The sequence below is a fragment of the Pseudomonas sp. GW704-F2 genome (genome assembly GCF_059423025.1).
Genome location: NZ_JBWKXO010000006.1, coordinates 179,048 through 226,876 on the forward strand (window position 1 = coordinate 179,048; position 47,829 = coordinate 226,876).

The window sequence follows — 47,829 nt, forward strand, 5'->3', positions numbered from 1 at the left end:
GCTGCACATCTGGCCGATCTTCCAGTTGCGCTTGCCATGGGCTTGCAGCAGGAACACGTCGTAGTTATCGAAGTGCGGACCCACGCTGCCACCGGGCGCGGCGAAGCTGATCATCACGTCGTCGATGCGCCAGCTGGGCAGGAAGCGGAACTGTTCGAGCAGTTCGGCGACTTCCGGCACGAACTGGTCGACCGCCTGCACCAGCAGGGTCCACTCGCGCTCGGGCAGGGTGCTGAAGGTGTCTTCGGCGAACGGGCCGCGGCGCAGTTCCCACGGACGCTCGCCGTGTTCGATCACCAGGCGCGACTCGACTTCTTCTTCCAGGGCCAGGCCGGCCAGTTCATCGGCGTCGATCGGGCTTTCGAAATCAGGAATGGCCTGACGGATCAGCAGCGGTTTTTTCTGCCAGTAGTCGCGCAGGAATTCCCGTGCCGTGATGCCGCCCAGAAGTTGAAGAGGGATATCAGGATTCATGTGTAACCTATTGAAAAAAAGCACTTTTCAGACTGGAATAAAAACGCCCGGCGCGGCCGGGCGTCTCAAAGGGGCTTGCGATGATCAGATGCGTTTGGCTTGGGCCACGGCGTTGCCGATGTAGTTGGCCGGGGTGAGCAGTTTCAGCTCGGCCTTGGCAGCGGCGGGCATGTCCAGGCCGTCGATGAAAGTTTGCAGTGCTTCAGGGCTGATGCCTTTGCCGCGCGTCAACTCTTTGAGCTTCTCATACGGGTTTTCGATGTTGTAGCGGCGCATCACGGTCTGGATCGGTTCGGCCAGAACTTCCCAGCATGCATCCAGGTCAGCGGCGATTTTCTGCTCGTTGAGTTCCAGCTTGCTGATGCCTTTGAGGCTGGCTTCGTAGGCGATCACGCTGTGGGCAAAGCCCACGCCGAGGTTGCGCAGTACGGTGGAGTCGGTCAGGTCGCGCTGCCAGCGGGAGATCGGCAACTTGCTGGCCAGGTGCTGGAACAGGGCGTTGGCGATGCCAAGGTTGCCTTCGGAGTTTTCGAAGTCGATCGGGTTGACCTTGTGCGGCATGGTCGACGAACCGATTTCGCCGGCAATGGTGCGCTGCTTGAAGTAGCCCAGGGAGATGTAGCCCCAGACGTCACGGTCGAAGTCGATCAGGATGGTGTTGAAGCGCGCAATCGCGTCGAACAGCTCGGCGATGTAGTCGTGCGGTTCGATCTGCGTGGTGTACGGGTTGAAGCCCAGGCCCAGTTCGTCTTCGATGAAGGCGCGGGCGTTGGCTTCCCAGTCGACCTCCGGGTAGGCCGACAGGTGGGCGTTGTAGTTGCCCACGGCGCCGTTGATCTTGCCCAGCAGCGGGACGGCCGCCACTTGAGCGATCTGGCGCTCCAGGCGATACACCACGTTGGCCAGTTCTTTGCCCAGGGTGGTCGGCGAGGCCGGTTGACCGTGGGTGCGCGACAGCATCGGCACAGCGGCGAAGCGGATCGCCAGTTCGCGGATGGCTTCGGCGGTCTGGCGCATCAGCGGCAGCATCACCTCATCACGGCCTTCGCGCAGCATCAGGGCGTGGGACAGGTTGTTGATGTCCTCGCTGGTGCAGGCGAAGTGGATGAATTCGCTGACGTTGGCCAGTTCCGGCAGCTTGGCCGCTTGCTCTTTGAGCAGGTATTCGATGGCTTTGACGTCGTGGTTGGTGGTGCGCTCGATCTCTTTGACACGCTCGGCGTGCTCCAGAGAGAAGTTTTCCGCCAGAGTGTTCAATACCGCGTTGGCTTCGGCGGAGAACGCCGGCACTTCACTGATGGCAGGGTGAGCGGCCAGGCGCTGGAGCCAGCGCACTTCAACCAGTACGCGGGCACGGATCAGGCCGTATTCACTGAAAATCGGGCGCAGGGCCTGGGTCTTGCCGGCGTAGCGGCCGTCAACAGGGGAAACCGCAGTGAGCGAAGAGAGCTGCATGGGGTGTTCTCGGACAGTCGGGCAACGAAATGGGGCGCGTATCATACATGAAAAAATCCGCCGGTCCGTTGCCAACTGACCGGCGTATTACGCGTAACGGCTTGAAAATAGCCCGTGGCTGCGACTTATTCGTTGCGCATCAACGGGTAAAGCTCTTTGAGCAATTTGCGACGGCTGATGACCAACTGCCAACGATGACCGCCCAACTGGCGCCACAACCGCGCCGAGCGGATACCGGCCAGAAGCAGGGCGCGGATCTTCGAGGCGTTGTTCGGTTGTTGCAGGTTGCGCATGTCGCCATGCACCTGGATGCGCTGGCGCAATGTGCTCAAGGTGTCCTGGTACAGCGCGCCGCAGGCGGCGATGACGTTTTCGTGGGCCGGGCCGAAGTGTTCAACCTGGGACTGGATCTGCGGCAGGCGCTTGCCGATGGTCTCCAGCAGGTCGTCACGCTTGGCCAGTTGGCGCTCGAGGCCGAGCATCGACAGGGCGTAGCGCAGCGGTTCGCGCTGCAAGGTGCTCGGGTCGCGTTCCAGTGCGCCGACCAGTGCGCGGTAGCCTTCACGCAGCGCCAGGTCGTCACCGCCATAGACTTCCAGGGTATCCTTGGGGTCGCGAACCAGCAGGCTGCCGAGCATGCAGGTCAGGCCGGCCTCGGTAACCTGGCCGGTCTTGGCGATCTTGTCCACCAGCACTGCGGCGAGGAAGACCCCGCCGAGTGCCGTCAGTTGCTCCTGGATCGGGCTCATGCCGGGTTGCTCCAGGGTTCGGCGACTTCAATCACGCCGCCCCCCAGGCACACCTCGCCATCGTAGAACACCACGGACTGGCCAGGCGTGACCGCGCGTTGCGGGTCATCGAAGGTGGCGCGGTAACCGTCGGCGGTTTTTTCCAGGGTGCAGGGCTGGTCGCTCTGGCGATAGCGCACCTTGGCGGTCAGGCGGCGCGGCGCGCTCAGGTCCACCGGGTTGACCCAGTAGATATCCGAAGCGAGCAGTGCGCGGGAGAACAGCCATGGGTGGTCATTGCCCTGGCCCACGATCAGTTCGTTGTGCTCCAGGTCCTTGACCAGCACGTACCACGGCTCGTCGCCGGCGTCTTTCAAGCCGCCGATGCCCAGGCCCTGGCGCTGGCCGATGGTGTGGTACATCAGGCCGTGATGGTGGCCGATGACCTCGCCTTCGGTGGTTTTGATCTCGCCCGGTTGCGCTGGCAGGTATTGCTTGAGGAAGTCGCTGAAACGGCGCTCGCCGATAAAGCAGATCCCGGTGGAATCCTTCTTCTTGGCGGTGGCCAGGTCGTGCTGCTCGGCGATCCGGCGCACTTCGGGCTTTTCCAGTTCGCCGACCGGGAACAGGGTCTTGGCGATCTGTTCGCCGCCGACGGCGTGCAGGAAGTAGCTCTGGTCCTTGTTGGGGTCCAGGCCCTTGAGCAGTTCGGTGCGCCCGTCGATGTCACGACGGCGCACGTAGTGGCCGGTGGCAATCAGGTCGGCGCCGAGCATCATGGCGTAGTCGAGGAACGCCTTGAACTTGATCTCGCGGTTGCACAGGATGTCCGGGTTCGGCGTGCGGCCGGCCTTGTATTCGGCCAGGAAGTGCTCGAACACGTTGTCCCAGTACTCGGCGGCGAAGTTGGCGGTATGCAGCTTGATGCCGATCTTGTCGCACACGGCCTGGGCATCCGCCAGGTCGTCCATGGCGGTGCAATATTCCGTTCCATCGTCTTCTTCCCAGTTCTTCATGAACAGGCCTTCCACCTCATAACCCTGCTCCATGAGCAGAACGGCGGAAACGGAAGAATCCACGCCGCCGGACATGCCGACGATGACGCGCTTCTTTTGTGTGTCAGAAGGGGCTGGATCACGCATAGGGTTTCAACGGGTGTCTTGAAAAAGGACGCGATTCTAACAGGCCCGAGCCTTCAAGGCTAAAGAGAAGGTCGGATCAATTCGAGACTGTGGCGAAAGCCGGCCAGATAATCATCGATACACCGGATGATCAGCTCACTGCGCCAGGCGTCGCGCAGGCCCATCAGCTCGTCACGGCTCAGCCAGCGGGCGCGCACGATGCCGTCGTCAAGTTGATAGTCCGGGCGGTGTTTCAGCGCCTTGGCGGTGAAGCAGACCCGCTGGTAGGTCACGCCGTTGCTCGGCGCGGTGTACAGGTAGATGCCGACGATGCCGGTGGCTTCGACGTCCCAGCCGGTTTCTTCGAGGGTTTCACGCACGGCGGCTTCGGTCAGGGTTTCGTGCGGGTCGAGGTGGCCGGCGGGCTGGTTGAGCACGGCGCGGCCGCCCTTGAGTTCTTCGACCATCAGGAAGCGGCCGTTGTCTTCGACGATGGTGGCGACGGTGATGTGGGGTTGCCAGGTCATTGGATGCCTCTCGATTCTGAGTGCGGTGCGGTCTTCAGGCAGGATTGCAGTCGGTGTGGGAGGGGGCTTGCTCTCGATGGCGGTGGGGCAGTCGACTTGTTGGTAGCTGACTCACTGCCATCGGGAGCAAGCTCCCTGCCACATTTGAATCCGGTTTATTCGCTGGAAACACAAACCCCGGCACGGGGCCGGGGTTTGTTTGCATCCTTACAACCTTACTTCAGCTTGGCAATTGCCGCGTTGAGGGTGTTGCTCGGGCGCATGACTTTGCTGGTCAGCTCCGGGTTCGGCGCGTAGTAGCCGCCGATGTCCACTGGCTTGCCCTGTACGGCGTTGAGCTCGGCAACGATGGTTGCCTCGTTCGCGGCGAGGGTCTTGGCCAGTTCGCCGAATTGCGCTTGCAGCGCGGTGTCTTCGGTCTGTGCGGCCAGGGCTTGGGCCCAGTACAGCGCCAGGTAGAAGTGGCTGCCGCGGTTGTCGATGTTGCCGACTTTGCGCGATGGCGACTTGTTGTTGTCGAGGAACTGGCCGGTGGCCTGGTCCAGGGTCTTGGACAGTACCAGAGCTTTCGGGTTGTTGTAAGTCACGCCCAAATGCTCAAGCGATGCGGCCAGGGCCAGGAACTCGCCCAGGGAATCCCAACGCAGGAAGTTTTCTTCCAGCAGTTGCTGCACGTGCTTGGGTGCCGAACCGCCAGCGCCGGTTTCGAACAGACCGCCACCGTTCATCAGCGGCACGATCGACAGCATCTTGGCGCTGGTGCCCAGTTCCATGATCGGGAACAGGTCGGTCAGGTAGTCGCGCAGTACGTTACCGGTCACCGAGATGGTGTCCAGGCCCTTGCGGGTGCGCTCCAGGGTGAACTTCATCGCGTCGACCGGCGACATGATGCGGATGTCCAGGCCGTCGGTGTTGTGGTCTTTCAGGTAGGTCTGGACTTTCTCGATCACCGCACCGTCGTGGGCGCGCTGTGGGTCCAGCCAGAAGATGGCCGGGGTGTTGCTGGCGCGGGCGCGGTTGACGGCGAGTTTGACCCAGTCCTGGATCGGCGCGTCTTTGGCCTGGCACATGCGGAAGATGTCGCCGGCTTCGACGGCCTGTTCCATCAGCAGGTTGCCCTTGCTGTCGGTAACGCGGACGACGCCGTCAGCCTTGACCTGGAAGGTCTTGTCGTGAGAGCCGTACTCTTCGGCTTTCTGTGCCATCAGACCAACGTTCGGCACGCTGCCCATGGTGGTCGGATCGAACGCGCCATTGGCCTTGCAGTCTTCGATGACAGCTTGGTAGATGGTGGCGTAGCAGCGATCCGGGATCACGGCCTTGGTGTCGTGCAGCTGGCCGTCGGTGCCCCACATTTTGCCGGAGTCACGGATCATGGCCGGCATCGAGGCGTCGACGATCACGTCGCTCGGCACGTGCAGGTTGGTGATGCCTTTGTCGGAGTTGACCATCGCCAGGGAAGGGCGAGCGGCGTAGACCGCCTGGATATCGGCTTCGATCTGCGCTTGCTGCTCGGCCGGCAGGGCCTTGATGCGAGCGTACAGGTCGCCGATGCCGTTGTTCAGGTTGAAGCCGATCTGCTCCAGCACGGCGGCGTGCTTGGTCAGGGCGTCTTTATAGAACTCGGCAACGATCTGGCCGAACATGATCGGGTCGGAGACCTTCATCATGGTGGCTTTCAGGTGAACCGACAGCAGTACGCCTTGTTTCTTGGCGTCTTCGATTTCAGCGGCGATGAAGCTGCGCAGGGCGTTCTTGCTCAGCACGGAGCTGTCGATGATTTCGCCAGCTTGTACGGAAGTCTTTTCCTTCAGTACGGTCGCGGTGCCGTCTTTAGCGATCAGTTCGATTTTGACCGCGTCGGCTGCCTCGATCTGTACGGCTTTTTCGCTGCCGTAGAAGTCGCCGTGGCTCATGTAAGCGACGTGGGACTTGGAGTCGGCAGCCCAGGCGCCCATCTTGTGCGGGTGCTTGCGTGCGTAGTTCTTGACCGACAGCGGTGCGCGGCGGTCGGAGTTGCCTTCGCGCAGTACCGGGTTCACGGCGCTGCCCTTGATCTTGTCGTAACGTGCACGGGTTTCTTTTTCCGCGTCGGTGGTTACGGTTTCCGGGTAGTCCGGCAGGGCGTAGCCCTTGGCTTGCAGTTCTTTGATCGCCGCCTGCAGTTGAGGCGTCGAGGCGCTGATGTTAGGCAGCTTGATGATGTTGGCTTCAGGCGTAACGGCCAGGGCGCCCAGTTCGGCGAGGTGGTCCGGGACGGCTTTGGTGCCCAGTTGCTCGGGGAAGCTTGCGAGGATGCGCCCGGCGAGGGAGATGTCGCGGGTTTCCACGGCAATATCAGCGGAAGCGGTGAAGGCCTCTACGATAGGCAGCAGTGAATAGGTGGCGAGGGCTGGTGCTTCGTCGGTGAAGGTGTAGATGATCTTCGAGCGGGTGGGCATATTCGGATTAACTCTCTTCTTTGCTGAAAGCGTGCGCAGAAACTCGAGATGCGCCGGGTAGAGCGCGTTCGTTCAAAGTCATCCATGAGCGAAAGGTCGAGGTTTCTTCGCGGTGATGTTGGGTTGCATCAGTCGAGCGTCAAGCGGGTGGACTATTGTTTAGTCCGGCTTTTCTGGCGCTGGGCGCTGCTTTCTATTGAAGAAGCAGGCAGTCGGCCGTCGTGACTCTTTGGTCAGCGGCGGCATTATACATAGGTCGCTATGCTTACGCCGAGCCTTCATACAAAAGGTGGGTCGTCCATTGGTCTAAAGGTCGCAGGGACCAAGTTGCGCCTAAAGTCGCATGATGTGCTCAAGATTGGCGCTTTTCCCTTTGCTTTCAAGCTTGTAGGCGACTAAATATGCTGTTTTCGATGCAAATGAGCGTGGCGTGAGGTTTAAGTCGTCATTTATCTGGAGTAGGCTCGAACGCAGCCAGATGTTCAATCCATAGATGGAGTTCAGCATGGGATACAAGAAGATTCAGGTTCCGGCAGTCGGCGACAAAATCACCGTCAATGCAGACCATTCTCTCAATGTTCCTGACCAACCGATCATCCCTTATATCGAAGGTGACGGTATCGGTGTCGACATCAGCCCAGTGATGATCAAGGTGGTCGACGCCGCTGTTGAAAAAGCTTACGGCGGCAAGCGCAAGATTTCGTGGATGGAAGTTTACGCCGGTGAGAAGGCGACCCAAGTCTATGACCAGGACACCTGGCTGCCCCAGGAAACCCTGGACGCGGTGCGCGATTACGTAGTCTCCATCAAAGGCCCGCTGACCACGCCGGTCGGTGGTGGCATCCGTTCGTTGAACGTGGCCCTGCGCCAACAACTCGACCTGTATGTGTGCCTGCGCCCGGTGCGCTGGTTCGAAGGCGTGCCGAGCCCGGTCAAAAAGCCTGGCGACGTGGACATGACCATCTTCCGCGAAAACTCCGAAGATATTTACGCCGGGATCGAGTGGAAAGCCGGTTCGCCGGAAGCGATCAAAGTGATCAAGTTCCTCAAGGAGGAAATGGGTGTCACCAAGATCCGTTTCGACCAGGATTGCGGTATCGGCATCAAGCCGGTGTCCAAAGAGGGCACCAAGCGCCTGGCGCGCAAGGCCCTGCAATATGTCGTGGATAACGACCGCGAGTCGCTGACCATCGTACACAAAGGCAACATCATGAAGTTCACCGAAGGTGCCTTCAAGGAATGGGCCTACGAAGTGGCGGCTGAAGAATTCGGCGCAACCCTGCTCGATGGCGGGCCGTGGATGCAGTTCAAGAACCCGAAGACCGGCAAGAATGTCGTGGTCAAGGATGCGATTGCCGATGCCATGCTGCAGCAGATCCTGCTGCGTCCGGCTGAATATGATGTGATCGCGACCCTTAACCTCAACGGTGACTACCTGTCTGACGCCCTGGCGGCGGAAGTCGGTGGTATCGGTATTGCGCCGGGCGCCAACTTGTCCGACACCGTGGCAATGTTTGAAGCCACCCACGGTACCGCGCCGAAATATGCCGGTAAGGACCAGGTCAACCCGGGTTCGCTGATCCTGTCGGCGGAAATGATGCTGCGCCACATGGGCTGGACCGAAGCGGCCGATCTGATCATCAAGGGCACCAATGGTGCTATCTCGGCCAAGACCGTGACCTATGACTTCGAGCGCCTGATGGAGGGCGCGAAGTTGGTGTCGTCGTCGGGCTTTGGCGATGCGCTGATCTCGCACATGTAAACACGCAGGCATAAAAAACGGCTACTCCAATGGGTTGGGTGGCCGTTTTTTATTTGCATGCTTCTCGCTTGGCAGTGAATCAGGCCGTTAGCTTCTTTTCTTTTTGAGCGGCGGATACAACGGGTTTTGCAGGTGTAGTGATCGCGATTGCACAGATATTCACAGCGTGCAGCCCTTTCGGTCCTTGAATGATCTCAAAACTCACAGTTTGGCCCGCTTTCAGCGTTTTGTAGCCATCCATTTTGATCTCGGAATAATGCGCAAAAAGGTCCTCGGTCTTACCTTCTTCATTAATGAAGCCGTAACCCTTGGCATTGTTGAACCATTTGACCTTGCCACTGATCTTGACGCCAGACATACCCATATCCCTCTGCACCAGACTCCATCACTGGAGTATCATCCAGTTTATCCGTCCTAACCCGAATAAATAAGGTTGACTGCGCGGACCTTTTTTACCCACTGTGGGTTCTATTGGTTGTAACACCGATTTGCCGATAGTCAAGGTGACCGAACGGTCAGAGTTGAAATTCTGACAGGTCGCCCCCACCACTGTATTTGAACCACTGACGAACCTTTCTTTCCATGCATGCAATCAGCCAGATTCGACTAACATTCAATCAGGATCGACCGGATCACGAGCACGATGACGACGGTTCTGCAGGCATTGCTGTTCAGGAGGCCAAGCCTGCTCTACAGGCGCCGCCGATGTACAAGGTGGTTTTGTTCAACGATGACTACACACCGATGGATTTCGTGGTCGAAGTACTCGAGGTGTTTTTTAACCTGAACCGCGAGTTGGCGACCAAGGTAATGCTGGCCGTTCACACAGAAGGACGGGCAGTATGTGGAGTGTTTACCCGCGACATCGCCGAGACAAAGGCCATGCAGGTCAACCAGTACGCCAGGGAAAGCCAGCATCCGCTACTCTGTGAAATCGAGAAGGACGGTTAACGCCGACCACTTGGGTATGAGGTGAAGCTATGTTAAACCGCGAGCTCGAAGTCACCCTCAATCTTGCCTTCAAAGAGGCCCGTTCGAAGCGTCATGAATTCATGACCGTCGAGCACCTGCTGCTGGCACTTTTGGATAACGAAGCTGCCGCCACCGTTTTGCGTGCGTGCGGCGCCAACCTCGACAAACTCAAGCATGACCTGCAGGAGTTCATCGACTCCACGACGCCACTGATCCCCGTGCATGACGAGGACCGTGAAACCCAGCCGACCCTGGGCTTTCAGCGGGTATTGCAGCGTGCTGTTTTCCACGTACAGAGCTCCGGTAAGCGTGAAGTCACGGGCGCCAATGTGCTTGTCGCCATCTTCAGCGAACAGGAAAGCCAGGCAGTGTTCCTGCTCAAGCAGCAGAGCGTTGCCCGTATCGATGTCGTCAACTACATCGCCCACGGTATCTCCAAAGTGCCTGGGCACGGCGATCATTCCGAGGGTGAGCAGGAAATGCAGGACGACGAGGGCGGTGAGTCTTCTTCTTCGGGCAACCCATTGGATGCCTATGCCAGCAATCTCAATGAGCTGGCGCGCCAGGGGCGGATCGATCCGCTGGTGGGGCGCGAGGCTGAAGTTGAGCGCGTGGCGCAGATCCTAGCGCGTCGTCGCAAGAACAACCCGTTGCTGGTAGGTGAGGCGGGCGTGGGTAAAACCGCGATTGCCGAAGGCCTGGCCAAGCGTATCGTCGACAACCAGGTGCCGGACTTGCTGGCCAGCAGCGTCGTCTACTCCCTTGACCTCGGCGCGTTGCTCGCCGGGACCAAGTACCGCGGCGATTTCGAGAAGCGCTTCAAGGCGCTGCTCGGCGAGCTGAAAAAACGCCCGCAGGCGATCCTGTTCATCGATGAAATCCACACGATCATTGGGGCTGGTGCGGCCTCCGGTGGTGTGATGGATGCTTCCAACCTGCTCAAGCCGTTGTTGTCGTCGGGTGATATCCGCTGCATCGGCTCGACCACGTTCCAGGAATTCCGCGGGATCTTCGAGAAAGACCGTGCCCTGGCGCGTCGCTTCCAGAAAGTCGACGTGTCCGAGCCTTCGGTTGAAGACACCATCGGCATCCTGCGTGGGCTGAAGGGGCGTTTCGAAGCGCACCATGGCATCGAGTACACCGATGAAGCGTTGCGGGCCGCTGCCGAGCTGGCGTCGCGCTACATCAACGATCGGCACATGCCGGACAAGGCCATCGATGTGATCGACGAGGCGGGTGCCTATCAGCGTCTGCAGCCGGTCGAGAAGCGTGTGAAGCGCATCGACGTGGCTCAGGTCGAGGATATCGTGGCCAAGATCGCGCGGATTCCGCCAAAACACGTCACCACCTCCGACAAAGAGCTGCTGCGTAACCTGGAGCGCGACCTCAAGCTCACCGTGTTTGGCCAGGATGCGGCCATCGACTCGCTGTCCACTGCGATCAAGTTGTCGCGGGCGGGCCTCAAGTCGCCGGACAAGCCCGTCGGTTCGTTCCTGTTCGCCGGCCCGACCGGCGTCGGCAAGACCGAAGCGGCCCGGCAGTTGGCCAAGGCCATGGGCATTGAGTTGGTGCGGTTCGACATGTCCGAATACATGGAGCGTCACACCGTGTCGCGCCTGATCGGTGCGCCTCCGGGCTATGTCGGTTTTGATCAGGGCGGCCTGTTGACCGAGGCGATCACCAAGCAACCGCATTGCGTATTGCTGCTCGATGAAATCGAGAAGGCTCACCCGGAAGTCTTCAACCTGCTGCTGCAGGTCATGGACCACGGCACCCTGACCGACAACAACGGGCGCAAGGCGGATTTCCGCAACGTGATCGTGATCATGACCACCAACGCCGGTGCTGAAACCGCGGCGCGGGCGTCGATCGGCTTTACGCATCAGGATCACTCTTCCGATGCGATGGAAGTGATCAAGAAGAGCTTCACGCCGGAGTTCCGCAACCGTCTGGACACCATTATCCAGTTTGGTCGCCTCAGCCATGAGGTCATCAAAAACGTGGTGGACAAGTTCCTCACCGAGCTTCAAGCGCAGTTGGAAGACAAGCGCGTGCAGCTGGAAGTGACGGACGCGGCGCGCAATTGGCTGGCCGAAGGTGGTTACGACGCGGCAATGGGCGCTCGCCCGATGGCGCGTCTGATCCAGGACAAGATCAAGCGGCCATTGGCCGAAGAGATCCTGTTCGGCGAGCTCTCCGACCATGGTGGCGTGGTGCATATCGACCTGAAGGACGGCGAGCTGACCTTCGAGTTCGAAACCACGGCCGAAATGGCCTGATCGTTCTGCAGCTACGCAAAAGGCGCCGAAAGGCGCCTTTTTACTGTCTTGAAATGTAATTGCCAGAACAATGGCGATCCAATGTGGGAGGGGGGAAGCTCCCTCCCGCATTGGGTTTCGGGTGTCAGGTAAATTCTATACACACAAAAACGCCCGGCATAACCGGGCGTCTTGTATTGACTTGATTAGCGGGCGCGGTAAGTGATGCGCCCTTTGCTCAAGTCATAGGGCGTCAGCTCGACGCGCACTTTGTCACCGGTAAGAATACGAATGTAGTTCTTGCGCATCTTGCCGGAGATATGCGCGGTTACGACGTGCCCATTTTCCAACTCCACACGAAACATGGTGTTGGGCAGGGTGTCGACGACAGTGCCTTCCATTTCGAAGCTGTCTTCTTTCGACATGCAGTAAAGCCCTCGGTATCCAGTGAATGGCCCGGTGCAACTGCGCCAGGCAAAAGCGGCGTGCATTGTGCCCGAAAAAGGGTGTTTAAGCCAAGAGGTTCTAGTTAAGCGTGACCCATCTTTGATTAATCAGCAGTTCAATCGGCCGATATTGGGTCTTGTAGTTCATCTTTTTGCAGTTTTTGATCCAGTATCCAAGGTACACCGCCTCCAGTTCCAGGCGCCGGGCTTCGCTGATTTGCCAGAGGATCGCGAAGCGTCCCAGGCTGCGCCGCTCTTCGTCGGGTTCATAGAAGGTGTACACCGCCGACAGGCCGTTGGGCAGCAAATCGGTCACGGCGACGGCCAGCAGGCGCCCGTCGAGTCGGAATTCGTAGAAGCGTGAAAAGGGCAGTTCACGCACCAGGAAGGTGGAAAACTGGTCGCGACTGGGTGGGAACATGTCGCCGTCGGCGTGGCGTTGTTCGATGTAGCGCTGGTAAAGATCGAAGTATTCTTCGCTGAACCGGGGGTTGGCCGCCGTGACCGTCAGGTCGGCGTTGCGCTTGAGGATGCGCTTCTGATTGCGGTCCGGCACAAACTGCGCCACGGGAATACGTGCCGGCACGCAGGCATTGCAGTTTTGGCAGTGCGGTCGGTACAGGTGATCGCCGCTGCGCCGAAAGCCCATTTCCGAAAGGTCGGCATACACATGCACGTCCATCGGCTGGCTGGGGTCGAGGAACAGCGTAGTGGCCTGTTCGTCGGGCAGATAGCTGCAAGAGTGGGCTTGAGTGGCATAAAACTTCAAGCGCGCCAGCTCGGTCATGATCAACCCTCGGATAAGCTTTGAAATAAGTGTAAGCCAGGTGCGAGGAAGTCGCCTAGGAAACCCACGGTCCAGCGTTGGGTTGGTCCAGATAGTCGCGCAGGAAGCCGGCGAACTCGCTGCGCGGTATGGCGCGGGCGCCCAGGCTGTGCAGGTGATCGTTGGGCATCTGGCAGTCGATCAGCACAAAACCCCATGCCTGCAGCTGCCGGGTCAGCGTGGCAAAACCGAACTTCGAGGCGTTATCGGCGCGGCTGAACATGGATTCGCCAAAAAACAGCCGGCCCATCGCCAGCCCATACAGGCCGCCCACCAGTTCGCCGTTGTCCCAGACCTCGACCGAGTGCGCGTAACCCCGTGCGTGCAGCTCCTGGTAGGCGCTCTGGATGCCTTCGGTGATCCAGGTGCCATCTGCATAGGCGCGAGGCGCAGCGCAGGCCTGGATGACCGCAGCGAAGTCCTGGTCGAAGGTCACGCGATAGCGCTGCTGGCGCAATAATTTGCCCAGGCTGCGGGATACGTGCAGTTCGTCGGGGAAAATCACCGTGCGTGGGTCCGGTGACCACCAGAGAATCGGCTGGCCTTGCGAGAACCACGGAAAGCAGCCGTGGCGATAGGCCTGGATCAGTCGCTCGGCCGACAGGTCGCCACCGGCGGCGAGCAGGCCGTTGGGTTCGCGCATGGCTTTGGCCAGCGGCGGGAAGGTCAGGGTGTCGCGTTGTAACCAGGTCAGCATGGCATCCAGGCTTACGGAAGGGGAGGGGAGTGGCAGGCGTCGGGCCTGCCCAGGAGGTTGATTATTGTCGACACGGCGTCAGGGGGCCAGCCCGAATCGGGCATTGCTGTGGATTAGCATGAGCGGGTGTTTCTGCAACTCTCTCTCTGAGACGTGGTCGTATTCGGGGCTGCCCCATGCAGGCCAATTGCCAAGCTTGCCTGGATTGCTAAAAACAGCGCATAAGCCTTTGTCAGCAAAGACAATGCATGCTCAAATTGAACAGTGTTTGACCCGTGAATTGTCCAGGCTGCCGCGCAAGGGGCAAGGGCGTGGCATCGCGGACACAAACCCGTACAATGCGGGCATTCTGGCGTTATCGCCGTTTCACTCGTCAATCGCTCGGTGTTAAAGGTAGATTTAACGGCGTTCGTTTATTTTTCGGCTGCTCGGATTGGGCGGCAGTGTGCAGTCATTCAACAGATGGACGCGCTAAAGGCGCAGGAAAAGACCCGTTTTGAAGAAATCCACCGCGACACAAAAAACAGTCGTGCCGGCCTGGCGTCAGCACCTGCATTATCGGCTCAAGGAAGGTGCGCTGATCGCCATCGGCGCGCTGTGCCTGTTCCTGATGATGGCCTTGCTCACCTATGGCAAGGACGATCCGGGCTGGAGCCACAACAGCAAGATCGATGACGTGCAGAACTTCGGTGGGCCTGCCGGTTCCTACAGCGCCGATATCCTGTTCATGGTGCTGGGTTATTTCGCGTACATCTTCCCGTTGCTGCTGGCGATCAAGACCTGGCAGATCTTCCGCCAGCGTCATGAGCCGTGGCAGTGGAGTGGCTGGCTGTTTTCCTGGCGCCTGATCGGCCTGGTGTTCCTGGTGCTGTCCGGCGCGGCGCTGGCGCATATCCATTTCCATGCGCCGACCGGCCTGCCGGCGGGTGCTGGCGGCGCGCTGGGTGAGAGCCTCGGCGACCTGGCCCGCAAGACCCTGAATATCCAGGGCAGCACCCTGATGTTTATCGCGCTGTTCCTGTTCGGCCTTACCGTGTTCACCGACCTGTCGTGGTTCAAGGTGATGGACGTGACCGGCAAAATCACCCTCGACCTGCTGGAGCTGTTCCAGGGCGCCGCGAACCGCTGGTGGGCGGCCCGGGTGGAGCGCAAGCGCATGGTGGCCCAATTGCGCGAGGTGGACACCCGCGTCAACGAGGTCGTGGCCCCGAGCACGCCGGACCGGCGTGAACAGGCCAAGGTCAAGGAACGCCTGATCGAACGCGAACAAGCCCTGAGCAAGCACATGTCGGAGCGCGAGAAACAGGTGCCGCCGGTGATTGCCCCGGCGCCGCCCAAGGCTCCCGAACCGAGCCATCGCGTGCAGAAAGAAAAACAGGCACCGTTGTTTGTCGACAGCGCGGTCGAAGGCACGCTGCCACCGATCTCGATTCTCGACCCGGCCGAGAAGAAACAGCTCAACTATTCCCCGGAGTCCCTGGCGGCCGTCGGCCATCTGCTGGAAATCAAACTCAAGGAATTCGGCGTCGAAGTCTCGGTGGACTCGATCCACCCCGGCCCGGTGATTACCCGTTACGAAATCCAGCCAGCGGCCGGGGTCAAGGTCAGCCGAATCTCCAACCTGGCCAAAGACCTCGCCCGCTCCCTGGCCGTGACTAGCGTGCGCGTGGTGGAAGTGATCCCCGGCAAAACCACCGTGGGCATCGAGATTCCCAACGAAGACCGTCAGATCGTGCGCTTCTCCGAGGTGCTGTCGACCCCGGAATACGACAACTTCAAATCGCCGGTCACCCTGGCCCTGGGCCATGACATCGGCGGCAAGCCGGTAATCACCGACCTGGCGAAAATGCCTCACCTGCTCGTGGCCGGTACCACCGGTTCGGGTAAGTCGGTGGGGGTCAACGCGATGATCCTGTCGATCCTGTTCAAGTCCGGCCCGGAAGACGCCAAGCTGATCATGATCGACCCGAAGATGCTCGAATTGTCGATCTACGAAGGCATTCCGCACTTGCTCTGCCCGGTGGTCACCGACATGAAGGACGCCGCCAACGCCCTGCGCTGGAGCGTTGCCGAGATGGAGCGGCGCTACAAGCTGATGGCGAAGATGGGCGTGCGCAACCTGTCGGGCTTCAATGCCAAGGTCAAGGAAGCCCAGGACGCCGGCACGCCGCTGACCGACCCGCTGTACAAGCGCGAAAGCATCCACGACGAAGCGCCATTGCTGACCAAGTTGCCGACCATCGTCGTGGTGGTCGACGAATTTGCCGACATGATGATGATCGTCGGCAAGAAGGTTGAAGAGTTGATCGCACGTATCGCACAGAAGGCGCGTGCTGCCGGTATCCACTTGATCCTCGCGACCCAGCGGCCGTCGGTGGATGTGATCACCGGTCTGATCAAGGCCAACATCCCGACGCGCATGGCGTTCCAGGTGTCGAGCAAGATCGACTCGCGGACCATCATCGACCAGGGCGGCGCCGAACAATTGCTGGGCCACGGTGACATGCTCTACATGCCGCCGGGCACCAGCCTACCGATTCGCGTGCATGGCGCGTTCGTTTCCGACGATGAAGTGCATCGCGTGGTGGAAGCCTGGAAACTGCGCGGTGCGCCGGAATACAACGACGACATCCTCGCCGGTGTTGAAGAAGCCGGCAGCGGCTTCGACGGCGGCAGCAGTGGTGGCGACGATGATGCCGAAACCGACGCGCTGTACGACGAAGCGGTGGCCTTCGTGTTGGAAAGCCGTCGCGCCTCGATCTCCGCCGTGCAGCGCAAGCTGAAAATCGGCTACAACCGTGCCGCCCGCATGATCGAAGCCATGGAAAATGCCGGCGTCGTCACCGCAATGAACACCAACGGCTCGCGCGAAGTCATCGCCCCCGGGCAGATGCGCGACTGATCACGCGCCGCGTGGCAGCACGCGGCGCGCCCTAACGACTCAATGAGGACTCCCATGCGTCTTATCCGCATGCTGTTGTTGCCGGCACTGGCCCTGACTGCTGTTTCGGCTCACGCTGATCCGGCCTCCGTCGCCAGCCTGACCAACCTGCTGGACAAATCCAAGACCCTGACCGCACGCTTCTCCCAGCTGACCCTGGATGCCGGCGGCACCCAGTTGCAGGAAACCGCCGGTGAAATGGCCGTGCAGCGCCCTGGGCTGTTCTACTGGCACACGGAAGGGAAGGCCGAGCAGACCATCGTTTCCGATGGCCAGAAAGTCACGCTGTGGGACCCGGACCTGGAACAGGCGACCATCAAAAAGCTTGATCCGCGCTTGAACCAGACCCCGGCGCTGTTGCTGTCGGGCGATGTGTCGAAGATCAACGACAGCTTCGAGATCACCTCCAAGCAAACCAGCAACGTGATCGAATTCACCCTCAAGCCGAAATCCAAGGACACGCTGTTCGACAGCCTGCACCTTTCGTTCGGTAACGGCGTGATCAATAACATGCGCCTGATCGACAGCGTCGGCCAGCGCACCGATATCCTGTTCACCGGGGTCAAGGCCAACGTGCCGGTGCCCGCGTCCACGTTCAAGTTCGACATCCCCAAGGGTGCCGACGTGATCCAGGAATAACCTGCCTAGAGGTTTCAAACGCTGCCCATGGACCTGTTTCGAAGTGACCCGATCGCTCAGCCCCTGGCCGCACGCTTGCGTTCGACCAACCTGGATGAGTACGTCGGTCAGGAACACCTGCTCGCTCGCGGCAAGCCTTTGCGCGAAGCCCTGGAGCAGGGAGCGCTGCACTCGATGATTTTCTGGGGGCCGCCGGGGGTGGGTAAAACCACGCTGGCGCGGCTGTTGGCGAAAGTCTCGGATGCTCACTTCGAAACGGTCTCGGCGGTGCTGGCTGGGGTCAAAGAGATCCGCCAGGCCGTGGAAGTGGCCAAGCAGCAGGCCGGGCAATACGGCAAGCGCACCATCTTGTTCGTCGACGAAGTGCATCGCTTCAACAAGTCGCAGCAGGACGCGTTCTTGCCGTATGTCGAAGACGGCACGCTGATTTTTATCGGTGCGACCACCGAGAACCCGTCCTTCGAATTGAACAACGCCTTGCTCTCGCGGGCGCGGGTGTATGTGCTCAAGAGCCTGGATGAAGCGGCGATGCAAAAGCTGCTGCAGCGCGCCTTGAGCGAAGACAAGGGCTTGGGCAAGCGGCAGTTGAGCCTCAGCGATGAAGGCTTCAAGATCCTGTTCAGCGCCGCCGACGGCGATGGGCGGCGCTTTCTGAACCTGCTGGAGAACGCCTCCGACCTGGCCGAGGACGGCAGCGAGATTGGCGTCGAACTCCTGCAAAGCCTGCTCGGCGACACACGCCGGCGTTTCGACAAGGGTGGCGAAGCGTTCTACGATCAGATTTCGGCGCTGCACAAATCGGTGCGCGGCTCCAACCCCGACGGCGCGTTGTACTGGTTCGCGCGCATGATCGACGGTGGCTGCGACCCGCTCTACCTCGCGCGCCGCGTGGTGCGTATGGCCAGCGAAGACATCGGCAACGCCGACCCCCGCGCCTTGAGCCTGTGCCTCGCGGCGTGGGAAGTGCAGGAGCGCCTGGGCAGCCCCGAAGGCGAGCTGGCGGTGGCGCAGGCCATTACCTACCTGGCCTGCGCGCCGAAAAGCAACGCGGTGTACATGGGCTTCAAATCGGCACTGCGTGCCGCGGCCGAACATGGCTCCCTCGAGGTGCCGCTGCACCTGCGCAATGCGCCGACCAAATTGATGAAACAACTGGGTTACGGCGATGAATACCGCTACGCCCACGATGAGCCGGACGCCTATGCCGCCGGCGAAGATTACTTCCCCGACGCGCTCGAGCCGCAGCCGTTCTACCAGCCAGTGCCCCGTGGCCTGGAGCTGAAGATCGGTGAAAAGCTCAATCACCTCGCTCAACTCGACCGTCTCAGCCCCAAACAGCGGAGAAAGTAGTGCTCAAGACGATTCTTGCCGTGTCCGTTGCCGGCATCGCTGGTACATTATTGCGTTTCGCCACTGGTAATTGGGTTAACGCCAACTGGCCGAGGCATTTTTATACGGCGACCCTGGCGGTCAACCTGGTGGGCTGCCTGATCATCGGGCTGTTGTACGGTTGGTTCCTGTTGCGCCCGGAAGTGCCGATTGAAATTCGTGCCGGCTTGATTGTCGGCTTTGTAGGCGGTCTGACGACCTTTTCATCCTTTTCACTGGATACGGTGCGCCTGCTGGAAAGCGGGCAGGCCCTGGTTGCCTTCGGGTACCTGGGCATCAGCGTGTTCGGCGGGCTGCTCGCCACCTGGGCCGGCCTGTCCTTGACCAAACTTTGATAAACGAGAGACCGACATGCTCGATTCCAAACTGTTACGTAGCAACCTTCAGGACGTAGCGGACCGCCTGGCATCCCGTGGCTTTGCCTTGGATGTTGCGCGCATCGAAGCGCTGGAAGAACAGCGCAAGACCGTCCAGACCCGCACCGAAGCACTGCAGGCTGAGCGTAATGCGCGTTCCAAGTCCATCGGGCAAGCCAAGCAGCGCGGTGAAGACATCGCGCCGTTGATGGCGGATGTCGAGCGCATGGGCACCGAGCTGTCCGACGGCAAACTCGAACTGGACAAGATCCAGGGCGAGCTGGATTCGATCCTGCTGGGCATTCCGAACCTGCCGCACGAGTCGGTGCCGGTCGGTGCGGACGAAGACGGCAACGTCGAAGTGCGCCGCTGGGGCACGCCAAAGGCCTTTGATTTCGCGATCAAGGACCACGTCGCCCTGGGCGAACTGAACGGCGGCCTGGATTTCGAAACCGCCGCCAAGCTGTCCGGTGCGCGCTTTGCCTTGCTGCGCGGCCCGATTGCCCGCCTGCATCGCGCCCTGGCGCAGTTCATGATCAACCTGCACACCGGCGAGCACGGCTACGAAGAGGCCTACACCCCGTATCTGGTTCAGGCGCCGGCCCTGCAGGGCACCGGCCAGTTGCCGAAGTTCGAGGAAGACCTGTTCAAGATCAGCCGCGATGGCGAAGCCGACCTGTACCTGATCCCGACCGCCGAAGTGTCGCTGACCAACATCGTCGCCGGCGAGATCCTCGACGCCAAGCACCTGCCGCTCAAGCTCGTCGCCCACACGCCGTGCTTCCGCAGTGAAGCCGGTGCATCGGGGCGCGATACCCGCGGCATGATCCGCCAGCACCAGTTCGACAAAGTCGAGATGGTGCAGGTTGTCGAGCCGTCGACCTCCATGGAAGCCCTCGAAGGTCTGACCGCCAACGCCGAACGCGTGCTGCAACTGTTGGAGCTGCCGTACCGCGTGCTGGCGCTGTGTACCGGCGACATGGGGTTCAGCGCCGTGAAGACCTACGACCTCGAAGTGTGGGTGCCGAGCCAGGACAAATACCGCGAGATCTCGTCGTGCTCCAACTGCGGTGATTTCCAGGCCCGTCGCATGCAGGCGCGTTTCCGCAACCCGGAAACCGGCAAGCCGGAACTGGTGCATACCCTCAACGGTTCGGGCCTGGCTGTAGGCCGTACCCTGGTGGCCGTGCTCGAAAACTACCAGCAGGCCGACGGTTCGATCCGTGTGCCGGACGTGCTCAAGCCGTACATGGCGGGCATCGAGGTCATCGGCTAAATGGAATTTCTGCCGCTGTTTCATAACCTGCGCGGCAGTCGTGTGTTGGTCGTCGGTGGCGGGGAGATTGCCTTGCGCAAGTCCCGCCTGCTGGCCGACGCCGGTGCGCTGCTGCGGGTGGTTGCTCCCCAGATCGAAGACCAGTTGCGTGAACTGGTGCTGGGCAGTGGCGGGGAACTGATCGTGCGCGGTTATCAGGAGGCCGACCTTGACGGTTGCACCCTGATCATCGCCGCAACGGATGACGAACCGCTGAACGCGCAAGTGTCCAGTGATGCCAAGCGCCGTTGCGTACCGGTCAACGTGGTGGATGCGCCAGCCCTGTGCAGCGTGATCTTCCCGGCGATTGTCGACCGTTCGCCCTTGGTGATCGCGGTGTCCAGCGGCGGCGATGCGCCGGTGTTGGCGCGCTTGATCCGGGCCAAGCTGGAAACCTGGATTCCGTCCACGTATGGCCAGTTGGCCGGGCTGGCGGCGCGCTTTCGGGCCCAGGTCAAGCGTTTGTACCCGGACGTGCAGCAGCGCCGCGCGTTCTGGGAAGAAGTCTTCCAGGGCCCGATTGCCGACCGGCAACTGGCCGGGCAGGGCGATGAAGCCGAGCGTTTGCTGATCGAAAAGGTCAACGGCGCGCCGCCTTATGCGCCGGGCGAAGTCTACCTGGTGGGCGCCGGCCCCGGCGATCCGGACCTGTTGACCTTCCGCGCCTTGCGTTTGATGCAGCAAGCCGATGTGGTGCTCTACGACCGTCTGGTGGCCCCAGCGATTCTTGAGCTGTGCCGTCGTGATGCCGAGCGCGTCTACGTGGGCAAGCGTCGCGCCGATCACGCCGTGCCCCAGGACCAGATCAACCAGCAATTGGTCGACCTGGCCAAGCAAGGCAAGCGCGTGCTGCGCCTCAAGGGCGGCGATCCATTCATCTTCGGCCGTGGCGGCGAAGAGATCGAAGAACTGGCGGCCCATGGCATTCCGTTCCAGGTGGTGCCGGGGATCACGGCGGCCAGCGGCTGCGCGGCGTATGCCGGGATTCCGCTGACCCACCGTGACTATGCGCAATCGGTACGCTTTATCACCGGGCACCTGAAGAACGGCACCTCGGACCTGCCTTGGGGTGATCTGGTGGGCCCGTCGCAGACCCTGGTGTTCTACATGGGCTTGATCGGTTTGCCGATCATCTGCGAACAGTTGATCAAGCATGGACGTTCGGCGGACACGCCAGCGGCGTTGATCCAGCAGGGCACCACGTCCAACCAGCGCGTGTTCACCGGCACCCTGGCCGACCTGCCGCGCCTGGTGGCGGAGCATGAAGTGCATGCGCCGACGCTGGTGATCGTCGGTGAAGTGGTGGTGCTGCGCGAGAAGCTCAAATGGTTTGAAGGCGCCCAGGCCCAGGTCTGAGCCTGAATGCATCGGGGGCGAGCCCCCTCCCACATTTTGGAATGCCTTCCAATGTGGGGGGGGCTTGCCCCCGATGAGGCCATTAGATCCAACCCATCCTCTGGATCAGCGCCAGACGCCCTTACCGCTCAACCGCACGCGATCATGCTCGGTATCAAACACCTGCAACGGCCCCTTGGGCACAATCCCCGTCGGATTGATGGTGCGGTGGCTGGCATAGTAATGCCCCTTGATGTGCGCAAAGTCCACCGTCTCGGCCACTCCCGGCCATTGATAGATTTCCCGCAACCAATTCGACAGATTCGGATAATCCGCAATCCGCCGCAGGTTGCATTTGAAGTGGCTGTAATACACCGCATCAAATCGAATCAGCGTGGTAAACAGCCGAACATCCGCCTCGGTCAGGTACTCACCGGCCAGGTAGCGATGCTCGCCCAGGTGCTGTTCCAAGTGGTCCAGTTCGGCAAACACATCATCGAACGCACGCTCATAGGCCTGCTGCGAGGTGGCGAAACCTGCGCGGTACACGCCGTTGTTCACGGCGGGGTAGATGCGCTCGTTCAGCGCATCGATGCTCAGGCGCAGAGCCTCGGGGTAGAAGTCCAGGGTGTTGCCGGTCAGCCCGTTGAACGCGCTGTTGAACATGCGGATGATCTCCGCTGATTCATTGCTGACGATGCGCTTGAGTTGTTTGTCCCACAGCACCGGCACCGTGACGCGCCCGGTGTAATCGGCCGTGTCGGCGGTGTAGCGCTGGTGCATGAACGCGAAGCCATCCAGCGAGTCGCCGCTGGAGCCGCGGGCTTTGTCGAAGGTCCAGCCGTTTTCCAGCATCAGCCAACTGACCACAGACACGTCGATCAGACCTTCCAGCCCCTTGAGTTTGCGCAGGATCAGCGTGCGATGGGCCCACGGGCAGGCGAGCGACACATACAGGTGGTAACGATCGGCTTCGGCCTTGAAGCCAGCTTCGCCGCTGGGGCCGGGCTGGCCGTCAGCGGTCACCCAGTGGCGGCGTTGTGCCTGTTCCCGCTGGAACGCGCCATCCGCGCTACTTTCGTACCACTGGTCGTGCCAGCGTCCTTCAATCAGCAAACCCATGACTGGCTCCTTGGCTAATAAGCGTTGGAGTCCAGTCTAAAGGGATGAGTTCGAACTAAAAGCGCAAAGATTGCGGGGGAATGATCGATTAAATCGATTTATCCCGTGCGTCCCAGTATTGCTGGGCCAATTCGAACGCTTGCTCCCGCGGATGCCCGAGGCCGCGCAAGGCCAGGGCCATGGTGGCGATCAAGGCGAGTTGCGGGTAGCTGTCCTCGACCTCGCCGCGCCACAGCGCTTTCAACTGCTCGGGCTCCAGGCTGGCCGGTTTGACATGGCGCTGGGCGGCGAGGGCGGGCCATTCTTCGTCCCAGCTTTCGCCACCGGTGCTGCCGTAGAGGTGGCTGATCGTGTCGGGGTTGATCTCGATTTCGCCGCCATCGCCCTTGACCACAATCACCGTGTCGCCGAGCAGGCCGCTGGCATCGCGGTGTACGCCCTGGTAGCCGGGATGGAAGATGCTTTGCAGGCCGCAGCGTGCATTCAGCGGGTTGAGCAGGCGTGCCAGGGAGTGGATCGGCGAGCGCAGGCCCAGGGTGTTGCGCAGGTCGATCATGCGTTGCAGTTGCGGGGCCCAGTCGCCCAGCGGGATGAATGCCAGGTTGCCGTGCTCGAAGGCCGTCTCGACCTGCTGCCAATTGCGGCACAGCGGGATCTGTAGACTTTCCAACAATTGCTCGGTGTACAGCCGGCCGGCCGTGTGGGCGCCGCCGCCATGCATGAGGATGCGTACACCGTTCTGCGCCAGGCACTTGGCGGCCAGCAGGAACCACGGCAGGTGGCGCTTTTTGCCGGCATAGGTCGGCCAGTCGATATCCACCTTCAGCGCCGGGGCGTGCAGGCGCTCGCGCACCGCTTCGGTGAAACCGGCGAGTTCTTCCGGGCTTTCCTCTTTGTGGCGCAGCAGCATGAGGAAGGCGCCGAGTTGGGTGTCTTCGACTTTTTCGTCAAGCAGCATGCCCATGGCTTCGCGGGCTTCTTCGCGGGTCAGGTTGCGCGCACCGCGCTTGCCTTTGCCCAGGATACGCACGAACGGCGCAAACGGGTGCTCGGCAGGGGTTTCGAGGGTCAGCGGAGCAAAGTCGGTCATAAGCAATTCGTCGGTCTGGGCAGGCCGGCCAGCTTGGCGGCGAGTTTGGCGGGAGTGCCGTTGAACAGTTTGTTGAGGTGCAGGCTGTTGCCCTTGTCCGCGCCCAGCTTCAAGGCGGTGTACTTGATCAGCGGGCGTGTGGCGGGGGACAGCTGGAACTCTTGATAAAACTGGCGCAGCAGCTCGAGGATTTCCCAATGCGCCGGGGTCAGCTCGAGGGCTTCGGCGGCGGCGAGGGCGTTGGCCACGTCGGCCGACCACTCGTTCAGGTCGACGAGGTAGCCGTCCTTGTCCAGTTCGAGGGTGCGCGCGCCCACGGTCAGGGTGTTCATAGCCAGGTGTTGACCTTGTCGTAGTCGATCGACAGCTGCACGAAACCTGGGTAATCCACGCAGTCGGCCCAGTCGGGCAGCGGCAGGTTGCGCGCCAGGCTGTCTTCGGCCAGCACAAAGACCTTCACGCCTTTGGTCAGCAGCGCCGGGTGACGCAGCCCGTAGGCGCCGTCGCCACAGAGCAGGATCGCATCGTCGCTGCCACAGACGCGCAGGCAGCTGTCGAGGCGGCTATCGGTAAACGGGGAGTGGGACACCACATGTAAAGTCGACATCAGAGGGTTATCACCTGGTCGTAACGGTCAATCAACTGGGAAATCTGTTCGTCGTTCAGCGGCTGTGCATTGACCGGGTGCGTCAGCCCGCGCGCAGCCAGGCTATGGCCGCAGGCAAACACCTCATCGATACCGAACAGCCCCAGTGCCTGCAGGTTGGCGCCGAGGTCTTTTTGCTGCACGGCTTTGGCGTCCTGGTGCGGCGCCAGTTGGAACACGCCGTCATCCAGGAACAACAGGCCGATGGGCAGATCGAACGCGCCGCCGGCCAATACGATATCCAGGGCTTCCCGCGCGCTCGACCCGGACCACGGTGCCTGGCGGCTGATCACCAGCAAGGATTTGGACATGTCACGGCCCTCCAAAACAGATCAGGCGGTCGGCGGCCTGGGTCGCGTCGTGCAATTGCCCAAGGCCCGACAGCTCCCATGGCGCCTCCAGGTTCACCGCGCTGCGCTGGTAACGCGCGGCTTCTTCGCTGTCGAGCACGCCACGGCGCAGAGCGGCGGCGATGCACACCACGGCGTCCAACTGATGCACGCTGACAAACTCACGCCATTGGCGAGCGATGTCTTGCTCATCCTGTGGCGCAACGATGGTGTTGGAGGCACTGTAGACGCCGTCCTGATAAAAAAACAGGCGCACAATCTCGTGTCCGCCGGCCAGCGCCGCCTGGGCGAACAGCAAGGCGCGACGCGAGGAGGGCGCATGGGCGGCGGAAAACAGTGCTATCGCAAATTTCATGGAACCCCCTGCAAGCAAACGTAGGCCAATGATAAGGCCGCCGCCGGGAAAAAGCCCGCCGTGATCAAAACGGTCACTGCCGATGATCGTTCTGACGATTGCCGTCGGCGCTGAAGGCTGACTACGCTGTCGCCAGTCGAATCGGAAACGGAGTCTCCATGTCAGGTCCCTTGGCGTCGCTCAAAGTACTGGATTTTTCCACCTTGCTGCCCGGCCCGTTTGCGTCGCTGATGCTGGCGGACATGGGCGCCGAGGTGCTGCGCATCGAATCGCCCACGCGCATGGACCTGCTGCGCGTGCTGCCGCCCCATGATCAGGGCACCTCGGCGAGCCATGCTTACCTCAATCGCAATAAGCGCAGCCTCGCCCTGGATCTGAAGCAGGCCGAGGCGCTGGAGATTGTGCGCGAGCTGGTCAAGGGCTACGACATCGTGCTCGAACAGTTTCGCCCCGGGGTGATGGAGCGCCTGGGCCTGGGGTATGCGGCGTTGAAGGCGATCAACCCGCGGCTGATTTACGTGTCGATCACTGGGTACGGTCAGACCGGCCCCTACAAGGACCGCGCCGGGCACGACATCAACTACCTGGCGTTGGCCGGAGTGGCCAGCCATACCGGGCGGCGGGACAGCGGGCCGCTGCCGTTGGGCGTGCAATTGGCGGATGTCGCCGGCGGCTCGCTGCACGCGGTGGTGGGCCTGCTCGCGGCGGTGATTGCGCGGCAACAGAGCGGCGTTGGCCAGTACCTGGATGTGAGCATGACCGACTGCTCGTTCAGCTTGAATGCCATGGCCGGCGCTGGCTACCTGGCCTGTGGCGTGGAGCCGGGGAGGGAGACCCATGTGCTCAATGGCGGCAGTTTCTACGATTATTACCGTTCCCGCGATGGGCGCTGGATGTCGGTCGGCAGTCTGGAACCGGCATTCATGCAGCAATTGTGCGCCGCGTTGGGGCGACCGGAACTGGCGGCACAAGGCTTGTCGTCCGAGCCTGAGCAGCAAAAGGCGCTCAAGCAGGCGCTGCAGGTTGAGTTCGAGAAGCGCAGCTTCGAGGAATTGTGCGAGTTGTTTACCGGGGTCGATGCGTGCGTCGAACCGGTGCTGAGCCTGAGCGAAGCCGTGGAGCATCCGCAGTTGAAGGCGCGGGAACTGGTCACCCAGGTGCCGCGGCCCGACGGCTCGACCCAGGCGCAGATGGCTTGCCCGCTGAAGTTCTCCGAAGGGTTGCCAGCCCCTCGGCATATCGGGGCCGCGGTGGGCGCGCACAGTGATGAAGTGCTGATGGAGTTGGGCTTGAGCTCACAGCGCATCAGCGCGTTGCGTGCTGCCAAGGTGATTGTGTAGTGACTGGGCGGGCCTCATCGGGGGCAAGCCCCCTCCCACAATTAGCTCTGTGAACAGGGTCAAAATGTGAGAGGGGGCTTGCCCCCGATGAGGCCCTCACACACACCGCATATTTCACTCAACGCGAGTTTCCCCGGTAAACACCAACGTCTGCCGACAGCGCCTGCACAGATAACGCCGCCCCTGCCTCACCAGCCCATGGCGCTGTGACGAAAACGGGAAGTCGCTGTCGGCACATGGGCAGCGGTAGATATAGCGGGTCACCTGGCGGCGCTTGATCTCATAGGTGTGGCAACGATCTGGCGGCAGTTCATACACGCCGCGCATGATCAGTTGCCATTCCTCGCCATGGGGCTGGATGCGCTCGCCAAACAATTGGTGGGCGATCAGGTGCGCCACTTCATGGGCCACGGTCTGTTTCAGGAAGTGTTGGCTGTTTTCTCGGTACAACTGTGGGTTGAAGCGCAGCAGGTTTTCGTGCAAATGCGCGACACCGGCTTTCTGGCCCCGCAACTTGAGGCTGACCTGGGGGCGTTTGAAGCTTCGTTTGAAAAAGGATTCGGCTAGCAGGAAACAATCTTCGACGCGGGTATTGAGTTGCTCGGGCATGCTGTACATCTCTCCAGAGGTGGCCAGTATGCCGCAAAGGCGGGTGTTTCCGAATCGGTCAGGCGCCGAATGGTCATGCATGGCGCACAAAGCCACCTTGCGGTGGCCTTGCCTGCTGGGTGAAACCGCTTAGTTGGTATAGATCGGGCCAACGCCCAGACCCCAGACGATCACGGTGAACGCCATGATTGCCACCAGCACGACCAGACCCACGGCCAACACCGAGCTGGAAAACAGAAAGCCTTCGTCCGGATCGATGCTCATGAACGTCGGCAACCCCACATACAGCAGGTACACCGTGTAACAGATCGCTGCCGTGCCGACGACCATCCCCAGCCACATGTGCGGGTAGAGCGCCGCCAGCCCGCCGATGAACAACGGTGTCGCGGTGTAGGTGGCAAAGGCGACACAACGCGCCATGCTGGGGCTGGAGTCGTAGGTGCGCGCCATCCAGTGAATGAAGGCGCCCATGACCGCTACGCCGCCGAGCATCGCCAGGTATGACATGACGGTCATCCACAAGGCGCTTTCCTGGGTCAGCATGACCGGGGAGCGACTGCCGATGACCCAGCCGACCTGGGTGGTGCCGATAAAAGCTGATACGGCGGGGATCGCCGCGAGAATCAAGGTGTGAGTGAGGTACATGTGGCCGACGCTTTCTTCTTTATCGCCACGAATTTCCCGCCATTCCTGGTCGGGATGGGTAAAAAGCCCCACGACGTGATGGATCATGCCAGTCACTCCTGTCGTTATTACCATCGCCCCCCATCGGAGCGCCCACGGGCCAGATGGCCTGAAAGGTCTGGATAGTTATGTGCGACCTCAAGTCGCAGTATAGGAAGTGATGACCGGAAAAACCGTAGGGCTTTAGAGCAAATTGCGCTGTAAACAGTGGGCTTAATCGCGGCGCGGTCTGTCGTTGGCAATGCACTCAAGTGGGGGAGGAGGCTTGCTCCCTCTCACATTGGAACTTGGTCAACCTTACCGGTAAAATACCGCGCTTTTCGTCACACACCTCTAGCGGATCCAAGCGCCATGGGCACTCTTACGGTCAACCAGAACAAACTGCAAAAACGCCTGCGTCGCCTGGCCGGTGAAGCGGTCGCCGATTTCAACATGATCGAGGACGGCGACAAGGTCATGGTCTGCCTTTCCGGCGGCAAAGACAGCTACACCATGCTCGACGTGCTGCTGCACCTGCAAAAGGTTGCGCCGATCAAGTTCGAGATCGTTGCCGTCAACATGGACCAGAAACAACCGGGCTTCCCCGAAGACGTGCTGCCGGCCTACCTCAAGACACTGGGCATCGAGTACCACATCGTCGAAAAAGACACCTATTCGGTGGTCAAGGAGCTGATCCCGGAGGGCAAGACCACCTGCTCGCTGTGTTCGCGCCTGCGCCGTGGCACGCTCTACACGTTTGCCGATGAGATCGGTGCGACCAAGATGGCCCTGGGGCATCACCGCGACGATATCGTCGAGACATTCTTCCTCAACATGTTCTTCAACGGCTCCCTCAAGGCCATGCCGCCCAAGCTGCGCGCCGATGACGGACGCAACGTGGTGATTCGCCCGCTGGCGTATTGCAACGAGAAGGACATCCAGGCCTACTCCGACTTCAAGCAATTCCCGATCATCCCGTGCAACCTGTGCGGCTCCCAGGAAAACCTGCAGCGCCAGGTGGTCAAGGAGATGCTCCAGGACTGGGAACGCAAGACCCCAGGGCGTACCGAGAGTATCTTCCGCAGCTTGCAGAACGTGATCCCGTCGCAGTTGGCCGACCGTAACCTGTTCGACTTCACCAGCCTGCGTATCGACGAGAACGCCGCTTCGCGCTTCGTCAACGTGGTGAACCTCTGACGTTTCTCAACGCTCTGAACGACGGCGCTCACAGGCGCCGTTTTCATTTCAATCCCCAGGAGAGGGCATGCGCGATTACAAGTGGCTGCACGAATATTGTCTGAACCGCTTCGGTTCGGCGGCCGAACTGGAAGCCCGTCTGCCTGTGCCCAAGACGCCGGCGCAATTACGCCAGATCAGTGATGATCGCTACCTGTCAACCCTGGCGCTGCGGGTTTTCCGCGCCGGGCTCAAGCACAGCGTGGTGGATGCCAAATGGCCTGCATTCGAGCAGGTGTTCTTTGGCTTCGACCCGGAAAAAGTCGTGCTGATGGGCGCCGAGCACCTGGAGCGCTTGATGCAGGATACGCGCATCATCCGCCACCTGGGCAAGCTCAAGAGTGTGCCGCGCAACGCGCAGATGATCCTGGATATCGCCCAGGAGAAGGGTAGTTTCGGCGCGTTTATCGCCGACTGGCCGGTGACCGATATCGTCGGCTTGTGGAAATACCTGAGCAAGCACGGTCATCAGTTGGGCGGGCTGTCGGCGCCGCGCTTTCTGCGCATGGTGGGCAAGGATACGTTCGTGCCGAGCGATGACGTGGTCGCGGCACTGCACGCGCAGAAGATCGTCGACAAGGCCCCCACCAGCCTGCGCGACCTGGCGACGGTGCAGGGGGCGTTCAACCAGTGGCATGCCGAGAGCGGGCGGCCGATGTGTCAGTTGTCGATGATGCTGGCGTATACGGTCAATCATTGAGACCGAGGTGATGCCATCGTGGGCAAGCCCACTCCCACAGGAAACTGCATTCCAGATGTGGGGCTTGCCCGCGATGACGGCGGGTCAGGCTGGCTGACCCTCGCCGGCCAAGCGCCGATCCAACTGGAACCGCCAGCGCACATACAGCAGCGCCGTACAGAACAGCGCCAGGCTCGCGAGCATTTCCAGCACGCCGAACCACTGGCGGTTCGGGTCATACGCCGCCAGTGCGCCCTTGATGAAATACAGGTTCACCACAAAGCACATCCATGAATGTCCGCGTGCGCTGCCGATCAGTATCCCCGGCGCCAGCACCAGCAGCGGCACCAGTTCGATCAGCAGGATCACCCACGGCCGTGCGCCGTGCAGGTCGGCGACGAACAGGTAATACACGCAGAGCAGGCCCACCAGGCCGAAAAACGCCAGCAGGCTCAGGGCGCGTGCGACTTTGACCCGCGGCTCCAGCCATGCCTGGGGTGGCAGGATCTTAGGTTTTTTGGCCACGGCCGTTCTCCAGCAACGCAGCGGTTTTCGCCAGGCGCAGGCCGAGGGCCTTGCACAGGGCGATTTCATGTTGATCCAGCAGGCGCTTGCCGTCGGGGCCAGCATGGTGGCTGGCGCCATAAGGCGTACCGCCACCCTGGGTGTCGAGCAGCGCTTGTTCGCTGTAGGGCAGGCCGGTGATCAGCATGCCGTGGTGCAGCAGCGGCAGCAGCATCGACATCAGCGTGGTCTCCTGGCCGCCGTGCAGGCTGGCGGTGGAGGTGAACACCCCGGCCGGTTTGCCGACCAGGGCGCCGGTCAGCCACAGGTTACTGGTGCCGTCGATAAAGTACTTCAATGGCGCGGCCATATTGCCGAAGCGGGTCGGGCTGCCCAGGGCCAGGCCTGAACAGTTCTTCAGATCATCCAGGCTGGCATACAGCGCGCCTTCGGCCGGAATGCTCGGCGCTACGGCTTCGCACTCGCTGGAGATCGCCGGTACGGTGCGCAGGCGCGCTTCCATCCCGCCTTGTTCGATGCCTCGGGCAATGTGCCGGGCCATTTCGCTGACCGAGCCGTTGCGGCTGTAATACAACACCAGCACATACGGCGCACTCACGGCAGGATCTCCAGCACGCTCTCCGGTGGGCGGCCGATGATGGCTTTGTCGGGGGTTTCGAGGATCGGCCGTTCCATCAACTTGGGGTGCTCGGCGATGGCGGCGATCAACTGTGTTTCGCTGAGCGTCGCGTCTGCCAGGTTGAGGGTTTTGTATTCCTCTTCGCCGGTGCGCAGCAATTGGCGTGCGCTGATCCCCAGTTTGCCCAGCAGGGCCTTCAGTTGCGCGGCATTCAGCGGGGTTTCCAGGTAGCGCACCACCGTCGGCGCGAGGCCGCGTGCTTCCAGCAGTTCGAGCGCTCCGCGGGATTTCGAGCAGCGCGGGTTGTGATAAAGCGTCAGATCGGTCATGTGCGGGTCGCATCTTGCGTAAGGTGGCGGGTATTCTACCTGCGCTGCGCCCGGTCCTTAAACCGTAAGAGGCGATCCGTCGCAGCCAACGTTCATTTTTGCGAAGGATTACCCCATGACAAGGCGACTGATCGGTGCATTGGCGATCATCACAACCCTGCTGCTCAGCGGCTGCGGTAATGACTACGGCGTTGACCAATATGGCCAGAAAGTGGCGGCCGAACGCCTGGACAAGCAATGGCTGGTGGTCAACTACTGGGCGGAATGGTGTGGCCCGTGCCGCACGGAAATCCCGGAGCTCAATGCCTTGGCTGAACAGCTCAAAGGGCAGAACGTCGGCGTGTTCGGGGTCAATTTCGACAATGTGCAGGGCGCGGAACTGAAGGAAGCCAGTGACAAGCTGGGCATCAAGTTCACCGTGCTGGCGCAGAACCCGGACGGGATCTTTGATATTCCACGCAGCGAAGCGTTGCCGGTGACTTACATCATCGACGACAAGGGCAAGGTGCGTGAGCAGTTGATGGGCGAACAGACGGCGCAAGGCGTGCTGGCCAAGCTCAAGGCCCTGCGCGGTTGAACATGCGGGAGGGGGCTTGCTCCCGATGGCGGTGTGTCAGCCAACATATTCGGTACTGACATAGCGCAATCGGGAGCAAGCCCCCTCCCACAGTTAGATTCCATTGAGCCTGCTATCAGCCTTCTTCCAGCCACAGGCGGATAGGCTTGCCTTCGGCCGGCCAGAAGCGGGTCTGCTCGATCGGCGAGATGTCCCAGCGCTCAACGCCTTGCAGGGCCTGAAAGAAGCGGTGTTCCTGCTCCATCAGGGCGTCGCCGCAGAGTTTGCGCGTACTGCCGATCTTGCCGAAGCTGAGTTTGTCGCCCTCCACGGTGTACGGTGCGAACCAGTGGTTGCACCCGCCGTTGCCGTAGGCGCGCCCATCGGCGCCCAGGGTGACACTCAGGTGCGCGTAATCCATCAGCGGCCGCTCACCGATCCATTCCACCACGTAGCTGTGATCCCGCTCGAGCTTTGCCGCATCGCCAGCGCAGCCCATCAGGCTCGCGCCGACGGCGGCCAGCAGAAGCAGGGCTTTCATTGCGCGGCCTTCTGGCATTTCGGGCAGCGGTGCTTGGCGCCTTCGCTGGCCCAGCCCAACTCGGCAATGCGCGCATTGGCGGCCGGTTGCAGCGGATCCTTGGTCAGCTTGGTCTCCACTGCGAATTCAAACTCCAGCACGGCCTCGCAGCTGTCGCAGTTGACCTTCCAGGTGTGAATCTCCAGTTCGCCGAACTTCGGCCCCTGGGCCATGGCGACCCACTGGCCTGCCGGGCGGATGGAGTAGCGCGCGTCACCTTCGACGGTGAGGCGCATCGACAGGGTTTTACTGCCGCGCAGGGTGACGATCAGTACGTCGCCATGCTTGATCGAACCACCGTTGCCGGTGACCTGATAGCGGCCCGGCACCAGGGCGCGGCATTCGATCAGGGTGTGTTGCGGGCTCAGCAAGCTGAAGCGGAAATCGTGTTCGGCCATGGTTCCTCCAAATAGGCGCGGCATCCTAGCACGCGCGCCTGCGGATCATGCGCCTGGTATGTGACCGCTGATCATCCGTCGACACGATTCTGCGCCCGGCCATCGGCCCAGGCCGCAATGTTGGCCAGGGTGGTCTCGGCGATCGCCGCCAGGGCTTCGCGGGTGAGAAATGCCTGGTGCGCGGTGATGATCACATTGGGGAACGTCAGCAGGCGCGCGAGCACGTCGTCCTGCAGGGGCAGGTCGGAGCGGTCCTCGAAAAACAGCTGGGCTTCTTCTTCATACACATCCAGCCCCAGGTAGCCGAGTTGGCCGTCCTTGAGCGCTTCGATCAGCGCGGGGGTGTCCACCAGGCCGCCGCGCCCGGTGTTGATCAGCATTGCGCCGGGCTGCATCTGCGCCAGGGAGCGGGCGTTGATCAGGTGCTTGCTGTCGGTGGTGAGCGGGCAGTGCAGGCTGATGATCTGCGCTTCGGCCAGCAGCTCGGGCAGGCTCACATAGCGCGCACCGAGCGCTTGGACCAGCGGGTTGGGGAACGGGTCGTAGGCCAGCAGGTGGCAGCCGAAACCGGCCATGATCTTGGCGAAGGTGGCGCCGATCTGCCCGGTGCCGACCACGCCGACGGTCTTGCCGACAAGGTCGAAGCCGGTCAGGCCATGCAGGCTGAAATCGCCCTCGCGGGTGCGGTTGTAGGCACGGTGCAGGCGCCGGTTCAGGGCGAGAATCAGTGCCACGGCGTGTTCGGCGACGGCATGAGGCGAATAGGCGGGCACACGCACGATGGTCAGGCCCAGGCGTTTGGCAGCGGCGAGGTCGACATGGTTGTAACCGGCCGAGCGCAGCGCGATCAAGCGGGTGCCGCCCGTGGCCAGGTGCTCGAGCACGGGCGCGCTGAGGTCATCGTTGATAAACGCGCAGACCACTTCGTGGCGTTCGGCCAGCGCCACGGTGTCGAGGGTGAGCCGGGCGGGCTGGAATTGCAGTTCCAGGCCGGGCGGCAGCGGCACGCCGAGAAAACTGTCGCGGTCGTAGGTCTGGCTGCTGAAAAGAATGACGCGCATGAAAAAGCTCCCTGCAATGTACGTTTTGGTAACGCGGACCCTGTGGGATCGGGCCCGGCGTTGTAAAAAAATCTCAGGCGCTGACCCGCGCTTCACTGGCCAACCGGGCAATGGCCATGTCCAGCTCGTCCAGCGCGGCCATGGCCTTGGCGTCGTCCTGCTTGAGCAGGGTTTCGGCGCGTTGGCAGGCGGCGCGCAGTTGCGGTACGCCGCAGTAGCGGGTGGCGCCATGCAGGCGATGGACGCGTTCGATCAAGGCATGGTTGTCATTGGCCTCACGGGCGAGGGTAATGGCCAGGCGGTCGGCTTCGAGGGAGGCGAGCAACATGGCGAGCATGTCCGCCGCCAGGTCCGCCTTGCCCGCGGCCAGCCGCAGTCCTTCCTCGTGGTCCAGCACCAGCAATCGCACGCCTGGGCCGAGGCCTTCGGTCGGGCGCTCCGGCCCTTGGTTGCGCAGGGCCAGGCCGGTCCATTTCAGCACCACCTGGGCCAATTGCCGTTCGCTGATGGGTTTGGTCAGGTAGTCGTCCATGCCGCTTTGCAGCAGCGCACGCTTTTCGTTGGCCATGGCGTGGGCGGTGAGGGCCACCACCGGCAGCGGTGTGCCGTGGCGCTCGCTTTCCCACTGGCGAATCGCCTCGGTGCTTTGACGACCGTCCATGCCGGGCATCTGCACGTCCATCAGCACCAGGTCGAAGGTTTCCTGCTGGACGGCATTGATGGCCGCATAGCCGCTTTCCACGGCCTGGACCTTGGCGCCCATGTCTTCCAGCAGGGTTTGCACCAGCAACAGGTTCGCCGGGTTGTCATCCACGCAGAGCACCCGCGGCGCGCGGCTGGACAACGGTTCGCCCGGTTCGCAGCGCGTGGGGCGCGGGCTGATCAGGTCGGTCAGGGCGCGGCGCAGCTTGCGCGTACACGCGGGCTTGGCCTGCAACTGGCTGTTGGGGTTGGGCACCGACGGGCTGAACAGCATTTGCTCGGTGGTCGGGCACAGCACCAGCACCTTGCAGCCCAGGTGTTCGAGGTCCCACAGATGCTGGTTGAGGCGCTCGGGCGGGAGGTCATTGGCGGTGACGCCGAGTACCGCCAGGTCGATCGCCTGTTCGGTCTGATGCGCGCCGGTGATGCCGTTGGTCAGGCTTTCCAGGGTATTGAACGGCGTGACATCCAGGCCACAGTCTTCGAGCTGGTGTTGCAAGGCCTGGCGCGCCAGTTCGTGGTTTTCCAGCACGGCCACGCGGCGGCCGAGCAGCGGCGCGCAGGGCAGGTCTTCGACGTCGTCGCGGGTCTTGGGCAGGTTCAGGCTGATCCAGAATTCCGAGCCTTCGCCGGGTGTGCTGTCGACGCCGATTTCACCGCCCATCTGCTCGATCAAGCGCTTGGAAATCACCAGGCCCAGGCCGGTGCCGCCCGGTTGGCGCGACAGCGAGTTGTCGGCCTGGCTGAACGCCTGGAACAGCGCGCGCACGTCCTGGTTGGACAGGCCGATGCCGGTGTCCTGCACGCTGATGCGCAGTTGCACACTGTCTTCCTGTTCATCCTCGATCATCGCCCGGGCCACGATGGTGCCTTCGCGGGTGAACTTGATCGCATTGCTGATCAGGTTGGTCAGGATCTGCTTGAGGCGCAGCGGGTCACCCACCAATGCCAGCGGCGTGTCGCGGTACACCAGGCTCACCAGTTCCAGCTGTTTGGCATGGGCGGCGGGGGCGAGGATGGTCAGGGTGTCTTGCAGCAGGTCACGCAGGTTGAAGGGCACGCTGTCGAGTACCAGCTTGCCGGCTTCGATTTTCGAGAAATCGAGGATCTCGTTGATGATGCCCAGCAGGTTATCGGCGGACTTTTCGATGGTGCCCAGGTAATCCAGCTGACGCGGTGTCAGCTCGCTTTTTTGCAGCAGATGGGTGAAGCCGAGGATGCCGTTGAGCGGGGTGCGGATCTCGTGGCTCATATTCGCCAGGAACTCCGACTTGATGCGACTGGCCTCCAGGGCTTCCTTGCGCGCCAGGTCTAGCTCGATGTTCTGGATCTCGATGGTTTCCAGGTTCTGGCGCACATCTTCGGTGGCCTGGTCGATGCTGTGCTGCAGTTCTTCCCGGGCGTTCTGCAGGGTCTCGGCCATGCGGTTGATGCCTGAGGCAAGTTGGTCCAGCTCCTGGCTGCCCAGCGCCGGCAAGCGGGTTTCCAGGTTGCCGTCCTTGAGTTGGGCCACGGCTTGCTTGATCTGGCCGATCGGCGAATTGATGGTGCGGCTGATGCGCAGGGCCAAGGTCGCCGTGCAGATCAGGCCGATGGCGATCAGCAGCAGGCTGGCGAACAGGCTGCGATAACCGCGCAGCAACATGCCGTTGTGGGACAGTTCCACCTCGACCCAGCCAAGCAAGCGGTCGGATTCATCGGGAATCAGCTCGCCGGCAAGGTTGCGATGACGGCCAAACACCGGCAGCAGATAGCGCGTGGCGTCGTTACCGGTGCGCTGCAACAGGTGCGAGCTGTTACCCACCGGCGGCTGGTTGAGCATGGTCGGGCCGGCGTGGGCCATCGACGAGCGGTCCGGCGCAAGGAAGGAAACGGCGCGCACGTCCTGTTGTTCCAGGGATTGGGTGGCGATGCGTTCGAGCAGGTCGGCGTTCTTGCTGCTCAGCGCCGGAGCCACCAGTGGGGCCAACTGCTCGGCGATCATTTCGCCACGTTGCAGCAACTGGGACTGCAACTCCGAGAGCTGCATCCAGGTGAAATAGCCGCCCAACAACAAGGCCATCAGACTGGTCGGTAATAAGGTCAGCAACAGTACGCGGCCTTTTATCCCCATTCTTCTAAGCACGCCACTCTCCTGCTACCACGTTGTGATCGATCGCCCGTGCAGGCATCCGGCCCGCACCCCTGCGCAGTGTAGCCATTTGCGCGGCGTGGAATCTTGCAAATTAATGACAGCGGGCAATCTTCGGGCCATTTGGCGCGACGTGGCGATTGCCTGGCGCGGGGGAATCTTGAATAATCAGTGATTGAGAATGACTTGCAGGCGCTAATGAATCCCGTGGAAGTTGGTCTACCCACTATCCTGACCATCGAAGATGACCCCGTGCTGGGCGCCTATGTCCACGAGCATCTGGGGCGCTGTGGCTTTCAGGTCACGTGGTGTCGGAACGGCCAGCAAGGCCTGCAGATGGCCCGCGAGCACGTCTTCGACGTGGTGTTGATGGATATTCTGCTGCCGGGGCTGGACGGGCTGTCGATCCTCACGCATCTGCGCCAGAGCCATGCGGTCCCGGTGATCCTGGTGTCGGCCCTGGGCGCCGAAGCCGATCGCGTGAACGGCTTTCGCCTGGGTGCGGACGACTACCTGCCCAAGCCGTTCAGCATGATCGAGTTGCGCGTGCGTATTGAAGCCATCCTGCGCCGGGTGGCCCTGGATCGTCGTCCGCCGCTGAGTTTGCCGCCCGCGCGCGACGACGCCCGGAGCCTGCGCTTTGATGATGAACTGTCCGACGTCTTCTACCAGCAGCAGTGGGCCGGGCTGACCCGCAGCGAGTACCGCCTGCTGCAGACCTTGCACAACAACGGCGAGGAAGTGCTGAGCAAAGCCTTCCTTTATCAGCACGTGCTGCAGCGCGGTTATGCGCCCCATGACCGCAGCCTCGACATGCATATCAGCCAGATTCGCCGCAAACTCAAGACCATCGGCTATAGCGAGCGTGAAGTGCGTACCGTCTGGGGTAAGGGCTATGTGTTGAGCGGTCACGATGACGGCCTTTGAGGGAGGCTTGAAACGTCTGCCGGGCAGGCACTCGTTATTCTGGAAGTTGGCCTGCCTGCTGATTGCCTTCTGCTTGTTGATGATCTGGCTCAGTTGGTCCTGGGGCCGGTACATGGAGCAGCAGAACGCTTATCTGTCCGACACCTCCCGCGAGATTCTCAGCGGTTATGCGGCGGGAGCGGAGTTGGCCTGGAGTACCCAGGGCGCTGACGGCGTGGACGCCTGGTTGCAACTGATGGCTGCGCGTGAGCGCACCTGGATCGGCGTGATCGGCAACGACCTGCAATCCCTCGCCAGCACGCCGTTGACCGACAAGGAAAGCCAGCGCCTGACTTTTCTGCGCGGCCTGGACTGGCCGGTCAGCCGCCACGCCAAAGGCCTGCCATGGTTGAAAATCCCGTTTCCCCTGGACCCCAGTGTCGGCTCGTTGGTGATCGAGTTGCCCCAGCGCTTTATGCCGGGGCGCTACCAACTGTTCTGGCGGGTGGTGACCAATGGCGTGATTCCCGGTCTGTTTACCCTGTTGTTGTGCATCGGCCTGTACCGGCTGCTGATCATGCCGCTCAATCAACTGCGCGAGCAGGCCAACGCCTGGCGTGCCGATCAATTGAACACGCGGCTATCCCACGATGCCACCAGCCGCCAGGATGAATTGGGCGAGCTGGGGCGGGCGTTTGACCATATGTCCGAGCGGTTGCAGGGCACGGTGGTATTGCAGCAACAGCTGTTGCGGGACATGTCCCATGAACTGCGCACCCCCCTCAGCCGTTTGCGTGTGGCCTGTGACAGCGAGCAGGATCTGGCGCAACTGCGTGAACGGCTGGGGCGGGAGATCGACATCATGCAGCGCCTGGTCGAGGACAGCCTGCAATTGGCCTGGTTGGACACCGAGCGGACGCCGCTGCCTGTCGAAGACATTCAGGTTCAGGCGTTGTGGGACATGCTCAAGGACAACGCCTGTTTCGAAAGCGATTGGCCAGCCTCGCTGCTGCCATGCCTGCTGGGGCCGGATTGTTGGGTACGCGGCAATCTGAACGCCCTGGCCCAGGCGCTGGAAAATATCCTGCGCAACGCCATACGGCATTCACCTGCCGGCGGTGTCGTCAGCCTCGATGGGCGCCGTGATGGCGCATATTGGCACCTATGGCTGGAGGATCAGGGCGGAGGTATTGACGAACGCGATCTGGAACGGATCTTCGCGCCGTTCATCCGCCTGGACGGCTCACGGCCTGGCGACGGTGGCTTCGGGCTGGGGTTGAGCATCGCGCGCAATGCGGTGCAACGTCAGGACGGCAGCTTGTGGGCGGAGAATACCGGCCAGGGCTTGCGTGTGCATCTGCGTTTGTGGGCAGCCTAGGACTCAAGCGCGACGCAGTTTGCGTTTATTCCATTGGTGCGCGACCCACCAGCGCCAATAACCCATGGTCAGGCAATAGGCCAGCGCGCCCAACACCACACCCAGTACCAGCGAGCCGAGCAGGAACGGCTGCCACAGCGTGCTCAACTGACCGCTGATCCACTCCCACGTCAGGTCGTCGGGCAGGCTGCGCGCCGGCACGTTCATCAGCCAGGCGCCGGTCATGTAGGTACACAGGAACACCACTGGCATGGTGATCGGGTTGGTCAGCCACACCAGGCTGATGGCAATCGGCATATTGCCCCGCACCGTGATCGCCAGCACCGCCGCCAAGAGCATCTGCAAGGGGATCGGGATAAACGCCGCAAACAGGCCTACCGCCATGGCGCGGGCTACCGAGTGCCGATTCAGGTGCCAGAGGTTCGGGTCATGCAGCAAGGTGCCCAGAAACTGTAATGACTTGTGTTCCCTGATACTGGTGGGGTCGGGCATGTACCGTTTGAATAAGCGCCGGGGCATAAGGGGTCCAGATCAAGTCGAGGGGCAAGTATGCGCGCATTCTATAAACAGAAAATTCAGACTTTGTGACAAAACATCATAGGCTGCGGCCGGGGGGCAGCTAAGACTGAATGGATCACGTCAAAGGAATGATCCATGAGGACAGGGATGTTCGCGCTTGCACTCGGGCTGCTTGCGCTGCGATTTCTACCCGCACTGCCGCCTGCCGGGATGCTGTTGGCCCTGGCCCTGGTGGCGTTGATGTTGCTGCCGTTTCGCACTTATCCGCTGGCGTTTTTCCTGTTCGGCTTGTGTTGGGCATGTGTGAGCGCGCAGTGGGCGCTGGATGACCGCTTGCGTCCGCCGCTCGACGGCCAGACGCGTTGGCTGGAGGGGCGTGTGAGCGGGTTGCCGCAGCAGACTGACAGCGGCGTGCGTTTCGAACTGAGCGACAGCCGGTCGCGCAACGCCCGCTTGCCCGTGCGCATTCGGCTGTACTGGCACGGTGGCCCACCGGTACGCAGCGGTGAGCGTTGGCGCCTCGCGGTGACGCTTAAACGTCCGTCGGGGCTGCTCAACTTCCATGGCGTCGACCATGAAGCCTGGCTGCTCGCCCAGCGCATCGGTGCCACCGGCTCGGTAAAGGACGGCGAACGCTTGGCGCCGGCCCGCAATGCTTGGCGCGACGCGGTCCGTCAGCGCTTGACGGCGGTGGACGCCCAAGGGCGCGAGGCGGGGTTGGCGGCCCTGGTGCTGGGGGACGGCTCCGGGCTGACGGTCGACGACTGGCGTGTCTTGCAGGACACCGGCACGGTGCATTTGCTGGTCATTTCCGGCCAGCACATTGGCCTGTTGGCGGGGTTGATCTACGCGCTCGTCGCCGCTCTGGCGCGCTACGGCTGCTGGCCGCGCACCTGGCCGTGGCTGCCGTGGGCGTGTGGCCTGGCGTTTACCGCGGCGTTGGGGTACGGCCTGCTGGCGGGGTTCGGCGTGCCGGTGCAGCGCGCCTGTGTAATGGTGGGGCTGGTGTTGCTGTGGCGTTTGCGTTTCCGTCATCTGGGCATCTGGTGGCCGCTGTTGCTGGCGTTCAATGGTGTGCTGATCCTTGAACCCTTGGCCAGCTTGCAGCCGGGGTTCTGGTTGTCCTTTGCGGCCGTGGCGGTACTGGGGCTGACGTTCGGCGGTCGGTTAGGCCGCTGGAGCGCTTGGCAGGCATGGACCCGTCCGCAATGGTTGATAGCCATCGGTCTTTTCCCGGTGTTGCTGGTGCTGGGTTTGCCCATCAGCCTCAGCGCGCCGCTGGCCAATCTATTTGCGGTGCCGTGGATCAGCCTGGTGGTGTTGCCCCTGGCCCTGCTCGGGACGGCATTGCTGGCGGTGCCGTTCGTGGGCGCGGGCTTGTTGTGGCTGGCGGGTGGGGCGCTGGACGGCTTGTTCAACGCCCTGGCGCTGCTGGCGGGGCAATTGCCCGCGTGGATACCGGCCGAGGTGCCCATGGGTTATTGGCTGGTTAGCCTGGTCGGTGCGGTGTTGCTGTTGCTGCCCAAGGGTGTGCCGTTTCGGCTGCTCGGCTGGCCGATGCTGTTGTTGGCGGTGTTCCCGCCGCGCGAGCCGGTGCCCCACGGGCAGGTGGACGTACTGCAGCTGGATGTCGGGCAGGGGCTGGCGTTGATCCTGCGCACCCGCCATCACACCTTGCTCTACGATGCCGGCCCGCGCTCCGGGGCGGTCGATCTCGGCGCGCGGGTGGTGTTGCCGTCGCTGAAGAGGCTCGGGGTAGACGCTCTGGACATGATGTTACTGAGCCATGCCGATGCCGATCATGCCGGCGGTGCGGCGGCTGTCGCCCGTGGGCTGTCGATCAAACGGGTCGTCGGTGGCGAAACCGAAGGGTTGCCGGCGCTTCTCGACACTCAGCCTTGTATCAGCGGTGAACAATGGGCGTGGGACGGCGTGTCCTTTGAATTATGGCAATGGCCAGACGCAGTTGATGGCAACCCCAAATCCTGTGTATTGCACGTACAGGCCAATGGCGAGCGCCTGCTGCTCACCGGCGATATCGATCGCGCCGCAGAGCAGGCGTTTCTGGCCTCGACCCTGGCGGTGCCGACCGATTGGCTGCAAGCCCCTCACCATGGTAGCCGCAGTTCGTCATCCTGGCCGTTTCTGCAGCGGCTGGCGCCGAAGTCGGTGCTGATTTCCCGAGGGCGCGGCAATGCGTTCGGTCATCCTCATCCACAGGTGGTGGAGCGCTATCAAGCGTTGGGAGCGCAGGTGTATGACAGCGCCGAACAGGGCGCGGTACGTTTGCGATTGGGCGCCTTCGCGCCACCGATTGTTGCGCGCAGTCAACGCCGCTTCTGGCGAGAAGCGCTACCGTAACCGCACGTTACCAATGGCCGACACCTGTGATCGGCGGGTCGTGGGTCGACGAGCCCCGCCGCCTGACCTATATGGTAAAGTGGCGCACTTTTTCGAGGGGACATTCACTGTGTGGGAATTGGTCAAATCCGGTGGCTGGATGATGTTGCCGATCATCTTGAGCTCCATCGCCGCACTCGGCATCGTTGCCGAACGCCTGTGGACCTTGCGCGCCAGCCGTGTCACACCCGAGCATCTGCTGGGGCAGGTCTGGGGCTGGATCAAGAACAAGCAGCTCGACAAGCAGAAACTCAAGGAACTGCGTGCCAATTCACCTCTGGGTGAAATCCTCGCGGCCGGGCTGGCCAACTCCAAGCATGGTCGCGAGATCATGAAAGAGTGCATCGAAGAGGCCGCGGCGCGGGTCATCCATGAGCTGGAGCGTTATATCAACGCCCTCGGCACTATCGCCGCCATGGCACCGTTGCTCGGCCTGCTGGGCACGGTACTGGGCATGATCGATATTTTCAGCTCGTTCATGGGCTCGGGCATGAGCACCAACGCCGCGGTGCTGGCCGGTGGTATCTCCAAGGCCTTGATCACCACGGCAGCGGGCCTGATGGTCGGTATTCCCTCGGTGTTCTTCCACCGTTTCCTGCAACGCCGGATCGATGAGTTGGTGGTCGGCATGGAGCAGGAAGCCATCAAGCTGGTGGAAGTGGTGCAGGGCGACCGTGACGTGGACTTGGTCGGGGACAAAGCGTGAAATTTCGCCGCAAGCAACGGGAAAATGTTGATATCAACCTCGCGTCGCTGATCGACGTGGTGTTTATCCTGCTGCTGTTTTTTGTCGTGACCACCACCTTTACGCGGCAGACCGAGCTACGGGTCGATTTGCCGGAAGCGGTCAGCGGCTCGCCGGCCGAGGACCAGGAGGTCAAGCAACTGGATATCGCCATCAGTGCCGACGGCGTGTTTTCGGTGAATAACCAGTTGCTCGCGAAGAACGACCTCAACAGCCTGATGGAGGCCCTGCAGAAAGAGTCCGGTGGCGATACCAAGATGCCGCTGTCGATCAGTGCCGATGGCAAGACCCAGCACCAGGCTGTCATTACTGCGATGGACGCTGCCGGCAAGCTGGGGTTCAGCCACTTGCGCATGAGCACCGTCGAGGCGGTGAGCCAACCCTGATGGCCATGTCCGATCGCTTGCTCAAGGCCTGGTACGAAGGCCATCCGGCGCTGACGTTGCTGCGGCCGCTGGAGTCGCTGTATCGCGCGGTGGTGCAGCGCAAGCGCGCGCGCTTCCTGGCGGGCGAGGGCGAGATCTACCAATCGCCGGTGCCGGTGGTGGTGGTCGGCAATATCACCGTGGGCGGGACTGGCAAGACGCCGTTGATCCTGTGGTTGATCGAGCATTGCCAGCGCAGAGGTTTGCGTGTGGGCGTGGTCAGTCGCGGGTATGGCGCGAAGCCACCGCAGTTGCCGTGGCGGGTCGAGGCCGGCCACGCTGCTGAAGTGGCTGGCGATGAACCCTTGCTGATCGTGCAGCGCTGCGGCGTCCCCTTGATGATCGACCCCGATCGCAGCCGCGCAGTGAAGACGCTGCTGGCCAGCGAAACCCTGGACCTGATCCTCTCCGACGACGGCCTGCAGCATTACCGCCTGGCTCGCGACCTTGAGCTGGTGCTGATCGACGCCGCCCGGGGCCTGGGCAATCGCCGCTGCCTGCCTGCCGGGCCGTTGCGCGAACCGGCGGAGCGCCTGAAGAGCGTGGATGCGCTGCTCTATAATGGCGCCGCGGCCGATCGCGAAGATGGTTTCGCCTTTCGTCTGCTGCCCACGGCGTTGGTCAACTTGCAAACCGGCGAACGCCAGCCGGTCGATTACTTCCCGGCGGGCCAGCAGGTGCATGCGGTCGCCGGTATCGGCAACCCGCAACGTTTCTTCAACACCCTTGAAACGCTACACTGGCAGCCGATACCCCATGCTTTTGCCGACCATGCGTCCTACAGCGCGGAAGTCTTGAATTTCACGCCATCATTGCCGCTGGTCATGACCGAGAAGGACGCGGTGAAGTGCCGCGCCTTTGCCCAGTCCGACTGGTGGTACCTTGCGGTGGATGCGGTGCCGTCGCCAGCGTTTGTCGCCTGGTTCGACATGCAACTGATGCGTCTGTTGCCCGCCCGTCTCTTGCCTTAAACGCTTCATTCCAGGAAACACTCATGGACACCAAACTGCTCGACATCCTCGCTTGCCCGATCTGCAAAGGCCCACTCAAGCTCAGCGCGGACAAGACCGAACTGATCAGCAAAGGCGCCGGCCTGGCTTACCCGATCCGTGATGGCATCCCGGTGATGCTGGAAAGCGAAGCCCGCACGCTGACCACCGACGAGCGCCTGGATAAATGACTACAGCCTTTACCGTTGTCATTCCATCGCGCTACGCCTCGACCCGCTTGCCGGGTAAACCGCTGCAACTGATCGGCAACAAGCCGATGATTCAGCTGGTGTGGGAACAGGCCTGCAAAAGCAGCGCCGAACGCGTGGTGGTGGCCACCGATGATCCGCGCATTATCGATGCGTGCAAAACCTTCGGTGCCGAAGCGGTACTGACCCGCGAAGACCATAATTCCGGCACCGACCGCCTGGCCGAAGTGGCCACACAACTTGGCCTGGCGCCTGATGCCATCGTGGTCAATGTGCAAGGTGACGAGCCGTTGATCCCGCCGCGCGTGATCGACCAGGTGGCCGCCAACCTGGCGGCCCATGGCGAAGCGCGCATGGCGACCCTGGCCGAGCCCATCGAAGACATTGAAACGCTGTTCAACCCGAACGTGGTCAAGGTGGTCAGCGACATCAACGGCCTGGCGCTGACATTCAGCCGCTCGACGTTGCCCTGGGCGCGGGATGCTTTTGCCAGGCATCCTGACCGGTTGCCAGAAGGCGTGCCGTACCGCCGTCACATCGGTATCTATGCCTACCGCGCCGGTTTCCTGCATGACTTCGTCAGTTGGGGCCCGTGCTGGCTGGAAAACACCGAATCCCTGGAACAACTGCGTGCCCTGTGGCACGGCGTGCGTATCCATGTCGGCGATGCTCTGGAAGCACCGCCTGCGGGTGTTGACACCCACGAAGACCTCGAGCGCGTCCGCCGCCTGCTGGGGGCCTGATGGAGGTTCTGTTTGTCTGCCTGGGCAACATCTGCCGCTCGCCCACCGCTGAAGGCGTATTGCGCCATAAATTGCGCGAAGCGGGTTTGGCTGGCCAGGTCGACGTAGCGTCCGCCGGCACGGGGGAATGGCATATCGGCAACCCACCGGACTCACGCAGCCAACAGGCAGCGCGGCAGCGCGGTTACGATCTGTCGGCCCAGCGTGCGCAGCAGGTCTCCCGCGCCGACTTTGCGCGTTATGACCTGATCCTGGCCATGGACCACAGCAACCTGCGTAACCTCAAAGCGATGCAGCCGGGGCAGGGCAAGGCCGAGCTCGACCTGTTCCTGCGCCGCTACGACTCTGAAGTGGACGAGGTGCCAGACCCTTACTACGAAGGCGAACAAGGCTTTGAGCGGGTCCTGGACCTGATCGAACGAGCCTGTGATTTATTGGTGATCGAATTGAAGGGGCGGTTATGACCTTGCAAGTGCTTGCGCAGGTATCGCTCAAGCCATTCAACAGCTTCGGCATCGACGTGCGTGCCCAGCTCTTCGCCGAGGCCCACAGCGACGCGGATGTTCGCGAGGCCCTGGCCTATGCCGCCGCCCAGGCAGTACCGCTGCTGGTGATCGGTGGTGGCAGCAACCTGCTGCTGACCCGGGATATTCCGGCCTTGGTATTGCGCATGGCGACCCAGGGTATTCGGGTGCTGCAGGATGACGGCCAGCATGTGGTGGTCGAGGCCGAAGCGGGCGAAGCCTGGCACCCGTTCGTACTGTGGACCCTGGAACATGGCTTCTGCGGCCTCGAAAACCTCAGCCTGATCCCCGGCACCGTGGGCGCCGCACCGATGCAAAACATCGGCGCCTACGGTGTGGAGATCAAGGATGTGTTCGCCGGCTTGACGGCCCTGGATCGCCAGACCGGCGAGTTACGTGATTTCAGCCTGGAGGAATGCAACTTCGCCTACCGGGACAGCCTGTTCAAACACGAAACCGGACGTTGGCTGATCCTGCGGGTGCGGTTTGCCCTGAGCCGCGTCAGCCACCTCAAGCTCGACTACGGCCCCGTGCAACAGCGCCTGGCCGGGCAGGGGATTACCGACGCCACCCCGAGCGATGTCAGCCGGGCGATCTGCGATATACGTCGGGAAAAACTGCCGGACCCCGCAGAACTGGGCAATGCCGGCAGCTTCTTCAAAAACCCATTGGTGTCCCAGGCGCTGGCCGCCGAGCTGCAGGGCTTGTATCCGGACTTGGTGGCCTATCCCCAGGCCGACGGGCAGATGAAACTCGCTGCCGGCTGGTTGATCGACAAGGCCGGTTGGAAGGGCTTTCGTGATGGAGATGCCGGCGTGCATAAGATGCAGGCATTGGTGCTGGTCAACTACGGCGGCGCCACCGGGCATGACATTGCCAACTTGGCGCTACGTATCCAGCAGGATATTGCCCAGCGTTTCAAGGTCGATCTGGAGATGGAGCCCAACCAGTACTGAGCCCTGAACAAAGCGCCCTGAAACAAAAATGCCCCGTATCTTGCGATACGGGGCATTTTTTGTACTGCTGGCAATCAGTCGTCGCGGCTCATGATGCCGAAGATCTGCAACAGGCTGATGAACAGGTTGTAGATCGACACATACAGGCTGATGGTCGCCATGATGTAGTTGCGCTCACCGCCGTGGATGATGGCGCTGGTCTGGAACAGGATGCACACGGAGGAGAACAGCACAAAACCTGCGCTGATCGCCAACTGCAGACCGCTGATCTGGAAGAACATGCCAGCGACCACTGCCCCCAGCAACACGAAGAAGCCGGCGGTGATGAAGCCACCCAGGAAACTCATGTCCTTGCGGGTGATCAGCACATACGCCGACAAACCACCAAACACCAGGGCTGTCATGGCAAACGCCGAGCTGACCACTTCCGCGCCGCCGGCCATGCCGAGGTAACGGTTAAGGATCGGGCCGAGGATAAAGCCCATGAAACCGGTCAAGGCAAACGCCGACACCAGGCCCCAGGCCGAGTCACGCAGCTTGTTGGTCAGGAAGAACAGACCGTAGAAGCCGATCAACACGACAAAGACATTCGGGTAGCCGACGTGCATCTGCTGCGCCATGAACGCCATTACGCCGCTGAATGCGAGGGTAAGGGCGAGCAAGCCATAGGTGTTGCGCAAGACGCGGCTGACTTCAAGCTGCTCAGCCTGCGCGTTACCATTCACTGCGTAATTCTGTTCGCGCATGGCGACACTCCTTCGGTTTTGAAACGTTCAGTCGCAAAGATCATAACAGACGCTCTGTAACAAGCGATGGCGAGAGTTTGACAGTGTGTTTCATTCGGGTATTATGGCGCCCGCTGAGACAGGATGGGCTGCTATAATCCTGTGATGCAAAAGGGAAATTGGCAGAGTGGTTGAATGCACCGGTCTTGAAAACCGGCGAACGTTAATAGCGTTCCCAGGGTTCGAATCCCTGGTTTCCCGCCAAGATTTACACAAAAGCCTCGCGATTGCGGGGCTTTTGCGTTTCTGGCGTTCAGGAATGCTGATAGTGAAACATCTGATCGTTTCCGCATCATTTCAGGCGGTTTCCGCAACTCAGCCAGATTTGAGATCAGCGAGTCGGCTTCACGATCTCGCCAACGCGTCTGTAGACCGTCTCCGTGATGCGCTTATCCGTGTGCCCCAGGAGGCGGCTGGCATCACCCAGGTCGAGGATCTCGCTGGCGGCTTTCGGTCGGATATCGCGGAATTGGAACTGGCGAATGCTCGCGGCGAGAATCCTGAGAATCATCTGGCCGGCCTCCCCACCTCACGGAGGTGGCGCAAAATTCAACGTGCGAACTTAGACTTTTGCTGA

The 47,829-nt window shown here is 61.6% G+C and carries 50 protein-coding genes, 1 tRNA gene and 1 pseudogene (1 of these 52 running past the window's edge); 24 read left to right on the forward strand and 28 right to left on the reverse strand.

Going from position 1 to position 47,829, the window contains the following annotated elements; all coding sequences use genetic code 11:
• From AC07W0_RS07525 to AC07W0_RS07550, 6 genes are all read right to left on the reverse strand, one after another.
• Positions 1–474, reverse strand: partial view of a ribosomal protein uL16 3-hydroxylase gene (locus AC07W0_RS07525; RefSeq protein WP_102617237.1) — the 5' portion only. It extends 696 nt beyond the left edge of the window; 474 of the gene's 1,170 nt are visible here — the first part of the coding sequence; it begins with the start codon at positions 472–474; the stop codon falls past the left edge of the window.
• A gap of 84 nt (positions 475–558) precedes the next feature.
• Positions 559–1,929: an adenylosuccinate lyase gene (gene purB, locus AC07W0_RS07530; RefSeq protein ID WP_017848053.1), complete on the reverse strand. Its 1,371-nt coding sequence runs from the start codon at positions 1,927–1,929 to the stop codon at positions 559–561.
• Positions 1,930–2,054: 125 nt separating this feature from the next.
• The gene (hflD, locus tag AC07W0_RS07535; RefSeq protein ID WP_017848052.1) at positions 2,055–2,678 is read right to left on the reverse strand and encodes a high frequency lysogenization protein HflD; all 624 of its coding nucleotides are present in this window, start codon (positions 2,676–2,678) and stop codon (positions 2,055–2,057) included.
• The gene (gene mnmA, locus AC07W0_RS07540) at positions 2,675–3,799 is read right to left on the reverse strand and encodes a tRNA 2-thiouridine(34) synthase MnmA (RefSeq protein ID WP_046485054.1); all 1,125 of its coding nucleotides are present in this window, start codon (positions 3,797–3,799) and stop codon (positions 2,675–2,677) included. Before mnmA ends, hflD begins: the two co-directional genes overlap by 4 nt.
• A 59-nt stretch (positions 3,800–3,858) precedes the next feature.
• Entirely contained in the window at positions 3,859–4,305 is a 447-nt protein-coding gene (locus tag AC07W0_RS07545; protein WP_017848050.1) for an NUDIX hydrolase, read from the reverse strand.
• 215 nt (positions 4,306–4,520) lie between these two features.
• On the reverse strand, positions 4,521–6,746 hold the full coding sequence (locus AC07W0_RS07550; protein WP_017848049.1) for an NADP-dependent isocitrate dehydrogenase: 2,226 nt from the start codon (positions 6,744–6,746) through the stop codon (positions 4,521–4,523).
• A gap of 505 nt (positions 6,747–7,251) precedes the next feature.
• Between AC07W0_RS07550 and icd the strand changes: the two genes are divergently transcribed.
• Complete coding sequence (gene icd / locus AC07W0_RS07555; RefSeq protein ID WP_026140163.1) at positions 7,252–8,508, forward strand: NADP-dependent isocitrate dehydrogenase; 1,257 nt, start codon at positions 7,252–7,254, stop codon at positions 8,506–8,508.
• Between the two features lie 79 nt (positions 8,509–8,587).
• Here icd and cspD read toward each other — a convergent pair whose 3' ends face one another.
• Positions 8,588–8,866: a cold shock domain-containing protein CspD gene (gene cspD / locus AC07W0_RS07560; RefSeq protein ID WP_032804724.1), complete on the reverse strand. Its 279-nt coding sequence runs from the start codon at positions 8,864–8,866 to the stop codon at positions 8,588–8,590.
• A 224-nt stretch (positions 8,867–9,090) separates the two neighbouring features.
• Here cspD and clpS point away from each other — a divergent pair, with 224 nt between their 5' ends.
• A complete protein-coding gene (gene clpS, locus AC07W0_RS07565; RefSeq protein ID WP_010567912.1) occupies positions 9,091–9,459 on the forward strand; it encodes an ATP-dependent Clp protease adapter ClpS in 369 nt (122 codons plus the stop codon).
• Between the two features lie 29 nt (positions 9,460–9,488).
• Positions 9,489–11,759: an ATP-dependent Clp protease ATP-binding subunit ClpA gene (gene clpA, locus AC07W0_RS07570; RefSeq protein ID WP_017848046.1), complete on the forward strand. Its 2,271-nt coding sequence runs from the start codon at positions 9,489–9,491 to the stop codon at positions 11,757–11,759.
• Positions 11,760–11,944: 185 nt separating this feature from the next.
• On the opposite strand, the gene infA is transcribed toward clpA, so the two are convergent.
• From infA to aat, 3 genes are all read right to left on the reverse strand, one after another.
• Positions 11,945–12,163 carry a translation initiation factor IF-1 gene (gene infA, locus AC07W0_RS07575; RefSeq protein ID WP_002553999.1) on the reverse strand — a complete coding sequence of 73 codons (219 nt, stop codon included), beginning with the start codon at positions 12,161–12,163 and terminating at the stop codon, positions 11,945–11,947.
• A 100-nt stretch (positions 12,164–12,263) separates the two neighbouring features.
• Positions 12,264–12,971: an arginyltransferase gene (locus tag AC07W0_RS07580; protein WP_017848045.1), complete on the reverse strand. Its 708-nt coding sequence runs from the start codon at positions 12,969–12,971 to the stop codon at positions 12,264–12,266.
• Between the two features lie 55 nt (positions 12,972–13,026).
• Positions 13,027–13,707, reverse strand: coding sequence for a leucyl/phenylalanyl-tRNA--protein transferase (gene aat / locus AC07W0_RS07585; RefSeq protein WP_017848044.1), 681 nt, complete (start codon positions 13,705–13,707; stop codon positions 13,027–13,029).
• A 496-nt stretch (positions 13,708–14,203) separates the two neighbouring features.
• Between aat and ftsK the strand changes: the two genes are divergently transcribed.
• From ftsK to cysG, 6 genes are read left to right on the forward strand one after another with little or no spacing between them, the layout of a single operon-like run.
• Positions 14,204–16,609: a DNA translocase FtsK gene (ftsK, locus tag AC07W0_RS07590; RefSeq protein ID WP_017848043.1), complete on the forward strand. Its 2,406-nt coding sequence runs from the start codon at positions 14,204–14,206 to the stop codon at positions 16,607–16,609.
• 54 nt (positions 16,610–16,663) lie between these two features.
• Positions 16,664–17,287 carry an outer membrane lipoprotein periplasmic chaperone LolA gene (gene lolA, locus AC07W0_RS07595; RefSeq protein ID WP_017848042.1) on the forward strand — a complete coding sequence of 208 codons (624 nt, stop codon included), beginning with the start codon at positions 16,664–16,666 and terminating at the stop codon, positions 17,285–17,287.
• 27 nt (positions 17,288–17,314) lie between these two features.
• Positions 17,315–18,637 carry a replication-associated recombination protein A gene (locus AC07W0_RS07600; protein WP_017848041.1) on the forward strand — a complete coding sequence of 441 codons (1,323 nt, stop codon included), beginning with the start codon at positions 17,315–17,317 and terminating at the stop codon, positions 18,635–18,637.
• Positions 18,637–19,011 carry a fluoride efflux transporter CrcB gene (gene crcB, locus AC07W0_RS07605; RefSeq protein WP_017848040.1) on the forward strand — a complete coding sequence of 125 codons (375 nt, stop codon included), beginning with the start codon at positions 18,637–18,639 and terminating at the stop codon, positions 19,009–19,011. Before AC07W0_RS07600 ends, crcB begins: the two co-directional genes overlap by 1 nt.
• A gap of 16 nt (positions 19,012–19,027) precedes the next feature.
• Positions 19,028–20,308: a serine--tRNA ligase gene (serS, locus tag AC07W0_RS07610; RefSeq protein WP_017848039.1), complete on the forward strand. Its 1,281-nt coding sequence runs from the start codon at positions 19,028–19,030 to the stop codon at positions 20,306–20,308.
• Complete coding sequence (gene cysG, locus AC07W0_RS07615) at positions 20,309–21,703, forward strand: siroheme synthase CysG (RefSeq protein ID WP_017848038.1); 1,395 nt, start codon at positions 20,309–20,311, stop codon at positions 21,701–21,703. It begins immediately after the preceding gene.
• Positions 21,704–21,808: 105 nt separating this feature from the next.
• On the opposite strand, the gene AC07W0_RS07620 is transcribed toward cysG, so the two are convergent.
• The 6 genes from AC07W0_RS07620 to tusD all read right to left on the reverse strand — a co-directional run bounded on the left by AC07W0_RS07620 (position 21,809) and on the right by tusD (position 25,245).
• The gene (locus tag AC07W0_RS07620) at positions 21,809–22,804 is read right to left on the reverse strand and encodes a glutathione S-transferase family protein (RefSeq protein WP_102617236.1); all 996 of its coding nucleotides are present in this window, start codon (positions 22,802–22,804) and stop codon (positions 21,809–21,811) included.
• 88 nt (positions 22,805–22,892) lie between these two features.
• Entirely contained in the window at positions 22,893–23,894 is a 1,002-nt protein-coding gene (locus AC07W0_RS07625) for a glycosyl transferase family protein (protein ID WP_102617235.1), read from the reverse strand.
• Positions 23,891–24,226 carry a TusE/DsrC/DsvC family sulfur relay protein gene (locus tag AC07W0_RS07630; protein WP_017848035.1) on the reverse strand — a complete coding sequence of 112 codons (336 nt, stop codon included), beginning with the start codon at positions 24,224–24,226 and terminating at the stop codon, positions 23,891–23,893. The genes AC07W0_RS07625 and AC07W0_RS07630 overlap by 4 nt, the downstream gene beginning before the upstream one ends.
• Entirely contained in the window at positions 24,223–24,501 is a 279-nt protein-coding gene (tusB, locus tag AC07W0_RS07635; protein WP_017848034.1) for a sulfurtransferase complex subunit TusB, read from the reverse strand. Before tusB ends, AC07W0_RS07630 begins: the two co-directional genes overlap by 4 nt.
• Positions 24,501–24,851: a sulfurtransferase complex subunit TusC gene (gene tusC, locus AC07W0_RS07640; RefSeq protein WP_102617234.1), complete on the reverse strand. Its 351-nt coding sequence runs from the start codon at positions 24,849–24,851 to the stop codon at positions 24,501–24,503. The genes tusB and tusC overlap by 1 nt, the downstream gene beginning before the upstream one ends.
• Position 24,852: 1 nt before the next feature.
• Positions 24,853–25,245 carry a sulfurtransferase complex subunit TusD gene (gene tusD, locus AC07W0_RS07645; protein WP_017848032.1) on the reverse strand — a complete coding sequence of 131 codons (393 nt, stop codon included), beginning with the start codon at positions 25,243–25,245 and terminating at the stop codon, positions 24,853–24,855.
• Positions 25,246–25,403: 158 nt separating this feature from the next.
• On the opposite strand from tusD, the gene AC07W0_RS07650 reads away from it, so the two are divergent.
• Positions 25,404–26,585: a CaiB/BaiF CoA transferase family protein gene (locus tag AC07W0_RS07650; protein WP_102617233.1), complete on the forward strand. Its 1,182-nt coding sequence runs from the start codon at positions 25,404–25,406 to the stop codon at positions 26,583–26,585.
• A gap of 114 nt (positions 26,586–26,699) precedes the next feature.
• Here AC07W0_RS07650 and AC07W0_RS07655 read toward each other — a convergent pair whose 3' ends face one another.
• Positions 26,700–27,194: a SprT family zinc-dependent metalloprotease gene (locus AC07W0_RS07655; RefSeq protein ID WP_026140162.1), complete on the reverse strand. Its 495-nt coding sequence runs from the start codon at positions 27,192–27,194 to the stop codon at positions 26,700–26,702.
• Positions 27,195–27,323: 129 nt separating this feature from the next.
• The gene (locus tag AC07W0_RS07660) at positions 27,324–27,926 is read right to left on the reverse strand and encodes a Yip1 family protein (protein WP_102617232.1); all 603 of its coding nucleotides are present in this window, start codon (positions 27,924–27,926) and stop codon (positions 27,324–27,326) included.
• Between the two features lie 303 nt (positions 27,927–28,229).
• Between AC07W0_RS07660 and ttcA the strand changes: the two genes are divergently transcribed.
• Positions 28,230–29,054: a tRNA 2-thiocytidine(32) synthetase TtcA gene (gene ttcA, locus AC07W0_RS07665; RefSeq protein ID WP_017848028.1), complete on the forward strand. Its 825-nt coding sequence runs from the start codon at positions 28,230–28,232 to the stop codon at positions 29,052–29,054.
• 67 nt (positions 29,055–29,121) lie between these two features.
• On the forward strand, positions 29,122–29,793 hold the full coding sequence (locus AC07W0_RS07670; protein ID WP_017848027.1) for a DNA-3-methyladenine glycosylase I: 672 nt from the start codon (positions 29,122–29,124) through the stop codon (positions 29,791–29,793).
• Between the two features lie 84 nt (positions 29,794–29,877).
• Here AC07W0_RS07670 and AC07W0_RS07675 read toward each other — a convergent pair whose 3' ends face one another.
• The 3 genes from AC07W0_RS07675 to arsC are packed head-to-tail and all read right to left on the reverse strand — an operon-like array spanning position 29,878 to position 31,245.
• Positions 29,878–30,297: a DUF2069 domain-containing protein gene (locus tag AC07W0_RS07675; RefSeq protein WP_017848026.1), complete on the reverse strand. Its 420-nt coding sequence runs from the start codon at positions 30,295–30,297 to the stop codon at positions 29,878–29,880.
• A complete protein-coding gene (gene wrbA, locus AC07W0_RS07680; RefSeq protein ID WP_046485241.1) occupies positions 30,281–30,895 on the reverse strand; it encodes an NAD(P)H:quinone oxidoreductase in 615 nt (204 codons plus the stop codon). Before wrbA ends, AC07W0_RS07675 begins: the two co-directional genes overlap by 17 nt.
• Positions 30,892–31,245: an arsenate reductase (glutaredoxin) gene (gene arsC, locus AC07W0_RS07685; RefSeq protein ID WP_017848024.1), complete on the reverse strand. Its 354-nt coding sequence runs from the start codon at positions 31,243–31,245 to the stop codon at positions 30,892–30,894. The genes wrbA and arsC overlap by 4 nt, the downstream gene beginning before the upstream one ends.
• Before the next feature lie 115 nt (positions 31,246–31,360).
• Here arsC and AC07W0_RS07690 point away from each other — a divergent pair, with 115 nt between their 5' ends.
• Positions 31,361–31,822, forward strand: a complete 462-nt coding sequence (locus tag AC07W0_RS07690) for a TlpA disulfide reductase family protein (protein ID WP_017848023.1) — start codon at positions 31,361–31,363, stop codon at positions 31,820–31,822.
• Between the two features lie 115 nt (positions 31,823–31,937).
• On the opposite strand, the gene AC07W0_RS07695 is transcribed toward AC07W0_RS07690, so the two are convergent.
• From AC07W0_RS07695 to AC07W0_RS07710, 4 genes are all read right to left on the reverse strand, one after another.
• On the reverse strand, positions 31,938–32,342 hold the full coding sequence (locus AC07W0_RS07695) for an META domain-containing protein (protein WP_102617231.1): 405 nt from the start codon (positions 32,340–32,342) through the stop codon (positions 31,938–31,940).
• Positions 32,339–32,779, reverse strand: coding sequence for a hypothetical protein (locus AC07W0_RS07700; protein ID WP_102617230.1), 441 nt, complete (start codon positions 32,777–32,779; stop codon positions 32,339–32,341). Before AC07W0_RS07700 ends, AC07W0_RS07695 begins: the two co-directional genes overlap by 4 nt.
• Positions 32,780–32,850: 71 nt before the next feature.
• Entirely contained in the window at positions 32,851–33,840 is a 990-nt protein-coding gene (locus AC07W0_RS07705) for a 2-hydroxyacid dehydrogenase (RefSeq protein WP_017848020.1), read from the reverse strand.
• A 73-nt stretch (positions 33,841–33,913) separates the two neighbouring features.
• Positions 33,914–36,667 (reverse strand): response regulator, encoded by a 2,754-nt coding sequence (locus tag AC07W0_RS07710; protein WP_046382920.1) that lies wholly within the window; start codon positions 36,665–36,667, stop codon positions 33,914–33,916.
• A gap of 204 nt (positions 36,668–36,871) precedes the next feature.
• Between AC07W0_RS07710 and AC07W0_RS07715 the strand changes: the two genes are divergently transcribed.
• Both AC07W0_RS07715 and AC07W0_RS07720 read left to right on the forward strand, forming a co-directional pair.
• On the forward strand, positions 36,872–37,600 hold the full coding sequence (locus AC07W0_RS07715) for a response regulator transcription factor (protein WP_102617229.1): 729 nt from the start codon (positions 36,872–36,874) through the stop codon (positions 37,598–37,600).
• On the forward strand, positions 37,587–38,957 hold the full coding sequence (locus AC07W0_RS07720) for a sensor histidine kinase (RefSeq protein ID WP_046485252.1): 1,371 nt from the start codon (positions 37,587–37,589) through the stop codon (positions 38,955–38,957). Before AC07W0_RS07715 ends, AC07W0_RS07720 begins: the two co-directional genes overlap by 14 nt.
• Positions 38,958–38,960: 3 nt before the next feature.
• Here AC07W0_RS07720 and AC07W0_RS07725 read toward each other — a convergent pair whose 3' ends face one another.
• Positions 38,961–39,476: a DUF2062 domain-containing protein gene (locus AC07W0_RS07725; protein ID WP_017848016.1), complete on the reverse strand. Its 516-nt coding sequence runs from the start codon at positions 39,474–39,476 to the stop codon at positions 38,961–38,963.
• Positions 39,477–39,623: 147 nt separating this feature from the next.
• Between AC07W0_RS07725 and AC07W0_RS07730 the strand changes: the two genes are divergently transcribed.
• From AC07W0_RS07730 to murB, 8 genes are all read left to right on the forward strand, one after another.
• Entirely contained in the window at positions 39,624–41,837 is a 2,214-nt protein-coding gene (locus AC07W0_RS07730; RefSeq protein WP_102617228.1) for a DNA internalization-related competence protein ComEC/Rec2, read from the forward strand.
• A gap of 109 nt (positions 41,838–41,946) precedes the next feature.
• Entirely contained in the window at positions 41,947–42,582 is a 636-nt protein-coding gene (locus AC07W0_RS07735) for a MotA/TolQ/ExbB proton channel family protein (RefSeq protein WP_046382924.1), read from the forward strand.
• The gene (locus tag AC07W0_RS07740) at positions 42,579–43,007 is read left to right on the forward strand and encodes an ExbD/TolR family protein (RefSeq protein WP_017848013.1); all 429 of its coding nucleotides are present in this window, start codon (positions 42,579–42,581) and stop codon (positions 43,005–43,007) included. The genes AC07W0_RS07735 and AC07W0_RS07740 overlap by 4 nt, the downstream gene beginning before the upstream one ends.
• A complete protein-coding gene (gene lpxK, locus AC07W0_RS07745; protein ID WP_046382926.1) occupies positions 43,007–44,017 on the forward strand; it encodes a tetraacyldisaccharide 4'-kinase in 1,011 nt (336 codons plus the stop codon). Before AC07W0_RS07740 ends, lpxK begins: the two co-directional genes overlap by 1 nt.
• Before the next feature lie 23 nt (positions 44,018–44,040).
• A complete protein-coding gene (locus AC07W0_RS07750; protein ID WP_003174668.1) occupies positions 44,041–44,226 on the forward strand; it encodes a Trm112 family protein in 186 nt (61 codons plus the stop codon).
• Positions 44,223–44,987 carry a 3-deoxy-manno-octulosonate cytidylyltransferase gene (gene kdsB, locus AC07W0_RS07755; protein WP_017848011.1) on the forward strand — a complete coding sequence of 255 codons (765 nt, stop codon included), beginning with the start codon at positions 44,223–44,225 and terminating at the stop codon, positions 44,985–44,987. Before AC07W0_RS07750 ends, kdsB begins: the two co-directional genes overlap by 4 nt.
• Positions 44,987–45,451, forward strand: a complete 465-nt coding sequence (locus tag AC07W0_RS07760; protein ID WP_017848010.1) for a low molecular weight protein-tyrosine-phosphatase — start codon at positions 44,987–44,989, stop codon at positions 45,449–45,451. Before kdsB ends, AC07W0_RS07760 begins: the two co-directional genes overlap by 1 nt.
• The gene (gene murB / locus AC07W0_RS07765; protein ID WP_079444176.1) at positions 45,448–46,467 is read left to right on the forward strand and encodes a UDP-N-acetylmuramate dehydrogenase; all 1,020 of its coding nucleotides are present in this window, start codon (positions 45,448–45,450) and stop codon (positions 46,465–46,467) included. Before AC07W0_RS07760 ends, murB begins: the two co-directional genes overlap by 4 nt.
• Positions 46,468–46,541: 74 nt before the next feature.
• On the opposite strand, the gene AC07W0_RS07770 is transcribed toward murB, so the two are convergent.
• Positions 46,542–47,213, reverse strand: a complete 672-nt coding sequence (locus tag AC07W0_RS07770) for a Bax inhibitor-1/YccA family protein (RefSeq protein WP_057004407.1) — start codon at positions 47,211–47,213, stop codon at positions 46,542–46,544.
• 152 nt (positions 47,214–47,365) lie between these two features.
• On the opposite strand from AC07W0_RS07770, the gene AC07W0_RS07775 reads away from it, so the two are divergent.
• A tRNA-Ser gene (locus tag AC07W0_RS07775) sits at positions 47,366–47,456 on the forward strand.
• Between the two features lie 127 nt (positions 47,457–47,583).
• On the opposite strand, the pseudogene AC07W0_RS07780 reads toward AC07W0_RS07775, so the two are convergent.
• Positions 47,584–47,748: pseudogene (locus tag AC07W0_RS07780) on the reverse strand (integrase); the annotation flags it as partial.
• Positions 47,749–47,829: the final 81 nt, after the last annotated feature.

Bases quoted from the DNA above. Each gene is read 5' to 3' on its own strand.
- purB (WP_017848053.1), bottom strand. From the start codon at position 1,929: ATGCAGCTCTCTTCGCTCACTGCGGTTTCCCCTGTTGACGGCCGCTAC.
- hflD (WP_017848052.1), bottom strand. From the start codon at position 2,678: ATGAGCCCGATCCAGGAGCAACTGACGGCACTCGGCGGGGTCTTCCTC.
- mnmA (WP_046485054.1), bottom strand. From the start codon at position 3,799: ATGCGTGATCCAGCCCCTTCTGACACACAAAAGAAGCGCGTCATCGTC.
- AC07W0_RS07545 (WP_017848050.1), bottom strand. From the start codon at position 4,305: ATGACCTGGCAACCCCACATCACCGTCGCCACCATCGTCGAAGACAAC.
- AC07W0_RS07550 (WP_017848049.1), bottom strand. From the start codon at position 6,746: ATGCCCACCCGCTCGAAGATCATCTACACCTTCACCGACGAAGCACCA.
- icd (WP_026140163.1), top strand. From the start codon at position 7,252: ATGGGATACAAGAAGATTCAGGTTCCGGCAGTCGGCGACAAAATCACC.
- cspD (WP_032804724.1), bottom strand. From the start codon at position 8,866: ATGTCTGGCGTCAAGATCAGTGGCAAGGTCAAATGGTTCAACAATGCC.
- clpS (WP_010567912.1), top strand. From the start codon at position 9,091: ATGCATGCAATCAGCCAGATTCGACTAACATTCAATCAGGATCGACCG.
- clpA (WP_017848046.1), top strand. From the start codon at position 9,489: ATGTTAAACCGCGAGCTCGAAGTCACCCTCAATCTTGCCTTCAAAGAG.
- infA (WP_002553999.1), bottom strand. From the start codon at position 12,163: ATGTCGAAAGAAGACAGCTTCGAAATGGAAGGCACTGTCGTCGACACC.
- AC07W0_RS07580 (WP_017848045.1), bottom strand. From the start codon at position 12,971: ATGACCGAGCTGGCGCGCTTGAAGTTTTATGCCACTCAAGCCCACTCT.
- aat (WP_017848044.1), bottom strand. From the start codon at position 13,707: ATGCTGACCTGGTTACAACGCGACACCCTGACCTTCCCGCCGCTGGCC.
- lolA (WP_017848042.1), top strand. From the start codon at position 16,664: ATGCGTCTTATCCGCATGCTGTTGTTGCCGGCACTGGCCCTGACTGCT.
- AC07W0_RS07600 (WP_017848041.1), top strand. From the start codon at position 17,315: ATGGACCTGTTTCGAAGTGACCCGATCGCTCAGCCCCTGGCCGCACGC.
- serS (WP_017848039.1), top strand. From the start codon at position 19,028: ATGCTCGATTCCAAACTGTTACGTAGCAACCTTCAGGACGTAGCGGAC.
- cysG (WP_017848038.1), top strand. From the start codon at position 20,309: ATGGAATTTCTGCCGCTGTTTCATAACCTGCGCGGCAGTCGTGTGTTG.
- AC07W0_RS07620 (WP_102617236.1), bottom strand. From the start codon at position 22,804: ATGGGTTTGCTGATTGAAGGACGCTGGCACGACCAGTGGTACGAAAGT.
- AC07W0_RS07625 (WP_102617235.1), bottom strand. From the start codon at position 23,894: ATGACCGACTTTGCTCCGCTGACCCTCGAAACCCCTGCCGAGCACCCG.
- AC07W0_RS07630 (WP_017848035.1), bottom strand. From the start codon at position 24,226: ATGAACACCCTGACCGTGGGCGCGCGCACCCTCGAACTGGACAAGGAC.
- tusB (WP_017848034.1), bottom strand. From the start codon at position 24,501: ATGTCGACTTTACATGTGGTGTCCCACTCCCCGTTTACCGATAGCCGC.
- tusC (WP_102617234.1), bottom strand. From the start codon at position 24,851: ATGTCCAAATCCTTGCTGGTGATCAGCCGCCAGGCACCGTGGTCCGGG.
- tusD (WP_017848032.1), bottom strand. From the start codon at position 25,245: ATGAAATTTGCGATAGCACTGTTTTCCGCCGCCCATGCGCCCTCCTCG.
- AC07W0_RS07650 (WP_102617233.1), top strand. From the start codon at position 25,404: ATGTCAGGTCCCTTGGCGTCGCTCAAAGTACTGGATTTTTCCACCTTG.
- AC07W0_RS07655 (WP_026140162.1), bottom strand. From the start codon at position 27,194: ATGCCCGAGCAACTCAATACCCGCGTCGAAGATTGTTTCCTGCTAGCC.
- AC07W0_RS07660 (WP_102617232.1), bottom strand. From the start codon at position 27,926: ATGATCCATCACGTCGTGGGGCTTTTTACCCATCCCGACCAGGAATGG.
- ttcA (WP_017848028.1), top strand. From the start codon at position 28,230: ATGGGCACTCTTACGGTCAACCAGAACAAACTGCAAAAACGCCTGCGT.
- AC07W0_RS07670 (WP_017848027.1), top strand. From the start codon at position 29,122: ATGCGCGATTACAAGTGGCTGCACGAATATTGTCTGAACCGCTTCGGT.
- arsC (WP_017848024.1), bottom strand. From the start codon at position 31,245: ATGACCGATCTGACGCTTTATCACAACCCGCGCTGCTCGAAATCCCGC.
- AC07W0_RS07690 (WP_017848023.1), top strand. From the start codon at position 31,361: ATGACAAGGCGACTGATCGGTGCATTGGCGATCATCACAACCCTGCTG.
- AC07W0_RS07695 (WP_102617231.1), bottom strand. From the start codon at position 32,342: ATGAAAGCCCTGCTTCTGCTGGCCGCCGTCGGCGCGAGCCTGATGGGC.
- AC07W0_RS07700 (WP_102617230.1), bottom strand. From the start codon at position 32,779: ATGGCCGAACACGATTTCCGCTTCAGCTTGCTGAGCCCGCAACACACC.
- AC07W0_RS07705 (WP_017848020.1), bottom strand. From the start codon at position 33,840: ATGCGCGTCATTCTTTTCAGCAGCCAGACCTACGACCGCGACAGTTTT.
- AC07W0_RS07715 (WP_102617229.1), top strand. From the start codon at position 36,872: ATGAATCCCGTGGAAGTTGGTCTACCCACTATCCTGACCATCGAAGAT.
- AC07W0_RS07720 (WP_046485252.1), top strand. From the start codon at position 37,587: ATGACGGCCTTTGAGGGAGGCTTGAAACGTCTGCCGGGCAGGCACTCG.
- AC07W0_RS07725 (WP_017848016.1), bottom strand. From the start codon at position 39,476: ATGCCCCGGCGCTTATTCAAACGGTACATGCCCGACCCCACCAGTATC.
- AC07W0_RS07730 (WP_102617228.1), top strand. From the start codon at position 39,624: ATGTTCGCGCTTGCACTCGGGCTGCTTGCGCTGCGATTTCTACCCGCA.
- lpxK (WP_046382926.1), top strand. From the start codon at position 43,007: ATGGCCATGTCCGATCGCTTGCTCAAGGCCTGGTACGAAGGCCATCCG.
- AC07W0_RS07750 (WP_003174668.1), top strand. From the start codon at position 44,041: ATGGACACCAAACTGCTCGACATCCTCGCTTGCCCGATCTGCAAAGGC.
- kdsB (WP_017848011.1), top strand. From the start codon at position 44,223: ATGACTACAGCCTTTACCGTTGTCATTCCATCGCGCTACGCCTCGACC.
- AC07W0_RS07760 (WP_017848010.1), top strand. From the start codon at position 44,987: ATGGAGGTTCTGTTTGTCTGCCTGGGCAACATCTGCCGCTCGCCCACC.
- murB (WP_079444176.1), top strand. From the start codon at position 45,448: ATGACCTTGCAAGTGCTTGCGCAGGTATCGCTCAAGCCATTCAACAGC.
- AC07W0_RS07770 (WP_057004407.1), bottom strand. From the start codon at position 47,213: ATGCGCGAACAGAATTACGCAGTGAATGGTAACGCGCAGGCTGAGCAG.